Origin of the sequence: Pseudomonas sp. MWU349 (genome assembly GCF_017947325.1) — a bacterium.
Taxonomy (GTDB): Bacteria; Pseudomonadota; Gammaproteobacteria; order Pseudomonadales; family Pseudomonadaceae; genus Aquipseudomonas; species Aquipseudomonas protegens.
Genome location: NZ_JAFEVP010000001.1, coordinates 342,971 through 397,753 on the forward strand (window position 1 = coordinate 342,971; position 54,783 = coordinate 397,753).

The window sequence follows — 54,783 nt, forward strand, 5'->3', positions numbered from 1 at the left end:
GACCTACCTCGACCCCTACCGCTGGGGCTACAACCCACGGCCGATGATCGTGCTGATGGGGCTAGCGGCGCTGGTGCTGCTGTGGCAGCGCAACCTGCTGGGGGTACTGATGCTGGCAGCCGGGACCCTGGCCTTTGCCCTGCGCCTCAAGCCTTCGGAAAACTACTGGGACTACCTGCTGGACCCGCTGCTGGCGGGCTACTGCCTGATCGCCGGCAGCGGCGGGCTGCTGCTGTGGCTGTGGCGCCGCGTCACCCAGCGCAGCCGCGGGCAGCCCCTTGCCGGGTAAACCAACCGGCCGCGCCGCGGCCTTCGACAACACCACACAGAGGTCAATGATGGGCGGGTTGCAATCACGCCGCCTGCGCTACGGCGTGGGCGCAATCGGGCTGGTATTCGGCTTGCTGGCACTGCTGCGGCTGCTGTTCGCCGTGGGTTTTTCCGGGGTGGACCTGAGCGCCGCCGACCAGCGCGAGGCCATCCTCCAGACCCTCGGCATCGGCCTGCGCTTCGACCTGCGCCTGACCCTGCTGCTCCTGCTGCCCCTGGCATTGCTGGCCTGGCTACCGCGCTGGAACCTGCTGCGCCAGCCGGCCCTGCGCTGGCTGGCCCGGGCCTACCTGCTGCTGGTGCTGGGCGGGGTAGGGCTGCTGTACATCATCGACTTCGGTCATTACGCCTACCTCGGCGTACGCATCAACGCCACGGTACTGCGCTACCTGGACGACGCACAGATCTCCCGGCAAATGCTCTGGGAAAGCTACCCGGTGCTGTGGATCGTCCTCGCCTGGGGCAGCGCCCTGGCCCTGTGCTGCTACGCCTTGCTGCGCTTGGAACGCCTGACCCTCGACCGCCCGGCGCAACCTATGGGCCGCTGGTCCCTGGCCTGCGCCAGCGCCCTGGGGGTTGCCGTCGTGTTCCTCGGCCTGCTGGGCCGGGTAGAAAACCTCAACCTGGAAAACCCCGTGCCCCTGCGCTGGAGCGATGCCTACTTCTCCGGCAACAGCCAGATCGCCGCCCTGGGCCTGAACCCCGTGCTGTTCTTCTACGACACCCTCAAGGCCGGCCAGGCTCAGTACGACGAAGCCCAAGTGCGCCAACACTACCCGGCCCTGGCCCGCTACCTCGGCGTCGACCAGCCGGACCCGCAGAGCCTGAGCTTCACCCGCCAACAAGGCATTCAGCCGTACCGCATCGACCGCCCCCGGCCGCCCAACGTCATCTTCGTCATGCTCGAATCCCTCGGCACCAGCGCCGTGGGCGCCTACGGCAACCCGCTCAACCCCACCCCCAACCTCGACCGCCTGGCCAGCCAGAGCTGGTTCTTCAAACACTTCTACGTCCCGGTCACCGGCACCGCCAAAACCGTGTGGGCCAGCATCACCGGCGTGCCCGACGTCACCCGCCAAGAGACCGCCACCCGCCAGCCGCTGATCACCCGCCAACACAGCCTGATCAACGCCTTCAGCGACTACCACAAGCTCTACCTGATCGGCGGCAACGCTGGCTGGGCCAACATCAACGGCCTGATCCGCCAGAGTATCGACAACGTGCGCCTGTACGACGAAAGCCACTGGCAATCGCCCCAGGTGGACGTCTGGGGCATCTCCGACCTTGACCTGTTCAAGGAAAGCGACCGCCTGCTGCGCGCCATCCCCCAGGACCAGCCGTTCTTCGCCTACCTGCAAACCTCCGGCAACCACCGCCCCTTCACCATCCCCAAGGACAACGACGGCTTTCAAGCCCAGGACCTGCCCCTGGAACAGGTCCAGGCCGCCGGTTCCCGCAGCCTGGAGCAATACAACGCCGTGCGCCTGCTGGACTTCAACATCGGCCGCCTAATGGAGATCGCCAAGGCGGGTGGCTACTACGACAACACGATTTTCGTGTTCTTCGGCGACCACAACACCCGCATCAGCCAGATCCCCCACATGGCCCCCGCCTTTGAACAGCTAGGGCTGGAAAGCAACAACGTACCGCTGCTGATCCATGCGCCGGGGATGTTGCAACCCAGAGTGATCGAAGAAGCCGTCGGCCTCGCCGACCTGCTGCCCACCGTGGCCGGCATGGCCGGGATGCCCTTCACCAATGGCGCCATGGGGCGGGACATTCAGCAGCCCGCGCCGGAAGGCGAGCGCGTGGTGCCGCTGGTGTTGAGGGAAGGGACCTTTCCGGTGATTGGCGGCGTGACCAAGGATTTTTTGTTGCAGATGCAGCACGACGGCAGTGGCGCGACCTTGCATGACCTAGCGTCAAACACACCGCGTGAGGATGTGGCGCAGGAACATCCGCAGGAGTTTGAACGGTTGCTGGAGTTGACGCGGGGGATGCATGAGGGGGCGCGGTTGATGTTGTATCGCAACGTTCGGTGACACCACATAGCCATCGGTTGACGCCAGCCCGTGTAGGAGCTGGCTTGCCAGCGAAGGCGGCCGCAAGATCGCCACCAAACTGTCCAACCAGCCACTCTGACCCCCTAAACCAGGGAGTCACAACATCACATTTACGTCTGCTTTAGATTGGCCTGATACCGCTCCTTCACTTCAGCCACACTCAGCCACTTGCGTTGCGAATGCACCACCCGATGGCAATTGGCACACAACAACGCCAAATCAGCGAGCTTAGTTTTGTCACCCGGCTGGAGCGTGTGCAGAGGTTTAGTGTGGTGGACGTCAATCACCCCCTCCACATCTGCACCATAGGTTTGGCTGAAGTTAAAACCACACGCCTCACACTGCAGCGCCCCATGTTGCTTCAGCGCCTCTTCCTTTTTGCGCTTAACGATTTTCTTGTCTCTTTCCCGCACCCGATGCACCCGGGTGAGCACTTTGCCTTCCTCTGCTTCGAAGAAGCCAGGGTCATCCGCTGCACTTAAATCGATAGGGCTAGCTGGAATCGTCTGAACGTTGGCATTGATCGCCGCCACAACCTCAGCAAGACGCTCCGGGTCATTGGCAAACTCCAGCCACACCAACTGCTCATCCTTATTGCCTTTCGCAAGCCCCGTACGCCCGTTGTTGGTGTAGCTCGGGTCCCAACGCCGGAAGTTGTTGAGCTTCATGCACACACCGTTGGCATTGCGAAAGCTCTGATTCTTGCTCACCCCGGTGGCATTGCCGATGAGATTGAGAGCCTGCGACAACGCGAAAACATCCGGATGATTCACGCCGGGTAAACCGTTGCGGTGAAGGAGATACAGATTCAGGGCAAGAACGAGCTCATCGCGGCTCCAAGCAGGGTTGGATTGATTACTGGTAGGTGCTGAGTTCATGCGGGGGCTATCCGTAGGTTTCCCGATTCGCCGTACGAAACAGCGTAAAAGGCCGTAAGGATATTCTTTTCCCAACAGGTTTGGGAGTTCACTTGTGAGTAGGAAACGGGACGAGCAGGGAAGGGACGCGTTGCCTCTCACCACGTGTCTATGGCCGTGGCTGGGCAGTGAGAGAGCTTAAGCAATATCGAAGGGCAACAGCATCTGTAGGAGCTGGCTTGCCAGCGAAAGCGGCCTAACAGAAACGGGGCAAATCAGCCTTCACCCCGTTTCCATATTTTTCGGACTTCTGAGTATCTAGTCGATTACCGAGGCTGCGCTGGTTTATTGGCATCTAGCAACGAATCCACCACTGCTCTAGCCATCTCCACCGAATGAATCATTGACCAAATCAAACCACGTTCCACACCGCTGGCGCGTTCGGTGATTTCATCGCTGACCTGGACCGCACAGTCCAGCAGCAACGACACATGCACCAAGGCTTCTTCGGCATTGATGCCTGGGCGGACACTGAACATGGATTGATGACCTACGGATGTAGGCACGGTGTCTTTCAGGCTATTGAGGATCGATGTTTCAGCGCTATGCGCGGCCAAGGCCAAGCGAATGCGCTGGGTGTCGATATCGTGTTCGGGGGTTCTGAATTGTCCAGGTAAGGACAGGGGTGGATCGGGAACGAGCTTTTTCATGGTGCATCTCCAATGTGAATGGAGCTGCCAGCTATCGCTGCTAAACGAAGGAGTGGCAGCTGTACGCAGGTTAGCAGACCGGTCACATTGGAAACCGGCGCACCCGAAGGTGCCCTGCGCACAGCCACCATAAAAAGCAGAAGAAAAACTCTGCCAATAGGTGACGTCGATGCGCCCAATGTGATGTTTCGAGCTGCTAAACCCGATCACTGATATGCAGTGATGAACCGAGCCTAGCCAGCCGAAGTATCAGGCGCAAGTGGGTTGGATTCTCTAGGAAAAGTCGCTCAATAGAAAGGGACTAGCCTTACAAGGAGTTGTGAACTGAGTAGGGAATATGGCACCTGAAGGGTAGAGATGAAGGTGGTTAGTCTTCGTTAGCCGTCCAGTGATGGCAGGATTGAGTACGCCATCACTGGTAGAGGAAACGTGACTAATGACACCTACAAAGCTGACTCGCCTTCTGCCAGTCGGTTGGCAAAATATTGCGCCGTTTCTGGGTCAGTACAGTACAAGTAGCAGCCCTTCATTCCTCGGGTCATCAAGGTCCGGTAGGTGTTCTTGATGATGAGATCAGTCTCTTGCTGTGCGAAGTCGGGTTGTTCCTTCATCAGCCTTTTCCAGCCACGAATTGTCTTGTCGTATTTGTCTCGCGCTTTGGGGGATGTCACTACCTTTCCATCGCGCACGATCAAATCTGGCCCGATGATCACACCGATATAATCCACCTCTAACCCTTGGCAGGTGTGAATACAGCCGACCTGATCCACGGATTTATCCGCGATGATCCATAGACTGCCGTCTTGATCCAGGTTCCATTGGCGGGCGTAGTCTTCACCGATTTCAATGTCTTTGGCTTTAGGGTCTTTCTTGCTGCTCCATGGCCAACAGTAACCTGCGACGACACGCGCCTTGTTTCCGTGGTTCTTTTGTTCGATTGCCTCATGCATTGCTTGTGGCGAGTCGAACACTTTGAACTCGTACTCACTGGCATCGAGTATTGGGTTCGCGGTTTTGCGAATGCCCAGCACGTCATCCAGCCATGCCAAGTAACCATCGGAGCCACTGCAACGGAACTGGGAAGACAAGGTGTATTCTTCCACCGTTGCCCCTCGGGCCTCAGCAAACTCTCGGATTGCTTGTTTGCTGCCAATATCCTTAAGGGTTACGCGTTGATCCTCGTCGATAAAAAACACTGAGCATTTAGCGGACCCAATTAGTTCTTTGATCTGGTTTTCACCCTCGTTGCCATAAAAACCGCTTTTCTCATTCAGCCTGTGGGCTTCATCAATGATCAGCGCGTCGTAAAAGTCAGGCTTGATATCGGTATAGGCCCCCGAGCCGGAGAACAGACTGGAGAACTTGGTGGGTTTGACAGTGCCGACCAGTTTCTTTTCGTACACGGCACGTGGGGCGGCATTTTTTGAGACATACCTGCTCATCAGGCGTAAGGCCGTGAGCCTGACCAATAGGTTGATGGCCACTACTGTCTTTCCAGTACCTGGGCCACCCTCAATGATCAGCACCTTCGGAGCATCGGCAGAGGCTTCTGCGACCGCCGCAAGTACTGACTCGAAAACGGTCTTTTGATCATCAATCAGAACGAACTCAGGCTTGCCTTCCATTAGTCCAGTTAGTGCTTCCGCCAGAGCTTTGGAGGGGCGGCTCTTACCGCTAGAAAGCTCGTAAAGAACGTCTTGGTTGTCGCCGTAATAGATGTGCTGTTTGAGGAAACTTCTCAGTTTCGTCAACTCGTCAGGACCTTTTAGGAACAAAGGTGCTTTGCTGGTGTAGGCATCGTAGTGAGCCGAGTTGATAACGCCATCGCTGACATAGTTATGCAGGTAAGCGCACGGGTGGACTTTGATGCCTTGGTCATAGACGGCTTCATTGAATCCTTCCAGCAAAGTGGCGTACGACCACACCTGATAGGACGGATGAATGGTTTCAACATGACTGCCGCCCAGCGCGGTTTTTACGATCGCATCTTTACTGGTGGCACTGGCTTTGCTCCATTGCTTCAGTTCCACCAACACGGCATTTTTACCCTGGTGCTGGTCGTGGCCTGTCAGTAAGAAATCGATACGTTTCATGGATTGCGGAATATGTAGCTCAATGGCTACTCCGGCATCCTCCGGCAGGTCCTTGTCTCTTAGGACCTTGGCCATGTAAGTGAGCGATCCCTGCCAAGATCGGATCTCTGAAGCCGCCACTTTCTTGCCAGTGGCCTCTTTGAAGTGCTTGAGGATCACCTCTTCAATATCGTTGTTGTCGCAAACGTCGAGGAATTGTTGTTTGGTCGCCGAGTAAACGATCACAAATGGTCCTTAGAGCCCAAGGGGTCAGAGTTGGTCGTACTTCTTGCTGGTGCTTTTGGCTTTGTCGACGGGGTACTTCTGGCCGTTCAACGCGAGTTTGTTTGTCACTGCTTCGTTCAGATCGACGCCCAGTACTGTGCTTAGTCGCACGAGGTACATAAGTACGTCGGCTAATTCATCTTTCACGGCTTGAGCGGTTTCTGGACGTTTGGCTGCGTCCTTGGCGTCGGCTTCGCTCATCCACTGGAAAATTTCGCAGAGCTCGCCGGTTTCACCGGTGAGGGCTAGGAGCAGGTTTTTGGGGGAGTGGAACTGCTGCCAGTCGCGATCGTCTGCGAAGCGTTGTAGAGCAGATGCAAGGCGATGGGTGTCGATTAGTGCTTCGGTGGGGGTAACTACAGTGTTCACAATCCTGCCTCGTAGCTTGACTACAGCTGGCGCGACTGAGAGCTGTGTCAGAAATGGGTAGGCCGATTGTAGGGGGTTTCGATTTTTGAGTGAGTTTTTTTGCCAGTAATCGTTGAATTTCAGCTCGGAGCTTCTTGAGACAGCCTTGGTAAAGGCTCAACACATGTCAGCGCCGCTGACACAACTTTTTTACCTTCGAAATGCATATGTTTTTTAGAGCAAGCAACACCAAGTGGGACAGTGCTTCCAGAAGGTTTTGGCTAAAAAGATGGTTGCGCTGTTTGAATAGAGCGCTATCTAACTCGTAAAGGTTTTAAGAGCATGAGAACAAACCCACTCTGGGGCTGACGTCATAACCTTTGCTATCCTGCGCCCCCTTTTCCCCACCGCAAGGAACGCAGGCATGACCCAGCCCATTGGCAGCAGTTCACAAACAAGGGCTGGCCAACAGCGTCACCTGCCACACCTCCTTTTTCGCCTGACCTCAGCGCTTTTGCTCGGCCTCGGGCTCATCACCCCAACCGCCCAAGCCAACCCCACCACCACCTACCGCGGCACCCTCGGTGACACCCCGGTTGAACTGGCGCTCACTTACGACTCCCAATACGGCGGCGGTATGTCCGGCTATTGGTTTTCCGAATCCGAGCGCCTGCCCATGGCGTTGGAATCCACCCCTTTCCACCCTGGCTCCGCGCTCTTGATCAACATCATGGACAACCCGACCCTGCCGGCGACGGCGGTGTCGTTGCAGCCGTTCGCCGAGGGGGCAGAGGCGCTGCAGGGCAGTCTGGTGGATTTGCGCACGGGCACGCAGCAGCCGTTGCAGTTGCAGCGGGTGACGCGCTTTGGTGGTAGTCAGCGGGAGGCCTTTGAGGGTGAGTTGTTGCAGCCGGTGTTCGATCGGGATTTCTATTTCAGTGTGCATGCCGCGCGCAAGGCCGGGGAGGAGGTGGCGCGGGTGGATAGTATCCGGGTGATGAGTCGCACCACCGGGCGGCGGGTGCAGGAGATCAGTGGGCAGTGGTGCATGTCGTCGGTCGGTACCAGGACGCTGACTTTCGGGCATTTCCAGGCCGAGGCGCGGATTGATTTTCAGGCTCAGAATTACCGCCTGGCGGAGTCGGATGGCCGGCTGTGGTGCTCGCCCACTCAGTACTACCTGTACAACCGTGAGCGCCGGGAATACCTGCGTCATCCGCAGTTGGAGCAGTTCGCGGTGGACGGTGATCTGCGCTTTTCCCCCAGTGGGCAGATGGAGTTCAGCAAGCAGGACTTCATCAACTACGACAAGCGCACTCGGCGTTGGGATTATTACCGGGTGATCAGCCCGGATCGGCTGGAATATCTTTCATCGGGCGAGGAGCGTTTCTGATGCGTGGGTTTGATGTTGCTCGGGGGCTGGTGGTGCTGGTGTTGGCACTGTGGCTGTTGCCGGCGCAGGCGTCCTATGGGGTGTATGAGGGGACCTTGGGCAAGCAGGCGGTTGTCTTGACTCTGGGTAGCCAGAATGCGGTCTACCAGGGCACCTATGCCTATCAGCGCTATCGCACGCCGATCCGCCTCAAGCCGACCTTCAGCTACAGCAACAAGACGCTGGCCATGGATGAGCTGGACGAGCAGGGCTTGCCGGTGGCGCGTCTGCAGTTCAATGACTTGATGAACTCCCGCCAGCAGGAGCAGGTGCGCGGCACCTGGATCAGTTATCGCACGGGCAAGACCTTGCCCATTGCGCTGAAGCTGGTGGGCCTGGTGGATTCGGATCGCTCGTGGCCGCAGCCGGTCACCACGCTGTTGCAGAGTGCTTCCACCAAACGCTGGTATTTCCAGGTGCCGATGCCAGGCAATGATCAGCGGATCACGACGGTGGAGGTGATGGACAAGGCCTCCGGCAAGTTGTTGCAGAGCCTGGCGGTTGCGGCGCCGGGGTGTCGCAACCTGGGGGTGGATACCTTGCAGGTGCAGGCTGAGGGGGAGCAGCTGCGGATTGGCTTTCAGGACTGCAAGTTGCCGGGGTTTGCGTGGAATGCGGGCAGTGGGCGCTTTGAGCCGTTGCCCTGAGGCTGGGGATGGAAGCCTTGGGTAGCAGAACAAGGATCAGGTGTTGAACGTGGAAACTGTGGAGCCTCGTATGGATGACAAGCAATCCCCTGTGCTGATTCAGGTGTACATGGCCGATGACGATGGCGCCGTTCGCGAGGAGCTGCTGGCGCGGCGCATCGATGAGGATACCTACGAGTTGCTCTCCTCACCGGGCCTGGCGCAGAACCTGGCGCGGGGCGATATCGTTTCCATCCGCAATCCCGATGCGCCGGCGCAAGTGCTGAAGCGGGGCGGGAATTTCTGCATTCAGATCTATGCCGACTACATTGATCCGGCGGTGATCAGTGCCCTTGAAAACGAGGTCGCTGGTGAGCTGGGTGGAACCCTGGATGGGCTGTTCGAGGGGACGCTGTCATTCGCTGTGCCTGCGAGGAATGGTATGGAGCGTATCAATGCGGTGTTCGATCGCTTCCGCGAGCAAACCGGGATCGAGTGGTACTACGCCAATGTCTATAAAAACCTCGACGACGATGAGGACGAGACGCTGTTGAACTGGTGGTTGGACGTGTGATCCTCCTTGGGGCTGGAGCCAGAGCGACCAAGTAACCGATCAAGCAGGTTGGCAGCTTCGAGTCATTGCAGAGTGACGCGCCTTGGTTTACCACGGCTCTCTTGAGGACACCTTCGCCGGTAAATCGGCTCCGAGCCTGTAAGGCAAATCTGTATTTTCGGTAAGCAGTGGCTGCCCTCGATGATTGCGGCCACCCTCGGTGATGAGTAGATCAAACGTCCACCCCTTGCGATGCCTGGTTGCGGCAGGGGTATTGGTCTTTCCAGCGCCAGCAGGTTGTGTCGGACGAATGCCTGTCTGTTCGTCTGTACGGCCTTGCCGTAGATGGTGGAGCCATGTATACCGTTGTCGAAACCGAGGTCTTCAAGCGCTACGCCGAGCCTATCTGGAATGACGCCGAGCGCTTGGAATTCATCACCTGGTTGGTCGCAGACCCATGGGTTGGAGACGTCATCCCCGGTACCGGAGGGCTGCGCAAGGTGCGCTGGTCTTGCAGTGGCATCGGCAAGCGCGGCGGCACACGAGTCATCTACTACAACCTGCTTTCGGAAGGTCTTATTTGGTTGCTGATCGTCTACACCAAGGCGAAGTTACACAATCTGCCCATCGGCTTTCTGAATCAATTGAAAGAGGGAATCAGTCATGGACCATGAACTGCAGCAGTTTCAGAAGGATTTGCTGACTTCGGTGGGCCAGATGAAAGCCGGCAAGGCGGCGCGTGCAACGGTGGTAAAACTGTCCGGGGCGGCAGAGGCCCGGGCTAAGGTGGGGCTCTCTCAGAGTGCGTTCGCCACGCTGTTGGGGGTCAGCCTGCGTACACTGCAGGATTGGGAGCAAGGCCGGCGCCAGCCGACAGGCGCGGCTCAAACGCTGCTGCGTGTGGCCAGCCAGTACCCTGAAGCCTTGCGGGCTTTGCAGCCGGTTTGATGGCGAGCAGACCAGGCGCTGACAAGCCGGTCTTGATGACCGGCTTTTTTGTGCATGCCTGACAGATTCGCATAGTCACTGGCTTGCCAGCGAAGGGGCCCCGAGATCGCCTTCGCCGGCAAGCCGGCTCCTACGGGAGAGGCAGGTAGGGGCCGTCTGCATCAGAAATTCACTGAAGCACTCAACCGAGCCGTCAGCGGCGCGCCCTGGAACAGGTAGTCGTCGCCCATGTATTCCCCGGTGTCGCGCCAGTAGCGCTTGTCGAACAGGTTGTCCACGGTCAGGCGGAACACGGTGTCGTAGCCATCAATTCGAGTGCTGTAGCGGCTGCCGATGTTGAAGATGGCGTAGGCGCCGGTGGCGACGTTGCCCTGGCGGTCGGCGTATTGGCTGCCGCTGTATTGCATGCCGCCCAGCAGGGCCAGGCCGTCGAGCCAGGGCAGGGCGTAGTCGCCCTGCAGGCTGGCCCGCAGGCGCGGGACGTTGAGGGTCTGGTGCCCCTCGTAGGCCGGGGTACCGGTGCCCTCGACCCGGGAGCGGATCGCCGCGACGCTGGCGGCAATCTGCAGGCGTTGGGTGGCCCAACCGTTGGCGGAGAGCTCCAGGCCAGTGTTCTTTTGCTGGCCCTGCTGGACGTAGGTGAAACCGCCGGAGGCATCGGGGCGCGAGTACTGGTAGGCCTGGCGCATCTGGAACAGGGCGGCGGTAAAGCTCATGCGCTGCCAGTCGTACTTGACCCCGGCTTCGATCTGCCGGGAGACGGTGGGGGCGAGGGTGTCGCCACTGTTGCTGGCGAACCATGGGGCCTGGCCACCCAGGCTCAGGCCCTTGCTGTATTGGGTGTACAGCGAAAGGTCGCTGATCGGTTTGTAGATCAGCGCGGCCTGGGGCAGGAATACATAGCGTTGGGTGTGGCGATCGCGCACGCCGTCCTTGTCGAAGCTCTCTTCGTCGAGGCGTACTTCGCGTCCGCCGAGGACGGTCTGCCACTGTTCGTTGAAGCTGATGCGGTCGCTGAGGAACAGGCCGTATTGGCGGCTGTCGAGGCGTTTGTGGGAGTCGTTGAAGGCGCCGTTGTAGCGGTCGAAGTTTTCCGGCTCGCTCTGGATATTGCCCGTGCCAATCCATTGATTGATGGACTCGCGCCGGTCCACCACACGGCGAAACGCACTGGTCCCCACGCTCAACTCATGGCCCAGGCCAGCGGCGTCGAAGCGGCCATTGAGCACCGCCTGCACTTCATCGTTGCGCCGGGTGTCGTCGGGGCTGCGGAAGTCGTAGATGTCGTAGTTGCCTTCGGGGCTGAAGTAGTTGCCGTTGGCATTGATGCAGCCGGTGGTACAGCCGCCCCAGGCAAACGAACTGTAGTCATCGATCACCACCTTGCTGCGCGACGCACTGAGGTTGCCCTTCCAGTCATCGTTGAAGCGGTACTCGAAATTGCCGCCGATGTTCAGCGATTCATTGGTCACCGGCTTTGACCCGCTCTGGTGCCCCAGGAGTCTTTTCGGCGAGGCGTGGTGGGGCAGGCTGGAACCGCCCAGTAGTTGATAGCCCGGTGCCGAGCGCTGTTGCTTGTTCTGGTATTCGATGTCCAGTTGCAGCAGGGCGTCGGGGCTGATGTTCCAGTCCAGGGCCAGGGAGGCGAAGTCGCGCTGGCCGTTGGTGTGCTCGACGTAGGAGTGCAGGTCTTCATGGGCCAGGTTGGCGCGCAGGCCGAACTGCTGTTCGCTGCCGAACCAGCCGCCCACGTCGGTGGCCAGGTAGCCGCTGCCGCGATCGTCGGTGGAGATGGTCACCGAACGAATGTCCATGGGCCGCTTGGTCACGTAGTTGATCAGCCCGCCGGGCTCGCTGACCCCGCTTTGCAGGCCGGAAAGGCCCTTGAGCAATTCCACCCGCTGCTTGTTTTCCAGGGCCACGTTCTGCTCGCCGGTGACGGTGCGGTTGTTGATCTTGTAGCTGCTGGCCGCGTTCAGCGAGAAGCCGCGCACCTCGAAGTTTTCGTAGTAGCCCACCGGCGCGTAGCTCTGGCCCACCGAGGCGTCGTTCTTCAGTACATCGCTGAGCAACCGCGCCTGCTGGTCGAGGATCATGTCTTCATTGATCACGCTGATGGAGGCCGGGGTATCCAGCAAGGGCGCTTCACTGAAACCACCCACCGAGGCGCTGTCGACGCGATAGCCGTAGGGCTCTTCGCCGCTGACGGTCTGGGTCGGCAACTGGGTGCCCGTGGCGTTGGCCACGGCGCTGCTACCGGCCAGCAGCAGGCCCAGGGTCAGGCGGTTGAGGGGCAACGCTGAGCTGCAGGTGCGCGCGGGGGCAGTCGGGTGAATCGGGCTCATGAACAATCCTAGAAGGCGACGCGGCCCCATGGCAGAAGCCGGGGGAGGTTCCTGGGAAGGCTAGGAGCGTCGACCTGCGTGTGTAGTGAGGAACAGCGGGGGAGCCCTGCGAGCATCAGGCCAGGGCCTGGCGGTTGCCGCTGGGTACTGTCGGGCAGGCGCCATCATACAAGCTGCAGCGAGGGGGTAAAGGCGGGAAAGGCAGAAGATCGCGTGGTGGGAGGGGCCGCTTCAAGTCCTTGCGTAACACGGCGGTGGGCAATCCTGCTCGGGCTCCGGGTGGCCCATCTGCAGGTACTTGATCCGCTCCTCCAGGGAATCGACCTTGCGCAGCAGCAGGCTGATGAGCTTTTCATTCATCTCGCGGGTTTCATCGACGACCAGGGACTTTTCCAGGCGGTCGACGATTTCATTGTTCATGCTGCGGTTTTCTCGTTTGGCAATGTGTTTGAGCTGGTTGTGCAGGTCGCCTGGGAGACGAACGATGAACTTTTGCAGGGAGGAGCACATAGCGGACCTCAGAGTAATGCCAAAGAGCAGCATCATAAGAATGAGGCAGGCTTGCTTGCTTCAAGAAAATTCTTAAAAGAATGAAAAAAACGGCGCTTTTCATTAGGAAGATTCTGGTTCGCACCAGAGCCGGCTTCTATCCGATTTAAAAACGGACCTGATCCAGGTCCGCTTTTCACCGTGGCCTTCAGCCTATGACGTGGCCACCGCGCCTCAACGGCGATCCAGCCACACCGTCTGCGCATTGCAGAATTCGCGTACGCCAAAGTGCGACAGCTCGCGCCCGAAGCCGCTTTTCTTCACCCCGCCGAAGGTCACCCGGGGGTCGCTGGCGCTGTAGCCGTTGATGAACACGCCGCCGGTTTCCAGCTCGTCGGTCATCTGCCGGGCCCGTTCCAGGTCCTGGGTGAAGATAGTCGCGGTAAGGCCGAACTCGCTGTCGTTGGCCAGCTCCAGGGCGTGTTGCGCATCCCGGGCGCTGATGATGGCGGCCACCGGGCCGAACAGTTCCTGCTTGAAGGCGGTCATCTGCTCGGTGACGCCCGCCAGCACCGTGGGTGGGTAATAGTTGCCGGCGCCTTCGACCTTGTAGCCGCCCAGCAGCAGGGTGGCGCCTTCGGCTAGGGTCGCCTGGACCTGCTGGTGCAGTTCGTCACGCAGGTCGAAGCGGGCCATGGGGCCGATGTAGGTGTCGCTGGCCAGCGGGTCGCCCATCACCAGGGCACGGGTGGCTTCGACGAATTTGCGGGTGAACTCCGCGACCACCCCTTGCTCGATGATCAGGCGCTTGGCGGCGGCGCAGACCTGGCCGGTGTTCTGGTAGCGGCCGATCACCGCGGCCTTGACCGCTTCGTCGAGGTCGGCGTCGTTGAGCACGATAAAGGGATCGGAACCGCCCAGTTCCAGCACGCATTTCTTCAGCGCGGCGCCGGCCTGGGCGCCGATGGCGATGCCGGCGCGCACGCTGCCGGTGAGGGTCACGGCGGCGATGCGGCGGTCGGCGATGGCGCTGGATACGCCGTCCGGGGTGACGTTGAGCAGCTCGAACACCCCTTCAGGGAAACCGGCGCGCTGCATGGCGTCCAGCAGCAGGTAGGCGCTGCCCATGACATTCGGGGCGTGCTTGAGCACGTAGGTGTTGCCCGCCAGCAGCGCCGGCACCGCGCCGCGCAGCACCTGCCAGATCGGGAAGTTCCACGGCATCACCGCGAGGATCGGGCCCAGTGGCCGGTACTCGATGCGTGCCTTGTTGTTTTCTACCAGGGTCGCTTCCGGGGCCAGCATGGCCGGGCCGTGCTCGGCGTACCACAGGCACAGCTGGGCGCACTTTTCGATTTCGCCCCGGGCCTGGGGCAGGGGCTTGCCCATTTCCAGGCTGATCATGCGCGCCATGGCCTCGCTGTTGTCCCGCAGGGCCTGGGCCAGTGCGTTCAGGCGGCTGGCGCGCTCGGCGATGCTCTGGCGCTTCCACTGGGCGAAGCCGGCGGCGGCACGGCTCAGTGCGGCGTCCTGCTCAGCCTCGGAGTGGTAGGGGTAGGCGCCGATCTGCTCGCCAGTGGCGGGGTTGATCGACAAGGCGTGGGTGTGGCTGGAAACAAGGCTCATGGCACCGTCCTGCTCGGGTGGGAATGGCAGCAGGTTACGGCGCTGGATCTTTGCTGAAAACTGAATAATATTGAGCAAGTCGTTCACGTTTGGAGAATACCGTGGATCTGGTCCAGCTGGAAATTTTCAAGGCCGTTGCCGAGCAGGGCAGCATCAGCGCCGCCGCGCAACTGATCCACAGGGTGCCGTCGAACCTGACCACCAGGATCAAGCAACTGGAGCAGGACCTGGGGGTGGAGCTGTTTATCCGCGAGAAGAGCCGCATGCGCCTGTCCCCCGCCGGCTGGAATTTCCTCGACTACGCCCGGCGCATTCTCGACCTGGTGGCCGAGGCGCGTCTGACCGTAGCCGGCGAGGAGCCTCAGGGACCGTTCGCCCTGGGCTCGCTGGAAAGCACGGCGGCGGTACGCATCCCGGCGCTGCTCGCGGCCTACAACCAGCAGTACGCCAAGGTGGAACTGGACCTGTCCACCGGCCCCTCCGGGACCATGATCGACGGCGTGCTGTCCGGCCGCCTGGTGGCCGCCTTCGTCGACGGCCCGGTGCGCCACCCGGCCCTGGAAGGGCTGCCGGTGTTCGAGGAGGAAATGGTGCTGATCGCCCCGCTGGGCCATGCGCCGATTACCCGGGCGCGGGAGGTCAACGGCGAAAGCATCTACGCCTTTCGCGCCAACTGCTCCTACCGTCATCACTTTGAAAGCTGGTTCACCCAGGACGCCGCGGTGCCGGGCAAGATCCATGAAATGGAGTCCTACCACGGCATGCTGGCCTGCGTCAGCGCCGGCGCCGGGCTGGCGCTGATGCCCCGCAGCATGCTGGAAAGCATGCCCGGCTGCGCCACGGTCAGCGTCTGGCCGTTGTCCCCGCGTTTTCGCTTCCTGCGCACCTGGCTGGTCTGGCGGCGCGGCACCGTATCGCAGAGCTTGAGCAGTTTCGTGAAGCTGCTGGAGGAGCGGGGCCTCGTGTTGGCGGAGGGGTGAAGGCGGCATCCCGGTCGTGTTCGTTGGCGGCGTGGGGGGATGTGTGTAGGCTTTGCGGCCCTTGCCTAACCCCTGGACACTGAGCCATGACCGATCCGCTTTGCCTGGTATTCGTACCTGCGTTGGTGGCCTTGCTGCTGAATGCCGAAAACACCAAGGGCAGGCCCCTGACCGAGGCCGAAGTGCTGGAGATTCGTGATAACGCCGCCTGTATCGCGTTGCCGGTGGCCGTGGCGCTGAGCATGGAAAACCAGCGGGGTTACCGCGATCTGGTGGCCGAGAACTGCTGGGAACAGTGGCAGCAGTTTAGGAGCGAGGCGCAAGCCTGAGTGGCGGCCTTGGCGTGATCTCGTGAGCTTGTCGGGGGCGTTGACAGTGGCTGGGAGCGGCTTCTCAGCGCCTGCTCAAGGCCAGGCGAGCCGCGAACAGCACGAAGATCATCCCTGTGGTGCGGTCCATCCACTGGATCACCTTTTCCCGCTGCAGCACCCCGCTCAGGGAGCGGGTGGCGCCAATCAGCAGCAGGGACCAGATCAGCCCCAACACCACGTGGATGCTCACCAGACCGAAGGTCCAGAGCACCGGCGGCTGTCCCTGGGGAATGAACTGCGGCAGAAAGGACACGTAGAAAACCCCCACCTTGGGGTTGAGCACGTTGCCCAGCATGCCCTTGAGAAACCAGTTGGCCCCGGAGTTGCCGTCTGCGTCTGCCGGAGCAAACGAGCGGCGTGGGCGCAACAGCATGTTCAGCCCCAGCCAGGCCAGGTAGGCGGCGCCGCAGTACTTCAAGAGGTTGAAGGCCAGTTCCGACACCGCGATCAAGGCCCCCAGGCCGAAGGCCACAGCCGCGCCCCAGATCAGGCAGCCGGCATTGATGCCCAACGCCGCGCGCAGCGCCTGCCGCCGGCCTTCCACCGTGGCGGTGCGCAGCACCAGGGCGGTGTCCAGGCCCGGGGTCAGGGTCAGCAGCGTGGCGGCCAGGGTGAAGGCCAGGAGGTTCTCAGTGATGGACATGGGGGCTCCGGAGTTAGGGGCACAGGTTAAAAACGGACCGGTAAGTGGCCTGAGGGCCTGATGCTGCGCTCGTACACTGGATACTCAACCGAGGCTGGTAATCGAGTCCTCATAGTTGAGCTTGCCACACAGTACGTACCTGGCCTCTTCCTTCAACCGTGCTCCGCTGGAGAGAACAGCGTTGGTGACAATGAAAACCTGCGGTGGCGAGGAGCCCATGAAGACCCTGACAATCACTGTTTCGCCACTTTCGAACAACTGCCTTTCGATTTTGGCGTTGAACACCAGCTGCGCGAAGATGTTACTGGGTCTGAGGTACCTGGCTTTGGTGGCCTTGAGTTCGACCTTTTGCCGGGGTTCGCCGTTCTGTTCCAGCCACAGATCAAAGCCACGGTCTCCCGGCTCCTTGGGATGAAAGCGATAATCGGCATGGGTGAACTGATTGAGCAGGTAGTGCCTAGCCAGGTCTTCGATTTTGCGTGTCATTGGGTTTGCCTGAGGGCGGGTAGGACAAAGGAAGGTCGGTGCTAATTGCTTGAGGCAGTTTCTGGCCTTGGGCCATCAGGACGAATGATCATTCGTCCTGACACTGCGGCTCCTCAGCCGAACAGCCCTGCCATTCTGAACAGCGTGTCCAGGGACATCCCGAGAACCTCGGCCATTGAATGCAGGAGGATCGGAACCAGAAGGCCGCCACTGACTATTCTGGCGACCGCGAAAATGCAGCCACTGACAAAGATCAGGGCCATTGTCGTGCCGTTGCCGTACTGGGTGTGAAGCCCGGCGAAGATGGCCGCACTGACGATAACGGCGATCCATTTCCAGACTTGGCTGTTTTCATACGGAAACAGGCGCAGCAGGTAATGGCGGAAAAACAACTCCTCAACGATGGGGGGCAGCACCATCAGTGAGGCGATCTTGATCAGGGTTTGCCAGCCGTTCAGGCCCGCCAGCAATTCGGCCATGAACGCCTCTTCAGGAGATCCGAGCATGAGGATGGCGACCCCGCACAGCACATAGGCGGCCACCATGCATGCAGCGCCTATGCCCAGAGGACGGCGTATTACCCGTCCGCGCCAGGCGGCGCTGAAATGCTGGCGGTACTGCAGCCAGAACAGGCCGAGCAAGAGCAGCATGCCCAGGCCCTGGGTGCTGATGAATATCAGATAGGTTTGCATCTGTGGCGGCACCAGCAGGATGCCGGGTATTCCCGCCAGGATGTATAACAGGGTGGCCAGAATAAACAGGCCGACCCTGGGAAAGAACCGGTAGGTAGAACGCTCAGGGGCGTAGACCCCAGGCGGGGAAAACAGATGAGTCACAGTCACTCCATGAATGCGGGATAAACGGGGCGGCATAGTGCCACTATCGTCGACCGCCGGGAACCGCTTCCAGGTGGCGCTTGCAAAGGGCATTCAGCCTTTGCGCTTGACCAGCGCCAGATACACCCCGGCCTCTTTCTCCGGTTCGATGTAGTGGGCGCCTTCCAGATCGGCGACCTGAATCGGCTCCATCGCCAGCTCCAGCTCAGGGGTACCCGTGTAACGGTCAGCGTCATCGCTCAGTGCATGCCTGAAGGCTTGGAGAAAGGCATCACGGTTGGCGAACTTGCCGTAGACATAGTTGCCTCGTTGGTCGCTGTAGAAGCGCGAGTAGGTCAGCAGCACGATGCCCCAGCGTTCGATGTGTTCGTCAGGCGCGGTGTGGGGAGTGGGCTTGATCAGGTCCTTGCGAATTTGCCGAATCTTGTCATACGCATTCTTGTTGTTGTGTATCACTTTGAATTCGATAGCGGTGGAGGGATGTTCGCCGTAGCTGTCTTCAACCCAGACATCCACCTTGCGGCGTTCGGCAGCGATCAGCCAGCGAGGTACGTTGCGGCGTTCATCCAGCTGGCCGCCGAGGCCGAACTGGTCGCGGTTGATATCCAGCAGCGCCGCTGACTCCAGGCTCAGCCATAGCTCGGCAGCGACGCTGACTGCGATGGACTTGAGGATGTGCTGGCGCTCTTCTTTTAGGTGGTTTAGCAGGAACGGGGCAAATTCACGGACAAAGGACATGGGATCTCCAAGGAATAACACCGATCTGTAGGAGCGAGCTTGCTCGCGATGATTTCCAACGCGCCGCCTGTTCCCTGCAAGTGCGCGTTATCGTTGACGTCCTTCGCGAGCAAGCTCGCGCCTACAAGGGTGGGTCAATAGGGGCCGCGGGGTTCAGGGATGCCCAGTTGCTGTTGTCGGGCTCTGACCTGGTTGTCCACGGCGCGTTTGCCACTGAGCAGCTTGAGGTGCTGCACGCTGGGCGGTAGCTGGCTGTCGATCAGTGTCAGCAGATCCAACTGTGGGGCCTTGATGATGCGCAGGTCAGCGATGTTCGAGGTTTTCAGGCCGCTGAGTTCCCCCAGGGTCTTGAGGTTGATCAGGCTTATCTTGCGCAACGGCGGCGCCCCGCCAAGGTCCAGTTGGCTCAATTGCGCCTGGTCCTCGATCTTCAACACTTCAAGCAGGGGAAAGCCATCCAGGTCCAGGCGGTTGAGGCCACGCACCCGCATGATCTCCAGTTCCTTGACCTGGGGATTGCGCAGCTCCGGCATCTGCTCACGGCTGCCGAAGGTCACCGAGAGGCTGTGCAGGCCGGTCATGCCGGCGACCATGCCCAGGGGCGTCTTGGCCGGCATGCGGTGCAGGTCCAGGTGGCGGATGCCCGGGCACTGGCTCAGTACGTCCAGGTGATGGCTTTGCACGCTGAGGGACAGGGTGTGCAGCTCGGCCATGGTGGCCAGGGGCGCGAGGTCGATGGCCGGGCCTTTGTCCAGGGACAGGCGCAGCGTTCGCAGCCCCCTCAAGTTGGGCAGGGCCAAGAGGCCCGGCAGGTCGGCGCTGATGACTTGCAGGGCGAAATCCTTGAGCTTGTGCAGGCTGCCAATGGTTTCGAAGTGTTCCAGCGTGTCCAGGCAATCCAGGCTCAGGGAGTGGACATTGGGCAGGGCGAGCAAGGTGCGGCCGTCAAACGCGCTGCCCGGATAGTGGCTGTAGAAACGCACATTGAGGCGCTCGCCGAAACGGGCGCAGAGCGTGTCGAGCTGACTCAGCAGTTCGCCGTCGTACTGTTCGGCCTTGGCGAACTGGACGATGACCTGGGTCTGGTCATCGGCCTTCAGGCGGGCGCTAACCTGCAGTTCCAGGTCGGCCTGGCTGGGGGCTTGAATTCGATGGGGAAACATCAGCGGTCCTTGATGATTTTCGCCGCGGCATCATGCCATTGCGCGATCTTCACCGCCATCTGCGCGCAGGCCCGGCCAGCCACCGGGCCGCCTTGCAGGAAAGGCTACGGGTCGACCTGGCCCATCAGCTCGGCCACCGATTCCGGGCGCTTGGCGTAGCGCTGGGCCAGCACCGCGCAGACCATCAGCTGGATCTGGTGGAACAGCATCAGGGGCAGAATCAGCACGCCCATGGTGCTGCCGGCAAACAGCACCTGGGCCATGGGCACGCCGGTGGCCAGGCTCTTTTTCGAGCCGCAGAAGAGGATGGTGATGCGGTCTTCCTGGTCGAAGCCGAACAGCTTGCCGAGAAAGCTCGACGCCAGCAGCACCAGCGCCAGGAGGACGCAGCAGGCCACCACCAGGCCGGCCAGTTCCCACAGCGGGATCTGGTGCCAGATGCCTTCGTTTACCGCTTCGCTGAAGGCGCCGTAGACCACCAGCAGGATCGAGCCCTGGTCGACGAAGCGCAGCCAGTTCTTGTTGCGCCCGACCCAGGCGCCGATCCAGCGTCGGGCGATCTGCCCGGCGATAAAGGGCAGCAGCAACTGCACGCTGATCTTGAGGATGGCGTCCAGGGTCGAGCCGCCTTCGCCGTGCACGTTCAGCAGCAGGGTCACCAAGAGCGGGGTGAGGAAGATCCCGAACAGGCTCGACGCCGCGGCGCTGCAGATGGCCGCCGGGATATTGCCCCGGGCCAGGGAGGTGAAGGCGATCGCCGATTGCACCGTGGCCGGCAGGGCGCACAGATACAGCATGCCCATGTACAGATCGTTGCCCACCAGCGGTGACAGCAGCGGCTTGAGCGCCAGGCCCAACACGGGAAAGAGGATGAAGGTCAGGCTGAACACCAGCAGGTGCAGGCGCCAGTGGCCGGCCCCGGCAATGATCGCCTCGCGCGACAGCTTGGCGCCGTGGAGGAAGAACAGCAGGCCGATGGCGATGTTGGTCAGCCAGCTGAAACCTATGGCCACCTGGCCGCTGGCCGGCAGGAAACTGGCCAGCAGCACCACGCCGATCAGGGTCAGGGTGAAGTTGTCGGGCAAAAGACGCGAGCGAGTCATAGCGGGATCATCCGGGGGTTGCCAAGTGCGGTGGGGCGACTCTAACGTGGCTGCGTTTTACCGACTAACGCCAAGGAGCCAGTTAATGCCGCCTAAAGGACATGAAAAGATCGTCCGGCGCAGTATTCCCGGGTTGCCCAGCCTGCCGCGGCCGGTGTACGGGCGCACCGAATCCTTGCCCAATCGCGCCTTGACCCGGCGCCACAGCCACCCGTGGGTGCAATTGTCCTACGCCATTGCCGGGGTGCTGGAGATCCAGACCAGCGGCGGGCGCTTTATCGCCCCGCCGCAACGGGCGGTGTGGATTCCCGCCGGGGTGCCGCACCGGGTGTTCAGCTCGCCGCGCACCGAGATGCGAAGCCTGTACCTCGATTGCAGCGTTACCACCTGGGCGGCGCCGGACAGCTGCCAGGTGCTGGCGGTCAGCAGCCTGCTGCGGGAGTTGATCCGCGCCTTCAGTGAATTGCCGGTGGAGTATGTCGAGGACAGCGCCGACGGGCGCCTGGCCCAGGTGCTGCTGGACCAGTTGGCCGCCGCGCCGCAGCTGGACCTGATGCTGCCGCTGCCCCACGACGTGCGCCTGCGGTCGATCTACCGCAGCCTGCAGGCGCACCCGGAGCAGGCCACGACGCTGGGCCAGTGGGGCCAGAAGCTCGGGGTGACGGAGAAGACCCTCAGCCGCTTGTTCCTCAAGGACACCGGGCTGACCTTCCGTGCCTGGCGCCAGCGCCTGCGCCTGCTGGGCGCCCTGACTCCCCTGGAGCAGGGCGAGCGGGTCACCGATGTGGCACTGGCCTGTGGTTATGACTCGACCTCGGCATTTATCGCTGCCTTTCGCCAGCAGTTCGACGCCACCCCGGGGGAGTTCTTCCGCGACCTCTGACACCCCGAGCTTTCTGTAGCCGCTGCCTGCGGCAGCGGCTACAGGAAGCTCGGGGGTGGGGCCAGGTGCGGCAGGTCAGGTTCTTGGGGGGCGCAGCAGTTCGATGCGCTCCGGGGGCACCAGGGTGCGCAGGGTCTTGTACAGGGCCCGGGTCTCCAGCAGGTTCCAGATCCGCAGCAGGGTTTCCAGGGCATCCAGGGGTTTGCTGATGAAGTCCCGGGCGCCCAGGGCCAGCGCCCGCAGGCGGGTGTCGCGGGTGGCGTCGGCGGTGAGGACCAGGATCGGCAGGTAGTCGTTGGCCGGGATTCGTCGGTTGAGCTGTTCCAGTACGGCAAAGCCATCGAACTCGGGCATGTGCAGGTCGAGGATCACCAGGTCCGGCTCGAAGCTGTTGAACAGCTCCAGGCTGCGCAACGGCTGGGTGCTGCTGAGGACGTTGTGCAGCCCTTCGCGGGCCAGTAGCTGTTCCATCAGGTCGAGGTTGGGGCGCTGGTCATCGATGATGAGGATGCGCAGATCGGCAGTCATGGGAGCTCCGGGAGACAGGCATCGAGGTGGGCGAAGAACACCGGGATGTGGATGGGCTTGGTCAGGATCGCCGTGGCCCCGGCGTCGAGCAGGGCGCGCCGGGTCGGTTCGCTGGCGTCGGCGGTGATCATCAGGATCGGGGTGTCGGCCGTGGCGCTGGAGGCCCGCAGGCGTTGCAGCACCTCCAGGCCGGGCAGGTCCGGCAGGCTGACGTCCAGCAGGATCATCTGCGGCGCGTGCTGGCGGGCCAGGTCCAGGCCCATCTGGCCTTGCATGCTCGACAGCAGCCGGATGCCCGGGCGCCGTTGCAGCAGGGTTTCGATCAGCGCCAGGCTTTGCAGGTTGTCTTCGATGCACAGCACCTTGCCCTGGTAGCGGCTTGCGGGCTGTGGCGCCGGCACGTTCAGCGCCGGGGCGTTGCAGGGCACCACGGCGGCTGCAGCGGCCAGGCGCACGAAGGGCAGCTCCAGGGTGAAGCAACTGCCGCTGCCCGGGGTGCTCTGTACGCCCAGGCTGCCGTCCATCATTTCCAGCAGGCTCCTGCTCAGGGCCAGGCCCAGGCCGGTGCCTTCGACCCTGGGGTCGGCGTCCAGGCGTTCGAAGGGTTTGAACAGGCGCTCCAGGCGCTCGGCGGTGATGCCGGCGCCGGTGTCGAGCACGCTCAGGCGCAGGCGCGATGCCGCGATCGCCACGTCGATGCTGACCCGGCCACCCGCGCGGTTGTACTTGATGGCGTTGGACAGCAGGTTGAGCAGCACCTGGATCAGGCGCTGGCGGTCGGCGATCACGCCGCTGTCCGCCGTCAGTTCCGGCAGCGGCGCCAGGGTGATGCCGGCGTCCGCGGCCATGGGTGACACCAGGGTCAGGGCTTCGTGCAGCACCGCCGCCAGGGCCATGGGCTCGACGTTCAGCGGCAGGCGCCCGGCCTCGATACGGGCAATGTCCAGCACCTCGTTGATCAGCCCCAGCAGGTGCTGCCCGGCCCGCAGGATATGCCCGACCTGGGGCCGCTGGCCGGCATTGGAATCCATGTCCAGCAGTTGGGCGAAGCCGAGGATGGCGTTCAGCGGCGTGCGCAGTTCGTGGCTCATGCGCGAGAGGAATTCGCTCTTGGCGCGGCTGGCGCTTTCCGCTTCCTCGCGGGCGGTGCCCAGGGCGATTTCCGCGGCACGGCGATCGGTGATGTCCCGGGTGATCTTGGAAAAACCGCGCAGGGCGCCGCTGGCGTCGTACTGCGCGGTGATCACCACGCTGGCCCAGAAGCGGCTGCCGTCCTTGCGACAGCGCCAGGCCTCTTCCATGTAGTGGCCGTGGGCGGTGGCCTCGCGCAGGGCCATGTCCGGGTGCTGGGGGCATTCTTCGGGCAGGTAGAACAGGGAAAAATGCCGGCCGATGATTTCCTGCTCGCTGTAGCCCTTGATCCGTTCCGCGCCGACGTTCCAGGTGGTAACCCGGCCTGCGGTGTCCAGGGCGAAGATCCCGTAGTCCTTGACTCCGTCGATGATCAGCCGCAGGCGTTCCTCGTTGTCGCGCAGGGCCCGTTCGCGCTCGGCCAGCAGTTGCCCGGCCTCCACCAGGCGCGTGCCCAGCTGGCCGATTTCATCCTGTTCCGGGGCTTGCGGGCGCAGCGGCTGGCCCAGGGCCAGGCGCTGGGCATTGCCCTGTACCTGCTGCACCCGGGTGACGATGCCCCGGGACAGCAACAGCACCGCGACGATGGCGCCGAACAGCCCGCAGCCGGCGGCCAGCAAGGTGGCGAACAGCAGGCGCATGCGGGTCGCCGCGGCGGCTGCGCTACGTTCGGCCAGCAGCGCATCCTCGCGCACGCGCATGGCGCTGATCTGCTCGCGCAGCACGTCCAGTACCTGCTTGTTGTCGATCAGGATCGCGGTCACCGTGGCGGCGTCGTCGCGGCTGCCGTTGCGCAGGGCCACCAGGCCGTCGAGCTTGGTGCGGATCAGCGGGGTGATGGTCTGCAGGTAGTCGCGCATGCGCAGGTCCTGGACATTCTGGTCCAGGCGTTGCAACGCGGCCTCGATCTGCGGCCGGGCCTGGAGGTAGGCGGGCAGAAAGTCCTCGCGCCGGGTCAGCAGGTAGCCACGCACGCTGGCGGCGGCCTCGGCCAGGAGGGTGTGCACCGCCTGGATATCGCCCTGCACCAGCAGCACCCGGCGCACGTCCTCCTCGGCGCGGGCGGTCTGGCGCTCGGTGCTGTAGATCAGCACCAGCGACAGCAGCAGGATCACCAGCGGCAGGGAGATCACCACCAGCGCCTTGCCCCGCAGCGGCAGGTCGGCCCAGCGCCGGGCGCTGAGCAGGTTCACGGCCACTGCCCGGCAGGTTGCGCCACCAGCCCCAGGGCCACGCCGCGCACCGCGGCCTGGGTGCGGTCGGCGGCGCCGAGCTTGCCGATCACTCGTTCCACATGGGCCTTGGCTGTGCCGGTGGTGATGCCCAGCTTTTCACCGATCTCGCGGTTGCTGAAGCCGCCGGCCACCAGCCCCAGCACCTGGCGCTCGCGGGCAGTCAGGGCCTGAGCCTGGGGCGCCTGGCCGTTGCCGCGCTCGCTCATGCGCCGCAGCAGGCGGGCGCTGACCGCACTGTTGAGCGCCTCTTCGCCCCGGGCCACGCGCTGCAGGGCGTCGAGCACCTCTTCGCGGCTGGCATCCTTGAGCAGGTAGCCCACGGCGCCGGCGGCCATGGCGGCTTCCAGGTGATCGGGGCTGTCGTCCATGGTGAAGATCACCACCTTGACCTCGGGCTGGCGCTGTTGCAGCAGGCGCGCGGCCCCCAGGCCGTTGAGCAGGGGCATGCGGATATCGAGGATGGCCAGGTCCGGGCGCAGTTGCTCGCACAGGGCCAGGGCTTGCTCGCCATCCCTGGCTTGCCCCACCACCTCGAACTCCGGGTTGCCCGCCAGCAGGGCGATGAAGCCGGTGCGGGTGACTTCATGATCGTCCGCCAGGACCAGGCGTATCACCGCTGTCATACCGCGTGCTCCAGGGAGGGGACGGGGACGCGGGCGAGAATCCGGGTGCCGCTGCCGGGCCGGCTGTGGCAGGTGAAACGCCCGCCCAGCAAATGGGCGCGTTCCTGCATGGCCACCTGGCCCAACTGTTCGATGCCCTGGCCGGATGCCGGCTGGAAACCTGCGCCGTCGTCGCTGATGCCGAGCACCGCCTGGCCTGCTTCCAGGGCCAGGTTCAGGCTGACGCTGTGGGCCCGGGCATGCTTGAGGATGTTGTTGATGGCTTCCTGGGCGATGCGGAACAGGGCGATTTCCAGGGCCGCCGGCAGGCGCTCCGGGTAGCGCTGCTGCCAGTGCACCGCCAGCCCGGCGTCGCGCAGGCGGTCGGCCTCGCGGTCGATGGCCCGCAACAGGCCGAAGTCGTCCAGCACATGGGGGCGCAGGCCGCCGATCAGTTGCCGGCCTTCGCCGACGCAGCCCTGGGCCAGTTGCAGGATGGTCTGCAGTTCATCGTGCAGGGGCTCCGGCAGCGGCGGGCAGCGCCCGGCGAAACCCTGCAGGCGCTGGTGCAGCCCGGCCAGGGTTTGCGCCAGGCCGTCGTGCAGGTCGTAGGCGACGCGCTTGCGCTCATCCTCCTGGGCGCTGAACAGGCGCTGCACCAGCTCCGACATGCTGCGCTCCCGGGCTTGCAGGTCCTGCAGCAGGCGCTGGTTTTCCAGGTGCGTGGCCAACAGCGTGGCCAGCAGTTGCAGGGATTCCAGGTCTTCGCTGTCCGGCGCGCTGATGGGCACACTGTTGGCCAGCAGCAGGGCGCCGAAGGGCTGGCCGTCGGCGCGGTGCAGCAGTACGCGCAGCACCCCGGTTTGCGCAAGCGGGCGCTCCAGCCACTGGGCCTGCCCGGCCACGGCGCGCAGGGCTTGCAGGCATTCGCCGTGGCCCTGTTCGGCGCTGGCGTGGGCCACGCCGTCGCGGCTCCATTCCAGCAACAGCCCCTGGTCCATGGCGACAAAGGCGCAGGCCCGCTGCACCACCCGCTGGCGCATTTGTCCGGGGGGCAGTTGCAGCAGCTCCTGGCCGGTGTCCACCAGCAGCCGCAGGCGCGCGGCGCGGCTTTGCGACTGCCGGTACTGGCTGCGCAGGGCCAGGGCGCTGGCGGGATCGAGGGGCGGGCTGGGCATCGGGAAACTCCAGGGTGGGGGCGGTGCAGTGGCTCGGGGCAGGGTATTAGACCCCCGTGCCCGGTATCGCGCCTATCTGCCAAATGGCATAGGCCGCGGGCTCCAGTTGGCCGATGGCAGGGGCGACGGCCCGGGGCACAGTGGGGCTCATTGAAACCCACTGGAGTCCGTGAATGAAACTGAAAAGCACCGCCCTGGCCCTGTTCTTCGTGCTGAGCGCGCCACTGGCTCAGGCCCTGGAAGCCACCCCTTACGTGTACCGCACCGTGGCCGAGCAGCCGCAGAACCTGCAGGACCGGGAAATCGCCAGCCTCTTCGACCGCTGGAACAGCGCCCTGCAGACCGGCAACCCGCAAGCCGTGGTCAGCCTCTATGCGGCCAATGCAGTGCTGCAACCCACGGTCTCCAACCAGGTGCGCAGCACCCACGCGCAGATCCAGGACTACTTCGAGCACTTCATGGCCTCGCGGCCGGTGGGCCAGGTCAACTACCGGGAGATTCGTCACCTGGGCCCGGATGCGGCCATGGACAGCGGCGTCTACACCTTCACCCTGACTGCCGCCGACGGCAAGAAACAGCAGGTCCAGGCCCGCTACACCTTCCTCTACGAGCGCCTGGGCGGGCAGTGGAAAATCCTCAACCACCACTCTTCGGCCATGCCGCAAGTGCAGCCGCAGTTGCAAGCCAGCCACTGATCCAGGCTCCTGTCGCCTTGCGCCGAGCCTTTGCCCGGCGTTGCTGTCACTGCTCGCGGTAGCGCCCCGGGGTCATGCCGAACCAGCGCAGGCAGGCCTTGTGAAAGCTGCTCTGGTCGCGAAAGCCCAACAGGGCGCCGATGTACTTGACGCTGCGCATGGAGTTGCGCAGAAAGCTGTGGGCCAGCATCAGCCGCGCCTCGTCCTGCAGCGCCGAGAAGTGCACGTTTTCATGGCCCAGGCTGCGTTGCAGGCTGCGGGTGCTGACCCCCACTGCCTGGGCGATGTGCGGCAGGTCGCTGGGCGCGCCCTGGGCCAGGGATTCGGACAGGGCGCGGCGCACCCGCGCAGTCATCGAGCCGCTGAGCAGCACATTGAGGCGGTTGCGGGCGTACTCCATGTGCAGCACATCCAGCGCCGGGTCGGCGGTGGGCAGGGCGATGGCGCAGTCCTGGCTGCTGAAAGTCAGGCTGTTGTGGGGCGCGCAGAACTGCAGGTTGTCGCCCATCAGCCGGCGCAGCATGCGCGTGTCCGCAGGCTCGGGGTAGGTGAAGGCCGCCACCAGCGGCCGTGGCTTGTGCTGGGGCAGCAGCCAGTGCAGCAGGCCCAGGGTCTGGGCGGCGCCGGCGTCGATCACCGCCCGGGGGATCAGCGAAGGCTCGGCGGTGACGTCGAAGCCGATCAGTTGCAATGCGTCGGGCCTGCGTTCCAGGCACATGCAGAAGCCGTTGCTGGTCAGCGCCTGATAGTCCACTAGGCGCTGCAGCGCCGCCCCCAGGGTCGCACAAGACATCACCGCATAGCCCAGGGCTTCCAGGTTGGCCGGGTGGGCCTTGCTGTAGGCCAGCAGCCCGAGGTCCGGGTTGCCGGTGCGACGGGTGGCTTCGCGCATTACTTGATAGACCAGTTCCAGCCTCACGCCCTTGGGATTTTCCTCAACGTCCTGGATGCTGCTGCCGAAGGTTCTGAGCAGGGCGTCGACATTCGCGCCGCCTTCTCTCATGACATCGGCAAGCACCCGAAAGCTGGCGCTGGTCATTCTGTGCATAGGTCTTCCTGGACTAGTGGCTAAATGATATCGATGAGGCCTTTTGCATGATTGCAATAAACAAAAGGCGGCAGACGAATAAGCACCGGCCCAGGTTTCCGAGGACAAGCGAAAGGTATCCGGGAACACTTCCGGGTGGCCCGGGCAGGGTCGATCATGGTTGGGCAGGGACCCTTGGACGAGTGCGGCGGCGGGCTCGTCGTGCCGCGTTCGAGGGTGCGTCGTTGGCTTGCCTATGGATCTGTCATGCAAAGCATCAAGGACTTTTATCGTGAATTGGCCGAGGGCCATTTGATGCTGGCATTCCAGCCGGTGGTGTGGCTGCCCGACAGCAGCCGGGTGCTCTACCACGAAGGGCTGCTGCGCCATGTCGATGCCCAGGGCGGGGATGTCTACCCCCTGGCGCTGCTGGAAAAACACCAAGTGATGCGCGAGCTGGACCGCAGCGTGGTGCTCTGTGTGATCGACAGCCTGCAACGGGACGAACGCCTGCGCCTGGGGTGCAATATCTCGGCCCAGAGCGCGATCATCGATTCATTCTGGTACCCCATTATCCAGCAGTTGCGGGACTTCCCCGGCGTGGCCGCGCGGTTGGTCATCGAGATCACCGAAAGCGCCACGCCACCGAGCATCGAGGCGGCCAGCGAGTTTGTCCTGTGCCTGCGCGAACTGGGCTGCCGGGTGGCCATCGACGATTTCGGCGCGGGCCTGGGCACCCTGGAGTTCATCCGCCAGACCCGGCCGGACATCGTCAAGATCGACAAGGGCTACATCCAGCGCGCCCGCAGCGAACTCAACAGCGCCCAGACCCTCAGCCACCTGGTGCAACTGTGCAAGACACTGGCGCCCTGCGTGATCATCGAAGGGGTGGAGACGGCCACCGACCAGGGCCTGGCCACGGCCTGTGGTGGCGAGTGGGGGCAGGGCTACCTGTTCGGCCGCCCCCAGGTGGATCGCCTGGGGCGACGTTGCCGCCTGGCGCAGCGGGTGCCCCAGTTGTGCGCGCCGGATCAGGTGTAGCCGGTTGCGCCAAGGCACGGCGCATACCCGCCTGAAGGGGGTCAATCAGCCTGGGGGGTGATGGGCGGGGTGTGGGCCGTCGGGTCTTGCACCTCGGCACTGATGGGCAATGCCTGCAGGTCGTGCTCGGGAATCTCCTTCATATCCACGTGCATGTTGCGTTTGGGCCGCTCCGGCTGGAATGCGTCGTAGGGCAGCAGCACGGTGTCGAGCGCCGCGTCCAGGGGCAGGCTGGCGATCATCAGGATCGGGCACACCACCGTCACCCAGCAGCCGCCGGTGATCATGCGGGCGTAGCCCATGTCATAGCCGGTGAGCACTTGGGCGTTGGTCTTGACGCTGCGGTAGTAGCGGTCGTCGCGAAAGTCCAGGGCATTGCCGCGAGTCATGTAGGTGCCGCAGCCGGACAGCAGCAGGGTGTTGAGCAGCAACAGGTAATGGAGGATTCGGATGATCGGGCTTCCACGCAGGGTCGAGACAGGGACGGGCGCGAATCAGTGATTCATCGCGTCATAGGGCAGCAGCGCGGTGTCGGCCACGGCATCCACCGGCAGGCTGACGATGGCCACCACCGGGCAGACGATGCTCATCCAGCAGAAGACCGTGGTATAGCCGTCGTAGCCGCTGGCGCCGCGCATGGTCAGCAGTTCGATATTGGCCTGGGTGCCTTTGTAGTAGTCGTAGCCGCTGTGGGCGTTGGGGGTGCGGGCGATCAGGGTGCCGCAGCCCGTCAGGGACAGCATGGACACAACGAACAGGGCATTGAGGGCTTTGATGGCGCCATTCCTTAGCAAGCGGATTTTTCCGCGCGCATGGTCGCAGAAGCCCGGTGCAGACGCTAGATTGGGCGCTGAATAAATACTGGGCGCAGTGCCGGGAGGGTTCGATGAAGGAGGAGCGCAGCGTCGCACGGCTGTTCGCGGAGGAACCGCTGTCTTGGGGGCTACGGGGGGACCCCTATCTGTGGCGAGCCATGGCCACGCATCTGGCCCACACGCCCTGGCCGGCCACGGCGCAGCAGTTGGAGGCCCTGATCGTCCAGGCCTTCGAGCAACTGACCGGCAAGGCCTGGAGCTCGGCAGGGCATTTCTTCGTCGAGGCCTTTGCCCATGGCGGCATGTCCAGCGGCGGGATTTCCATGGGCTTCTGGCACGAGCGCGGCCTGCCCCTGTTGCGCGCCCGTTGGGCTCAAGCCTGATCAGATATCGCTGGGTATCAGCATAAGCAGGTCGGTATCGCCGATATCCACCCCGGCCTGGGTCAGCAGGGTGCCGGCCTGGCCGCGGTGGTGGGTCTGGTGGTTGAAGAAATGCACCAGCAGGCTATAGACATTGCGCTCGGCGACCACGCCCCGGGTGTTGGTGTAATGCAGGCTGCTGTCCAGGTCGGCGTCGCTCAGGGACAGGCTGAAATCCAGGATCAACTGGTCCAGCCACTGACGTTGCTGCCAGAGCCCGCGGATGTCGGCAAACAGCAAGGTCTTGAGGTCCTGGGGGGTAGCCACCGGCTGCAGCGGCGCCAGGGCCGCAAACCGCGCCGGGTGCTGGGCAAAGCGCTTGAGCCAGATGGTGTCGCCGGCCAGCAAATGATTGAGGGTGCCGAGGATCGAGCCGAAAAAGGCCTGCCGGTCCAGAGCCAGTTGCGCATCGGACAGGCCCATGGCGGCGCCGTACAGCTTGCTGTTCATCCATTGGTTGTAGCGAGCCATCAGGCACAGGTGCTCGGTGCGGTTCATTGCCATTCCTTTCGGGGGTTGCGGGCGGGCGCGCAGCAGCTTCGCAAGCCTCGGTGCGGCAATGCAAGAGGCCTCGCAAAAGCCTTGTGCGCAGGCCGTTTGCAGGGCTGTGCAGCCATTAAAAAAACCGCCCCTTTGGCCCCGATAACATCGTTTCTCGGGGCTTGGGCTTTTCTCTATATTGGCCACCAGATCCAGCGCGGCAACAGGCCGCGCACCCTTTATGGTGAGCCGTTGCAATGAATAAAAAACCTGAACGCACAGGGCTGGAAAACCCCGGGACCGCCACCCGGGTGGTCTGGGGCGGAGAGCAAGTCCGTCATCCCTACAACGCCACGCAAACCCCGATTGTCGCCAGCGCCGCCTATGGCTACGACGACATCGACCAGTGGTACGACGTGGCCCTGGGTAAGGCCCCGGGCTTTATCTACAGCCGCATGAGCAACCCCACGGTGCAGACCCTGGAAGCCAAGCTGCAGGACCTGGAAAACGCCGAATCGGCGGTGGCCTTCAGCAGCGGCATGGCCGCCATCAGCGGCGTGCTCTACAGCTTCCTGCGCCACGGCCAGCGGGTGGTGTCGACCAAGGACAGCTACGGCGGCACCAACAAGATCTTCGAGGAATTCCTGCCGCGCATGGGGGTGGCCGTGACCCTCTGCGAAACCTTCGACCAGCAGCAGATCGAAGCCGAGATCGCCAAGGGCTGCGACCTGCTGTACCTGGAGACCCCGACCAACCCGACCCTGAAGATCGTCGATATCCAGCGTCTGGTCGCCGCGGCAAAACAGGTCGGCGCCCTGGTGGTGGCGGACAACACCTTCGCCACGCCGCTGAACCAGAACCCCCTGGCCCTGGGCGTGGACGTGGTGATCCACAGCGCCACCAAGTTCCTCAGCGGCCATGGCGATGTGCTTGGTGGCGTGGCCTGCGGCAGCGAAGCGCTGATGAGCCAGGTGCGTCATTACCGGGAAATCAACGGCGCCAGCCTCGATCCGTTCTCGGCCTACCTGATCATCCGCGGGATCAAGACCCTGGCCCTGCGCATGCGTCAGCAACAGCACAGCGCGGCGCAGCTGGCGCAGTTCCTGCTCAACGAGCCGCTGGTGGAAGCCGTGAACTACCCGGGCCTGCCCAGCCACCCGAACCACGCCGTGGCCTGTGCGCAGATGCGTGGTTTCGGCGCCATCGTCAGTTTTGTCCTGGTGGGTGGCATGGACAGCGTCACGCAGCTGTTGCCGCGCCTGCGCTATGCCCACTGCGCCGGCAACCTGGGGGCGGTGGAAACCATCTACGGTCCGGCGCGCACCACCAGCCATGTGGAGAACACCCTGGAAGAGCGCCAGGCCCTGGGCATTTCCGAAGGCCTGGTGCGGATCTCGGTGGGCATCGAAGACACCGATGACCTGCTGGCCGACCTGCAGCAGGCCTTCGCCTGGCTGCGCCAATCCCTCAAGCAGAATGCGGCGCCTGGCGCCCTCCCATCCCTGGACCCGCGGGCCGAGGTCGCCCACTGAAAAGAGCGCGCAACACCCCCACAGCAAGGCAGCCAGTGGGGGCTTCATGAAGAGGAATAACAATAAAAACCTGGTGGCATCCGATTTGTTTTCTGCCCATTTCCACAGTCGCAGAAATTGAGACTTGCCCTGACAACTTTCATGAGAACCATCATGTCCCTACAAGAACAACAGACCGACTTGCGCGGCGGCTTCAAGCAAGAAATGCAGACCCGGCACATTGTCATGCTCGCCCTCGGCGGGGTGATCGGCACGGGGCTGTTCCTTACCTCCGGCTACACGGTGAACCAGGCCGGCCCGCTGGGGGCGGTGATCGCCTACATCATCGGTGCGCTGATGGTGTACCTGGTGATGATGTGCCTCGGCGAGCTGGCGGTGCAGATGCCCGAGACCGGCTCCTTCAGCACCTACGCCACGCGCTTTCTCGGCCCCGGCACCGGCTACACCGTGGCCTGGCTGTACTGGCTGACCTGGACCGTGGCCATCGGCTCGGAATTCACCGCCGCCGGGATCCTCATGGCCCGCTGGTTCCCCGAGACCCCGGTGTGGATCTGGAGCGCGCTGTTCGCCATGGTGGTGTTCTTGTCCAACGTGGTGTCGGTGCGGCTGTTCGCCGAGACCGAGTTCTGGCTGTCGCTGGTCAAGGTGGTCACCGTGCTGGCCTTCCTGGCAGTAGGTGGCGGGGCGATCCTCGGCTTTCTGCACATCGACCAGGCCCACAGCATCGGCCTGAGCAACTTCACCCGCGAGGGGCTGTTCCCCACCGGCTTCATGCCGATCGCCATGACCCTGCTGGCGGTGGCCTTCGCCTTCTCCGGCACCGAACTGATCGGCATCGCCGCCGGAGAAACCCGTGACCCGCAACGCAACGTGCCACGGGCGATCCGCACCACGGTGCTGCGCCTGGCGATCTTTTTCGTCGGCACCATCTTCGTCCTCGCCACCCTGTTGCCCCGGGAGCAGGCCGGCCTGGTGGAAAGCCCGTTCGTCACGGTGTTCACCTACATCGGCATTCCGTACTCGGCCGACATCATGAACTTCGTGATCATCAGCGCGTTGCTGTCGGCCGCCAACTCCGGGCTGTACGCCGCCTCGCGGATGCTCTGGACCCTGAGCGACCAGGGCCACCTGCCCAAGCAGTTCTCGGCCCTGACCCGCATGGGCACGCCGCTCAACGCGATCATCGTGAGCATGGCCGGTGGCGCCGCCTCGCTGCTCAGCAGCGTGTTCGCCCCGGACACCATCTACCTGGCCCTGGTGTCGATTTCCGGGCTGGCGGTGGTGGTGGTGTGGATGAGCATCGCCGCCAGCCAGATCGCCTTTCGCCGGCACTTCGTGGCCAATGGCGGCGATGTGCGCGACTTGAAATTCCGTGTCCGTGGCTACCCCTGGGTGCCGTTGGGGGCGCTGCTGTGCTGCGCCCTGGCTTGTGTCGGCATCGGTTTCGACCCCGAGCAGCGCGTGGCCCTGTACTTCGGCCTGCCCTTCATCGCCTGGTGCTACCTGGTGTATTACATTACCCGCAGTAGCCGCCAGCGGCGCCTGTCCCTGGCAGCCCTGGCACGGCCCTCCGATGCCCTGCAGGGTTGAGGGGGGCGCCCGGCGCCCAGGGTGTCCATGAGAGCCAGGCCATGAAGCAGAAAAGCTTGCCCCCGCTGAACTGGCTGCGCGCCTTCGAGGTGTCCGCCCGTTGCCTTAACTTCACCCACGCCGCCGAGGAGTTGTTCCTCACCCAGGGCGCGGTCAGCCAACAGATCCGCCAGCTGGAAAGCCACCTTGGGGTGGCGCTGTTCAAGCGCCTGCCCCGCGGCCTGGACCTGACCGAGGAGGGGCGTTCCTACCTGCCGGTGGTGCAGGATGCCATCAGCCGGTTGGCGGTAGGCACCAACGAAATCTTCGGCCAGCACAAGCGTCGGCCGATCAAGGTGCGCGGCAGCCTGGCGTTCTTCGTCCACTGGCTGGCGCCCAAGCTGCCGACTTTTCAGCAGGCCCAGCCGCAGGTGGACATTCGTTACATCAGCAATATCTGGGTCAAGGAACTGGATGGCGAAGACGACCTGGAAATCCGCTGGGGCCGCGGCCACTGGCCGGGGCTGGTGGCCCAGCGCCTGACCTGGGACAGCCTGTTCCCGGTCTGCGCGCCGGCGCTGCTGGCGCGCCTGCCGTTGCAGGTGCCGGACGATCTGGCCCGCCATCAACTGCTGCACGTACTGGGCTACGAAGAGGGCTGGGGCTACTGGCTTGAACGGGCCGGCGCCAGCCGGGTGGACTCGTCCCGGGGCATGCAGTTCGACACCCTGATTTCGACCCTGCGCATGGCCGAGCTGGGCCAGGGCGTGGCTCTGGCCCGTTCCTCGATGGTCGCCGACATGCTGGCCGATGGGCGTCTGGTGGAGCCCTTCGAGCAGCGTATCGAGGCCAGCGAATCCTTTTACCTGGTGCGCGGCGCCGATGCCGAGCAACACCCCGATGCGCTGAAGTTTTCCACCTGGCTGGTGGAGCAGGCCCATCGCTACAAATGACTGGCCGGAGCCAAGCATGCGCTATGTGAGTACCCGCAGTGCCGCCGAACAGGTGGATTTTGCAACCGTGGTCCTGTCCGGGGTGGCCGCCGACGGCGGGCTTTATGTGCCGCAGCGGCTGCCGTGTTTCAGCCCCCAGGAAATCGCCAACTGGTCGACCCTGGATTACCCCGAACTGGCCTTTCGCGTGCTCAGCCCCTTTGTCGGCGACAGCCTGCCCGAGGCCGACTTCAAGGCGCTGTTGCACAGGGCCTACAGCGGTTTTGGCCACCGCGCGGTGGCGCCCCTGCGACAGATCGACCGCAATGAATGGGTGCTGGAACTGTTCCATGGGCCCACCGGCTCGGCCAAGGATTTTGCCGCGCGCTTGCAGGCGCAACTGGTGGGCTATTTCCTCCAGCGTCGGCAGCGCCGCGGGGTGGTGGTGGGAGCCAGCAACGGCGATACCGCGCTGGCGGCGATCGACGCCTTCAAGGACTGCCCGCAGACCCAGGTGCTGGTGTTCTATCCGCAGCACGGCGTGCCCGAGCAGCAAGGGCAGCAGTTGCAGGCGGCACACAACCCGGGGCTGTGGCGCTTTGCCGTGCAGGGCAGCTTCGACGACTGCCAGACCCTGGTGGGCCGCCTGCTGCGCCAATGGCCCCTGGCCGAGCGCGAGGTGATCGGCTTCAACTCCAGCAATTGGGTCGGGGTCATGGCCCAGCTGGTGCTGTATTTCCATGCCGTGCTGCAACTGGGGGGCGGCCAGCGGCCCATCGGTTTCAGCGTGCCGGCGGCGAGCTTCGCCGAGGTCTATGCCGGCTATATCGTGCAGAAGATGGGCCTGCCCATCACCCAGATGATTGTCGCCACCAACCGCAACGACGCCCTGCACCAGCTGTTCCAGAAGAACCGCTATTGCCGCGCCGAGGCCAGCCAGAGCCTGTCGCCGGCCATGGACCTGTCGCTGTTCGCCAACCTGGAGCGCTTTGTCTGGGAGCTCTATGGCCAGGACCCGCACGCGGTGGCGGGCCTGATGCAGCGCTTTGAAGGCAGCGGCGAGATGACCCTGGACAACGAGTTCTGGTTGCAGGCGCGGATGATCATCGATTCCTACTCGGTGAGCGATGAAGAGACCGGCAAGGAGATCACCAGCCTCTATCGGGACACCGGCTACATCATCGATCCCCATGCCGCCATCGGTGTTCTGGCGGCGCGCCTGTACCGCCGCAGCCTGGTGGCGCCCATGGTCACCCTGGGGGAGATCGCGCCGGCCAAGTCGGCTCGGTTGCTGGGTTCGCTGGGTATTCCCGGGCTGGCGCCGCAACCACTCGCGGCGCCTTCCACGGCGCAGTGGCAGGCACTGGCGGCGGATGATTTTGCCGCCGTACTGCACTGCCTGAAGGCACTGTGATGGGCATCGCGGAGGAGGCTTCATGAAGCGGATCCTGGATCCACTGGACGAACGCATCATCGCCGAGCTGACCCGCAATGCCCGGGCGGCGCATGCCGAGCTGGCGGCCAAGGTCAACCTGTCGCGCAACGCCGTGCGCCAACGCATCGAACGCCTGGAGCGCGACGGCGCGATCCAGGGCTACACCATCCGCGTGGGCGAGGGGCGTGGCGCGGATACCCGGATCAATGCGCTGATCTTCGTCTACCGCTACGACCGCATGCGTGGCGCCGATGTATTGCAGGCGCTGCGGGCGATGCCGGAGATCATCCAGTGCGAAGTACTCAGCGGCGAGTTCGATGTGCTGGTGCGGGTCAGCGCCGCCAGCGCAGAGCGGGTGCACCGGGTGTGGAATGACATCGCCGCCTTGCCCGGGGTGGAAAACACCGTGACCTCCTTTGTCTTGTCCTCTGTGGCCTGAGCGCAGAGCGGATCTTCTGGCCTGCTGTAGCCGCTGCCGAGCCTTTGGCGAGGCTGCGAAAAGGGCCGAAGGACCTTCCTGCGCGGCCAATCAGCATGTTGCGATGAATGGAACCCTGTGTAGTGTCCTGATGGACCGCACCGCCAGGTCTAGCGTCTCCTGCGCAGCCGGGCGCAGTCTTTGGCAGCGGCTACAGGGGGAGTCTTGGTTGCGGGTTTTGCATAGCCAGTGCCTGTGAGCGCAGCCTTTTGCAGCGGTCTCGGGCGCTGGGCAAATTGCTCAGCAAATACAGCAAAACGGCATATTTCACTGCCGGGTCTCGACCCCTAACCTTGTGTCCATCAGCTTCTCAACCCGGATGGAACACAACAAAAATGACTGAATACAACATCGCCCTGGTGGGCTTCGGCGGGGTCAATCGGGCCCTGGCGCAACTGATTGCCGAACGCAATCAGGCGTGGAAAAAACAACTGGGTTTCAGCTTGAAGATCGTTGGCATCAGCGATCTGTTCCTGGGCTCCATCGTCGCTCCCCAGGGGCTGGATGCCGGCCTGCTGAGCAAGCTGCCGGCAACCAAGGGCGCCTTGGCGCAACTGCCCGGCGGCCAGGTGGAGGCGCTCAACGAACAGGTGATCAAGGACTCCGGCGCCGACATCATTGCCGAGGCCACTTTCACCAACCCGGTGGACGGCGAGCCAGCCAGCACCTTCTGCCGTTGGGCCCTGGAGCAGGGCAAGCATGTGGTGACCACCAACAAGGGGCCGATTGCCCTGCACGGCGCCGAGCTCAAGGCCCTGGCCCAGCGCAATCAGGCGGCATTCGAATACGAAGGCGCGGTGATGAGTGGCACCCCGGTGATCCGCATGGCTCAACAGTCCCTGGCGGGCAGTGGGCTACTGGGGTTCGAGGGCATTCTCAATGGCACCTCCAACTTTGTGCTGACCCGCATGGAAGCCGGCCTGGGCTTTGCCGAGGCGGTGGCCGAGGCCCAGGCCCTGGGCTATGCCGAAGCCGACCCAACGGCGGATGTCGAAGGTTTTGACGTGCGCTTGAAGGTGGTGATCCTGGCCAATGAGCTGCTCGGTGCACAGTTGACCGTCAGCGACGTCAGTTGCCGCGGTATCTGCGGCCTGACGGCGGCGGACCTGGAGCAGGCCCGTGCCGAGGGCGCGCGCTGGAAGCTGATCGGTTCGGCCCAACGCCTGGCCGATGGCTCGCTGCAAGCCAGTGTCGAGCCGCGCCTGTTGCCCCTGGCCCATCCGCTGGCGGGCATTGGCGGGGCGATCAACGCGGTGTCGTTCAACACCGAACTGCTGGGCGCGGTGACGGTGTCCGGGCCGGGCGCCGGGCGCATCGAGACCGCCTTTGCCTTGCTCTCGGACATCATTCACATCCACCAGTCGCGCACCTGCCGCTAGGAGCCAGCCCATGAACCTGTCACGCCTGGCGCCGGTCGCCGATTCGATTGATGTCTGCAGCCCCTTCGATGGTCGGCTGATCGGGACCGTGCCACGCCTTGAGGCCTGTGCCGTGCCCTACCTGTTGCAGCAAGCCCGCCAGGGCGTCAGCGACTGCGCGGCGCTGCCGCGCTATCAGCGGGCACGGATTCTGGAGCGGGCGGCCCTGAACATCGAGCGCGACGCCGAGCACTTTGCCCGGCTGATCGTCGATGAAGCGGGCAAGACCCTGAAGCAGGCGCAGAAAGAGGTCAAGCGCTGCATCAACACCCTCAAGCTGTCGGCCGAGGAGGCCAAGCGCAATGCCGGCGAGGTGCTGCCATTCGATGCCTATGAAGGCTCGGAAAACCGCCAGGGCTGGTTCTCTCGCGAGCCCTTGGGGCTGATCCTGGCGATCACGCCTTACAACGATCCGTTGAACCTGGTGGCGCACAAGCTGGGCCCGGCCATCGCCGGGGGCAACGGGGTGATTCTCAAGCCCTCGGAGCTGGCGCCGCTGTCGGCAATCAAGCTGGTGGACTACTTGCGCGATGCCGGCCTGCCGACCTCAGTGGTGACCCTGGCCACCGGCGGCGCGGACCTGGGCAAGGCCCTGGTGGAAGCCCGTGAGGTGCGCATGGTGTCGTTCACTGGGGGCTTCGTCACCGGCGAGCAGATTGCCCGCAGCGCCGGGTTGAAAAAGCTGGCCATGGACCTGGGAGGCAATGCACCGGTGATCGTGATGGCCGACTGCGACCTGGCGGCGACGGTGGAAAGCTGCGTGTCCGGGGCTTTCTGGGCGGCGGGGCAGAATTGCATCGGCACCCAGCGCCTGCTGGTCCAGGCCTCGATCTATGAGGCGTTTCGCGAGGCCTTTGTGCGTCTGGCTCGGGAGCAGGTCAGTGGCGACCCATTGGCCGACAGCACGGATATCGGGCCGATGATCAGCCTGCAGGCGGCGCAGAACGCGCAGAAGGTCGTGGATGAAGCGCTGCAACAGGGCGCGCGTTTGCTCTGTGGGCATCAGCGCCGGGGTTCCTGTTACGCCGCCACGGTGCTGGAGAATGTCGATCATGGCAGTCGGCTGTGGCAGGACGAGGTCTTTGCGCCCGTGGTGGTCCTGCAGCCGTTCGACGATCTGGATCAGGCCATCGCCCTGGCCAACCAGCCCGAATACAGCCTGCACGCGGGGATCTTCACCAATGACCTGCGTATCGCCATGGATGCCGCGCGGCGGATCGAGGCGGGTGGGGTGATGATCAACGACTCTTCCGATTACCGTTTCGATGCCATGCCGTTTGGCGGCTTCAAGTACGGCAGCCTGGGCCGCGAAGGGGTGCGTTTTGCTTATGAAGAAATGACCCAGCCCAAGGTGGTGTGCCTCAACCGCCTGAGCTGAGGCTGATTGCAGCAACACGACAGGTCGTCGGGCACCGGGCAGGTTTGGTCACCTGCCCGGTGTTTTTTTGCTGGCGGTGAGGTGCGGTGAATCGGTCGCGGTACGGGCAGTGGTAAAGTTCGCCGCTTCAGGATGAACGATGCGGGAAGCGGGCCGATGATCAAGCTGTGGTTGCAACAAGGGCGTGGCCTGTGGCTGGCGCTGTTTCTCGGGCTGCTGTTGCCGGCCCTGGTGCACGCCGAGGAGGCGCCGCCGGGGCTGGTGAAGGTGCCCCTGGACCGGCGGGTGATCGACCTGACTGCGACCTTGGATAGCGCCACCCAGGAGCGCATGGCGCACAAGCTGGAGGCGCTGGAGCAGCGCCGCGGCGCGCAGATCGCGGTAATGCTGGTGCCCAACCTGGGCCAGCAGAGCATCGAGGCCCTGAGCAACCAACTGTTTCGCGCCTGGAAGCTGGGGCGCAAGGGGGTAGACGACGGCATCCTGCTGTTGGTGGCGAAGAACGACCACAAGGTGCGGATCGAGGTCGGCTATGGCCTGGAACCTGTGGTCACCGACCTGCTGGCCGGGCAGATCATCGCCCAGGACCTGACCCCGGCCTTTCGTCAGGGCGACTTTGCCGGCGGTATCGACCGTGCCCTGGACGATTTGATCCTGCTGGTGGACGGAGGCTCGTTGCCCGAGCCTGCGGGGCTGGCGGTGCCGCTTGAAGCCTATGCCTTGCTGCTGGCGTTCGTTTTCGGCTCGGTGGCGGGGGTGATGCTGGCCGCCGGCTGGAACTGGCGCCGGGTGCTGGGGGGCGCAGTGGTGCTGATGGCGGTGCTGGTGGGAGCCGTGGGCGGCCAGGAGTGGCTGGCGCAGTTGTTCCTGGTGCCGCTGTGCATGTTGATCGGCGGGGCAACCTTCGCCGGGCTGTGGCAGGCGCGGCGGGTGTTCTACGGGGTGCTGGGGCTGCTGCTGTACATCGGTCTGCTGACCCTGGTCAGCCAGTATCTGGGCCGTTTGACTTTCCTCTACGGCCTGGCCTGGCCGGCGGGGGTACTGCTGGTGCTGGGCGCCCATTGGCTGCTGTATTGGATGATGCGCAACAGCTGGCGCAAGAGCCCTCGGAGCTTTTTGTGGCGTTTTGCCGTGTTGCTGACGCTGGTTCTGTTGATGGGCCTGGGTGTGGATGCCTGGCAGGCGGCCCAGCGTTGGCTGACGGTCGTGCCGTTTGCCTATTTCCTGAGTTTCATACTATTTGCCGGCGGCAGTGGCTTTCGCTGGAGCAGCGGCGGTGGCAGCAGCAGTGGCGGCCACTCAAGCTCGGGTGGCGGTTTCTCCGGGGGCGGCGGTTCCAGTGGCGGTGGCGGGGCGTCGGGCAGTTGGTGAGGCTGGGCGCGGTAATGATCACGCAGCCGTCCTGCTCTCCCAAGCCTGCGGGGCCGGGCAACGGGTCGAGGGCGGCCCGCGCTTCAAGGCCCGCCAGGGCGGGGCGAAGAACCGGAACAAGGGGTGAGTGCGGGGCGGTCGGGAATGGCAGGGCGCTGCTGGAGCGAGCCACACCCGACAGCGCTCAGGCACGAGGGGCAGGTGTTTCAGTCGTGCAGCAGGTTCGAGCCGTACTCGTTGAAACTGTTGCCCAATGCGCTGTTGCCGTTGAGATTCAGGTTGCTCACGCCACCGCCAAGCCGGCATTTGTCCGAGTAGCAGGGGTGGGTGGTCGCACTGGAGCAGGCGCCCAGTAATAGGGTGGCGCCGATCAGCAACACCTTGAGGCAGTTCAACTTCATTTTCAGCGTCTCCAGAGCAGGGCCAGGGATAGAACGAACCGGTGCCTCATCCTACGCCGTTACATCCTGATACACATTACCAATCAGGCGTGCCCGGAAAAAATATCTGCCGCACTTACAGGATGCCGGCGTGGCACAGGGCTGCTCAGCGCCGTGAGGGCAATTGTGTCCTCGGGCCAGACCCGGTAGAAAGGCGCAACGCATTCAGAAAACAGATACCAGCATGAGCGACATTGAGAAACCCAATAGCCGCCTGTTCGACCTCGACTTGCTGCGGGCCATTGTCACGGTGGCCGACTGCGGCAGTTTCACCACGGCCGCTGCCCGCCTGCATTCCACCCAATCCACCATCAGCCAGAAGATCCGCCGCCTGGAGGAGATGGTCGGGCAGCGCCTGCTTGAGCGCGGCAATCGCGATGTGTTGCCCACCGATGCCGGCGAGACCCTGCTGGGGTATGCCCGGCGCCTGCTGGCACTGAACGATGAAATGTTCGAGGCGCTGTCCGGGGCCACGGTGGTGCTGACGGTGCGTATCGGCGTGCCGGACGACTTCGCTGCCGGGCGCACCACCGAGCAACTGGCTGCGTTCAACCGGCGCTATCCCCAGGTCAAGCTGGAGGTCACCAGCGGCATGAGTCGCGACCTCAACGCCAGTTATGACCGTGGCGAACTGGACCTGGTGGTGCTCAAGCAACTGCGCAACAGCCGCGAGGCACTGGCCTGCTGGCCGGAAAAGACCCGCTGGGTGGATAGCGCGAAAAACCCCTGCATCGATCTCGACCCGCTGCCTATCGTTACCTTCCCGCCGCGCGGGGTGTACCGCGATGCCATGATCAATGCCCTGGAGGCGGTGGGCCGGCGCTGGCATATCAGCTTCACCAGCTCCAGCCTCAGCGGCCTGCAGTCGGCCATTGCCGATGGCATGGGCATAGGCCTGCTGCCATTGCGTGCGGTCACGGCGGGCCACCAGGTCCTGTCCAAAAGCACCGGGCTGCCGTCGGTGGACGTGTTCGAGGTGGCGTTGCTGCACCGCCCGGCGGCGGACCCCATGGTCAAGGAGCTGGCGCGAGTCTTGTCGCGGGTGCTGGCCCAGGACACTCAGGGCTGAAGTCGTTAGGCATTCGATAAATGAATATAGCGGATTCCAGTATTTAATTTGTGCATGCGCGTAACGCTGGATATCGTGGTGGCCAGCAGCGGTCCGCGCCGCTTCCCTGGCGCGTCGACCCGCAGGTTTGTTCACCCTGGCGGCGTTGCCGCGCGGGGCAGCAAAACAACAACGAGGAGAGTCTCCATGTCCAAAACCACCTATTACGCGCCTCACGGCGGGCACCCGGCACAGACCGAACTGCTCACCGACCGCGCAATGTTCACCGAAGCCTACGCCGTGATCCCCAAGGGCGTGATGCGCGACATCGTCACCAGCCACCTGCCGCACTGGGACAACATGCGCATGTGGGTCATCGCTCGTCCGCTGTCGGGTTTCGCCGAAACCTTTTCCCAGTACATCGTTGAAGTCGGCGCCAATGGCGGTAGCGACAAGCCCGAGCAGGACCCCAACGCCGAAGCGGTACTGTTCGTGGTCGAAGGCGAGGTCAACCTGACCCTGCAAGGCCAGGTGCATGTCCTCAAGCCCGGCGGCTATGCCTTTATCCCACCGGCTGCCGACTGGAAGCTGCGCAACACCAGCGGCACCGAGGCGCGTTTCCACTGGATCCGCAAGCACTACCAGAAAGTCGATGGCGTGCCATACCCGGACGCTTTCGTCACCAACGAGCAGGACATCGAACCGCGGGTCATGCCCGATACCGAAGGCCGTTGGAGCACCACCCGTTTTGTCGACATGAGCGACATGCGCCATGACATGCACGTCAACATCGTCAACTTCGAGCCGGGCGGCGTGATTCCGTTCGCCGAGACCCATGTCATGGAGCACGGCCTGTACGTCCTGGAAGGCAAGGCGGTATATCGCCTGAACCAGGATTGGGTCGAGGTCGAGGCCGGTGACTTCATGTGGCTGCGCGCCTTCTGCCCACAGGCCTGCTACTCCGGCGGCCCGGGCCGTTTCCGCTACCTGCTGTACAAGGATGTGAACCGCCAGATGCGCCTGACCCTCAACGCAGCGCATTGATCCGACGGCAGTACAGGGGCCGTTCTGGCCTCCGCACTGCTGAACGGCGAGTGACAGGAACCGGCGATCATTCGCCGGTTTTCTTTTGTCTGAGGGGCACGGTTGCTGCCTATGCCTAGGACTCTCGCTGACCGAGCCGCGCGATCAAACCTTCAAGGGCCGGACGCTTGTCCTGCCACTCCTGGCGAGTAATGCCCAGCAGCACTACGTCGATTCGCTCGCCGTCTTTCAGAATGTTCTGGCGCCGCAGGCCTTCCTGTACGAATCCAAATTTCAGGTGCAGCCTGATCACCGCTGTGTTGCTTGCGAGCACCTCGCAGTTGAGTTTGTCCAGGGCGGCTTGATTGAAGGCATAGTCGAGCAACCAGAACTCCATGAGACTGCCCAGGCCTTTGCCTTGAAGCTCGGCGTCCAGGTAGAACGCCCAGTCGGCAGTTTTCTGCAGGGCATTGATGGCGTTCAGGGACACGACCCCCAAGGCTTGCCCGGCATCGACCGCGACAAACACCTCCTGACGCGGGTTGCCTTGAAGGCTGCTCAGCCAGTTTGCATGCTCCTGTTCGCTGATTTCATGGGAGGTGTACATGTATTTGCGCACCTCCTGCTGGTTGCGCAGCGCGCGCACTTGGGCTTGAACGGTGGGGCTGCTAGCAAGCAAAGGAATGAGCTGCATGGGAGGGTCCTGGATTGGAGACGAGCCTGAGGTGCGATCTTCAGGCGCGAAGATTCTTTCAGACTAGAGATTATTCGGCCAGCAAGCTTGCTGCAGGTGTCGGGAGATGCTGGAGGTTCGCTTCAAGCGAGGTGGGATCGGCCTGGGCGGCCAGTGCCGGTTTGTATGAGGGCTGGGTGTAATCAGGGAGGGAGCGCTGTTGCGCTGCCCTCACATCTCGATCGTTGGAATGGTGGTCTTGCCGCAGCTTATAAGTTGCCCTGCGGTTACCTGGAGCCCATTGCTGGGCTTGATGCTGTAGCCGATAAGAACGCCTGCCATTACCAAGGCCATGTATAGAGCCGTTTTTCTCAAGATCATGCCGGTGCCCACTGAATGATTGATCGGAAAGCGTGCAGCACTGATTGCCATTCCGGAAAAAGGTTCCTGCTACAGGTGAGTAACGGATACAGCGTGTGGCATTGGCCAGGGTTGTCGATTGGCTTGCCTTATCGGTAAAGTCCCAGCGCGTCGTCAGCGTGCTTGTCAGTCGTCCTAATCCACCTGCGGACACAGTCCATGGTTCATTCGGACCACCTTGCCAGCTACGTCAGTGCGAGCCTGGGAGTTGCATCGCCTCGCACCGCGCTATTTGACAACGCGAGTCAGGAAAGCCGGCTCGATCAGGGCGACACCGTCACCGCCGACGATGACAGGGCACTCATCAAGCGGCTAGCAGAGCAGGGCGGTTTCCCAGCGATGCAGCCTGCGTCGAAGGCTGGATCTGCGATGAGGGGGGCGCCAACCTCTCGACAAAATCATCCGCCCTGCTCACATCAGCTTCACCAATGAATGCCGGGATGCTTATTGGCTCAAGTACCTCTCTGCTTAGCCGCCGACTCTCTATAGCGTCGAGATATCTGCTCGAGTCCTTTCGCCGACGCTGCAGGATCAGTACTTCCATGGAGCCACGAAATGCTTGAAGAGCCGTTTTTTCCTTACCAGAGCCTGGCGTCCGACTTGCTCGCTTTCCTGCCTGAGGACAGCACGGACGGCTCTCACGATCTATCTCATATTCATCGGGTCTGGATGAATGTTCGGCGCCTGCAGGACAAGGAAGGTGGGGACCTGGAGGCGTTGCTTGCCGCAACCCTCTTGCACGATTGCGTGGCCGTCGAGAAAAACTCGCCATTGCGGTCGCAGGCATCCACTCTTTCGGCCAATAAAGCAGCGTCTATTCTGCAGCGCATGGGCTGGCCTGCCCCGCGTGTTGAGCTTGTTGCCCACGCGGTCCAGGCTCATAGCTTCTCCGCGGGCGTCGAACCCCTCACCCTGGAAGCCAGGATCCTTCAGGACAGCGACCGCCTGGACGCCATCGGCATGATCGGAGTCGCCCGTTGTTTCTACATCGCTGGGCGAATGGGCTCTGCGCTGTACGACATCACAAACCCCACCGCCATTGGCAGGCCTTATCAAGACAAGCGTTTTACCATTGAGCACTTCCACACCAAGCTACTCTCCCTTGCCTCCGGATTTCAGACGGTCGAAGGGGCGCGGTTGGCGGCAGTCAGGCATGCGCGTCTGAAGGATTTCCTGGACGGATTCATGGAGGAGATCGGAGCTCCCGATTAATCGTCAGGCCGTAGGCCTGACGCGCAAGGCCAGGAACACCGGGCCGAAGGGGAAGGTGCTGACTTCCAGCTCATCCAGGGGATTGAGCGTGCGCGTGCGGCCCCCTGCGTTGCTGTAGATCATGTGGCTGCTCGATACCGCGATGTTGATCTTGCCTGCTGCAGCCTGGATCAGAGTGGCCTTGAACCCTTCAGTCACATCGTCACCTATCGTGAGCGTGACGTCGGTGTCGCTAATGACCAGGATCGACTTACCTGAATCCGCCATGGTCAGGGGCCTGCTGCCGGTGATCGAGACATTGGGGTGCACATGGCCCCCGGCGTGGTAGCTGACCATCCTGGGGTCGGCGAAGACGCGGGCGAAGGAGCCGACATAATTGACACTGGCGCGCATGTCATCGAATTGTTCGACCACATAGGTGCCGATGCTGCCCGAGACTTCGCCGTTGGGGTCCATGACCCATTTGCGTCCCACCATCAGCCCGATCTGGGTGTTGGCTCGTACACCGGCACGCATCTCCTCGAGAAACAGTTGGCTGATCTGGCCGCCGCCTTTGCCCTGGGCATAGGTAAAGCGTGCTATGGAGTGGCTGTCCCCGGTAGGGCTGCCTTGGGCTGTATCGACTCGGTAGTCGACAAAGTCCGCTGATACGGTGGTGGTCGTGGTGTTGGCGTTAGGTGCCCAGGTGAAATCCAAGACCCTTCCGGTTTTCACCTGCTCCAGCGATGTGGTGGTCTGCGAGGTCGTAGTAGAGCCTGACTGCTTCAAATCATCGTTCATGCTGCTCATCCTTAAGTGAAGTGTGTGTTTGAGTGCGGGCCGAAATGGCCCGGGGCATATAACCGCCGCCATATCGCCACTTTTCCTGAAAAACCGTGGTGTCTCGATTGATACGTATGGAGTTCCTGCCGCGCTCCAGGGGCGTGAGGGGAAGCAGACAATCGGCTGTTGCGCTGCCTCCAGTGTGTGCGGTGCTGACTAGAGTTGGTTGCTGTATATATATACAGCAATCGAAGCTTGAGTACGGCGCGACTTGCGCCGACGAACTGTAGGGGGGAGGGGGTGGTGCTGGGTCGGCAGAATGCCGGAGGCGGGCTACAACAGTACCCGTTCAATCCACAGCTGTAACTGAAGCGTCCGAATGCGCCCGCCCTGAGCGGGTTTTTTATTGCCTGGAGAAAACACAATGCCACTCACAGAGCCGCAATCGCTGCAGAACCTCCCCAGCGCCCGCCTGTTGCGGGCGTTTTTCAACCGCGCCATGGCCCGCTGGAAGATCGAAAGGCTGGTGCGTCAGGCGGTGTTCCTGGCCCAGGTGGGCCATGAGCCCGGTCAACTGCGCAACAGCGCTTCGGTAATGCTGTTTACGGCGGGCGTATGGGCAATGGCCTGGAGGCCACGGGCGACGGCTATCGCTTCCGTGGCCGCGGCCTGATCCAGCTCACCGGCAGATCGAACTACCGCGCCGTCGGCGAAAGGCTGGGCCTGCCGCTTGAAGCCCCGCCCGAATTGCTCAAGCAACCAGAGCAGGCTGCTCAGTCTGCGGCCTGGTGGTGCTCGCTGTGCTCTGGAGGATCGGCTGCAAGCGAATGACGAAACCCACTACAAGGAATTGCGCGACGCTCAATCGAATCAGGTTCGCCTGGGTGACAAGCTTGCGACTACTGAGCTGCGGTTGTCAGTCCTACTCGCCAGCACCGCCACGGGTGGTGGCGCGGGTTGCCAGCTGCCACCGGCGCCGGCGGCCTGGTTCATGGAGCAGCGAGAGCCGAACTTGCCCCAGCGGCTGCTCAACGAATTGTCGCCATTGCCGGAGAGGGTGACCAAGGATTGATCGCTTTGCGGGCGTGTCAGGTGTACGTCTGAGAATCATCAACGTTAGCGTCGTTTGTTACCTATTGATCTGCTTTAGCTTTAAAAAACAAGGTGCCTGGCAGGCACCTTGAATGATATTTTTCAATTAATTACTTAGTGGGGTAAGAACGCGACCGTTGTCTTTCACGTCTGTATTTCCAACCACAATTGAACTATCAGACTGTACATAATATGGCTTTTCAGTGCCTCCTTTTCTCAATGAGAGTACAAAACCCCGGCTATCGCTTCTATCCCAGGTATCTGATCCGTCTACGCTGAGAGCAAAGTAACCAGTTTTGCCGTTATCGCCCCACTGGTTAATGGCAACTTCAATTTTATTTGATGAATTGTTTTTGACGTTAATGCTCATGTCTATATTCCTTTTAGACTGATGGTTGTAGGTTTTAGTTGCCCGGCTCTCTCCCTAGGCAATTGAGGGCAGTATGGCCGTATGCACCGCCTTTAGGGCTTTTAATCGGAATAGGCAACCACTCGCAAGCGTAGCTGCATTGTTGAAAGCAGCCAATTTTTTACGGCTTGCAAGGGAGGCTCACGTCTCTTCTTATATCCAAAGAACATAGTGAGTGATCCATCAAGCCTGGTGGCAGATGTAGATCAAAGCCGGAACAGGGGGAGTGATGTGTGAGCGGGCCTACGATGGCATCGCCAAGGGCTCGCTCAGTTCAGGGCCGTGATTGTTGAGGTTACCGACGGCAGTGCCGACCTTGAAACACTCGAAGGCCTCGGCGGGCTCGTGCTGGTGCAAAGCCATCTGCTCGGCGCGCTCGTTGGGCGTTGCAGGGTCGAGCCATTTCCGAACCAGGTCCGGGGCCATGACTACCGGCCGGCGGTCGTGAATGTGGACCACTACCCAGTGTACTGCGTATGTTCTCAGCCGCATCAGCAACTGCTTCGTAGCGCCACTCAGTTTGATAACTCGATGATGGGGGCTTCGAGGGCCGGTGGATGTTCGTAGAGCTTTGAAAGCAGAGAAGGGATGGGGGCCGTTGTTTCTCCATGGAGTGAAGAAGCTTATATTTTTTAGACCCCCGAAGACTATTCATAAGTAATGGTGTAAGTGGTAGTGGCGTTAGCCTCACCCGCCTTGAGCTTCTCCACACTTCTGTAATAACGAGCCTGAAGGGGAATGTCGAAGGCTCCTTCGATGGTTTGAACGCCTACATCTAAAGACTTCCCAAATGTCACAGGCTCATTATTGGATAGTATCTGAATCTTCACACCTTGGGCGGTATTTACTGAAGCAGGGTTGCTCAGATTGAGTAATCCTTTGGTATTGTCATAAACACCGGTGGGGCCTGCGTCGAGGGTGAGTTTGACTTTGGTCCCGGTGTCGCAGTTAAGGGGGATCGAAAAGGGTTTCTCCGCAGCAGTCATGCCTATGTTACTTAGTTCGTGGGTTTCGACGTTGTCAAGTGGGACTTTGATGTTTGCGGTTTTAATTGTGCAACCATGCGTGATCACCGTGAATGGTGTGGTGTGTAAGTATGATTCTGGATTGTGCCAATCATTTTTGTTGTTGCGCAATATTAGGGAGGCTACTTTATATCCGTTTTTTCTGCCGGGAGTGATGTTCCCAATTTTGTAAAATACTAATTTTATATAACCTTGTATTGGTTTCTTTGAAAATGTTCCATTTATAAAGCAAAAAAGATTGTAGTCACCATCCTTCAAGGGAAAGAGATAGTTGTTGCAAGTGTTGGGGCTGTTGGCGTATATGGCATATCCTATTCCGGCTGAATTTGAACCTAATTTATAAATATTCAGCCCATTTATTTTGGGTGCCGCAATGCCATATCCCTTGATGCCAAATTCTTGATAGCTGAATCCTTTTGTGCAGGAAAATGCATCGATAGTTGTAGAAAGAGCTCCGATCTCTGTTCCTATGGGGGTGTCTCGTCGTATTGTTAAATCAGGAATATTTAAGAAAGTGGTCTCATTGTTTGTAGTGCATTCCCCCGCGAAGCCAAGAGCCGAGTAGAAAAATAATATCGTGGCGATAAGTTTTCCTTTCATTGAGTTCAAACGTAGGAGTTGTTGGCTGCTGGTAGGGGGGCCGTAGATAAGTAGCATTTTTCTTTGGTCAGTTTTTGAGTTTGAAGTAGCCTAGTTTATTAATTGCGTTGGCTATTGAGTGTAAGGCGTTTCTGAATTTTCTTGCGGCTACAGCTATGGAGCGTCGCCAATGATCTGTGGGGGGGGCTGTTCGAGGGCCGGCTATGTATAGATCTCATGATGAGTTATGTGCGGCGCACAGGGCGCCTTGGTGGATCCGATACGAGCGAGTGCTGGTTACCGCGGTAGAGGCTTGCCAGTAATTGCCGGGGGCGGACGCCGACAGGGATCTGATGACGCAGATCCTCATTCGCCCGGTCCTTGCACCGGACACCTAACTCAAGGTTGCTGACTTTCTGCCTCAGCCCCGCAGCTTCTCCGGCCTTTACACGCAGCCTGGCCCGGGCCACGTCGCGGCTCTTCTCGGTCTGCGCCTGCAAGTTGGCCCGCTTGTAGATGCTTTCCCGGGCGCGCACAGCTGCAGGTGATATGTTGTTTGCAGGTTTCCAAGGGGGGGATACCTGATCTCAATCACCGGGGAGAGCATGCAGGGAGCAGGTATTTTCGAAGGCGATTTGGCGGTCGTTGACCGCTCGATTGAACCTGCCCATGGTCACATCGTGGTGGCGTTACTGAACAACGACCCGGTATGCAAGCGACTGTGCAAGCGTGGGTCGGAAGTGGTCCTGCTGTCGGAAAACCCCAAGTACCCGGCCCGCTACATCCTTGAGGGTGATGAACTGTCGATCTGGGGCGTGATCACTAGCACTGTACGCAGTCATGTCTAAGCGCAATGAGCCGGTGTTTGCCCTGATCGACTGCAATAGCTTCTATGCCAGTTGCGAGCGAGTGTTTCGCCCTGATCTGGCAAAGGTGCCGATTGTTGTGCTGAGCAATAACGACGGTTGTGTCATTGCGCGCAGCTACGACGCAAAGCCCCTCATCAAAATGGGAGAGCCGTATTTTCAAATCAAGCACAAGCTGAGGCAGCACGGCATTGTGGCGTTCTCTTCGAACTATGCCCTCTACGGCGACATGAGCGAGCGGGTGATGTCGTTAATCGAGTCGATGGTGCCGGCAGTCGAGGTGTATAGCATCGATGAAGCCTTCGCAGATCTCACGGGAATCAATAGCCTTGAGCAGTTCGGCCGCCAGATCCGGGCCCAGGTGCTGCGCTGTTCAGGCATTCCGGTCGGTGTAGGAATCGCATCTACAAAGACACTCGCCAAGTTGGCAAACCATACTGCCAAGCGTCTACAGGCGCAGACGGGTGGGGTTGTAGATATCACCGACCCAGCTAAGCGGGATTGGGTGTTGCGAAACACTGATGTCGCCGAGGTGTGGGGGGGCGGCCGACGGATGAAGGTCCATCTGGATGGGATGGGAATCAAGTCTGCTATGGACCTGGCCAGAGCCGATCCGTGGACGTTGCGCAAAAATTTCAGTGTCGTGATCGAGAAGACGGCGCGGGAGCTGGCGGGCACACCGTGCCTGGAGCTGGACGAACCAGACCCGCCGAAGCAAGAAATCTGCTGCAGCCGGATGTTTGGGAAGCGGCTAACCGAGTTGGCCCCTATCAAGGAGGCGGTTGCTACTTACATGATGAGAGCCTCGGAAAAGCTACGGGCTCAGAACTCATTGTGTAAGAAAATCCGCGTCAGCATTCGCACGGGCATGTTTAACCCCGAGGAAGCCAAGTATGCAAACGGTGTCCTGGTGGAACTGCCGTATCCAACCAATGACGTCAGACTCATGACGAAAATGGCTGTGGAAGCGCTGGACCGCGTTTTCAGGCCGGGTTTCAAATACAGTAAGGCTGAGGTCATGTTGTTGAATCTGTGCCAGCCAGGCGAGTACACCGGCGATCTCTTCGCAGTGGCGCAACCGTCGGGAACCGATAAGGTGATGAAGGTTCTGGACCAGATCAACAGTCGCTGGGGGAGGGGCACACTCCGTGCTGCCAGCGTCCCTACCAACCCCGATTGGGGTATGCGCCGGGAGATGATGAGCCAGAGTTACACGACGAAGCTTGATCAGCTTTGGAAGGTGTCCTGCAACTGAGGAATTCGTGGGGCAAAAATGGGGCAATCTGTACGCCAATCAATGCCATTTAATGCCAAATGGCACTGTCTCTTGCTTTGTCAAAAAAGCCCTACAGCCCTTGTTGCCCGGGGCTGTAGGGCTTTTTTGCGTTAATACCCGAGCACAATCGGCGTGTGATTGTCTCCTTTCGACCCATAGCTGACGGTGGTGATAGGCAGAAGTCGGCCAAGTAGAGGTTCATGCAATCAATGAAGTAATCTGACGCATAGCCAACGTCGCCATTGGCATCAAGTCGCTCGTTGATTTCTCGCGTTTTGAACCTCAATGCTGATAACCCAGTGAAAAAGGATAATCATGAATATCTGCAAATGTTTTCAATGCAATACATGCGGCATAAAAATCGATTGCAGAATTGGCATGTCAAACAGAGACATTCAACCATTCCAATTCGCTTGTCCAAAATGCGAAGAGCGAATTTCATTTGTTTTTGGTCAGCTAGATGGTGAATTGCTGGGGGCCACAGAACTGGAAGGTTTTAAGGGCCCTTTTAATGGGACTAACCCGTTTGTTGATCTGCACTTGGATTTTCCAGCTTACTTCGGCGTTTACGTAAAGGGCAGGACGACCTTTCTCAGAGTTACGCAAGAAATCGGCCATCAATCTTACCAGCATTTAAATCTACGCTTGAACATGCTAAATACGCTCTACCCGATGCAAAATGACTTGAGAAGTGTTATTACCCAGTACAAGCGTGGGGATATAGATAATTTTGAAAAAACTTGTGCAAAAATACCCGAAGCCAATCTAAAGTCGCGTAAAAAAGAGGATGTGCTAACCGCGCTATATACCGCTACATCCGTGATGTCTTCGCCGTTTACAATCCACGAGCATAACTCTGAAATAAGCACAAAGGCATCTGAGCTATTCATGTGGTTGCACCAATACCAAAATGAAAAGACAGTTGCATTTATTGACGAAATATTAGGCAATGGATTCCTCAAGAATCTGCACAATGATTGCTTATCGTTGTATCCAAAATTGATTGCAATGGATTTACCGTTCCGCTCAGCATTTTTCTACGATTATGCGAACGTTGAAAACCTTGGCAAAATTCCCGCTCGAATATCTACAGCAGACTTCGATGTTTGCAGTAACTATTATAAGGATTTGGCAGAAGTTTTCTCGCGCCAACTTACTTTCTTGGCAGGGTTGAACAACCTCATAAAGCGAGGGGATAGTGATCTTTTTGAGTCGTCTCTGAAGCTGACGAGAGCTCAGAAGATCAGGCCTGAGCTTGAGAATCTGAATTCATTTTCGAATGTAGATCTGGGAAGTAAATTAGCGTTTATAGACGACTGCTTCTATCGGATTGATATGGATGCCATTGATAACAAACTAAGGAATGGTATTGCTCATTATAAATATGAGTACAAAGAATCTGCGCAAACAATAACTTATTATCCTGGCAAAGAAGGTATGAGTCGGGTTAAGTATTACGAAATCTCCTTCATGGATTTTATCAGAAAATCGCTCCTATTGTTTAGGGAGGTGCATGGTGTTAATCACATCATGAAGGCAGCACTTTTTTATTGCGTATTGATTCTAAAGAAAGAAATCTAATGTCGTCCCTGTTGGCTCTTGCAGCCTAGGGCGACAGGCAGCAATGCTGCGCGCTACGGGTAAGAACGACGACACCTGTTTATCAATTTCGATGCAAACTGCCCTTCGTCGAGGGCAGCTATGGGCTGATTTCTGCCGGTAAAGGCCACCCTGTACCGGCCTGTTGATCATCAGGAAGGGGTTAGCCTGGTTTGCAGTTGCCGAACTGGTTGCTGGCTAGGGAAGTTAGGTCGTGGGGCAAAAATGAGGTAATCCGTATGCCAATCAAAGCCATTTAATGCCAAACGGTGCGATCTCTTGCTCTGTAAAAAAGCCCTACAGCCCTTGTTATTCTGGGCTGTAGTTTTTTTGCGTTACTACCCGAGCACAATCGGCGTGTGATTGTCTCATTTCAACCCACGGCAGCCAGATGTAGACCTGTATTTAGGCTGCATTAAGCGCTAGGTAATTCGAAACCAGTGGTATCAAATCGCTCTGCATGTAGATCCCAGGTTCGGCGATCTTGGTAGCAAAGGTAAAATTCGCATTTTGGGTGCTTTAAGTGAACCCGTGGTAACTGGTTGTCATGATCATCTACTAGGGCGGGGAAATATCTGGCTCCTAGGTAGACAGCTTTAATGGCGGAGCTAGGTATCTTGAAGTCTTGGTGTCGTACTTGTGGCGTGTAGTCAACGCGGCGTGCCACCCTGATTTCCTCTTCGTATGACCAATGCAAGGATTTATAGAGGAACAGTTTTTCAAGTATCAGTCTGTCATGCTGAGCCGTAATTTCGTCGTGGTAAGGGAGGTGTTCACCATCCACGTTAGGCCTGACGGTCGTGTAGATCACGTTGCCGGAGTTGGCAGAGATAATGTTGGCCTCTTTGCATTCAAGGCCCGCCTCTTCGGTGTCTATAGCTATCACTCCTCCCTTGTGGTTCTCGCCGTAGTGAGCCCACATCAGAGGGTTGAGCGGGTTTCGAGTTAGGGAAAGGATGCCTATCCCATTTCTGATCATGAAAAGTTTGTCGGCATTGGTCGAGCCAACTGCGTGAATGTTCAACCCTTCTTGCGTCAGCTCTGCGGCAGCTGCACAGTCGAAGGGATCGTTAAAGTTGATCGGCTTCGTGAACCTGATTGTTCGTAGGTTTAGGCATGCGTCCAGCCCTTGTAGGGTCATGTATTTGTAAATAAGCATCACAGCTCCTATGTGGCAGATTTGGCTAACCGCAGCACTCAACCCA

Annotated in this window: 54 protein-coding genes and 4 pseudogenes (2 of these 58 only partly in view); 29 read left to right on the forward strand and 29 right to left on the reverse strand. The window is 61.3% G+C overall.

Annotated elements, in window-relative coordinates; all coding sequences use genetic code 11:
• Together KCG88_RS01470 and KCG88_RS01475 are read left to right on the forward strand one after the other, a co-directional pair.
• On the forward strand, positions 1 to 289 hold the final stretch of the coding sequence (locus tag KCG88_RS01470) for a hypothetical protein (protein ID WP_210711564.1). Its footprint begins 323 nt before the window's first position; 289 of the gene's 612 nt are visible here — the last part of the coding sequence; its start codon lies beyond the left edge, outside the window; the stop codon is at positions 287 to 289.
• Positions 290 to 338: 49 nt separating this feature from the next.
• Positions 339 to 2,372 carry an LTA synthase family protein gene (locus tag KCG88_RS01475; protein ID WP_210711565.1) on the forward strand — a complete coding sequence of 678 codons (2,034 nt, stop codon included), beginning with the start codon at positions 339 to 341 and terminating at the stop codon, positions 2,370 to 2,372.
• A gap of 131 nt (positions 2,373 to 2,503) precedes the next feature.
• Here KCG88_RS01475 and KCG88_RS01480 read toward each other — a convergent pair whose 3' ends face one another.
• From KCG88_RS01480 to KCG88_RS01495, 4 genes are all read right to left on the reverse strand, one after another.
• On the reverse strand, positions 2,504 to 3,271 hold the full coding sequence (locus KCG88_RS01480) for an HNH endonuclease (RefSeq protein ID WP_210711566.1): 768 nt from the start codon (positions 3,269 to 3,271) through the stop codon (positions 2,504 to 2,506).
• Positions 3,272 to 3,576: 305 nt separating this feature from the next.
• Entirely contained in the window at positions 3,577 to 3,960 is a 384-nt protein-coding gene (locus KCG88_RS01485) for a DUF3077 domain-containing protein (protein ID WP_210711567.1), read from the reverse strand.
• A gap of 443 nt (positions 3,961 to 4,403) precedes the next feature.
• On the reverse strand, positions 4,404 to 6,278 hold the full coding sequence (locus KCG88_RS01490) for a DUF2075 domain-containing protein (protein WP_210711568.1): 1,875 nt from the start codon (positions 6,276 to 6,278) through the stop codon (positions 4,404 to 4,406).
• A gap of 24 nt (positions 6,279 to 6,302) precedes the next feature.
• On the reverse strand, positions 6,303 to 6,686 hold the full coding sequence (locus KCG88_RS01495) for a nucleotide pyrophosphohydrolase (protein WP_210711569.1): 384 nt from the start codon (positions 6,684 to 6,686) through the stop codon (positions 6,303 to 6,305).
• Positions 6,687 to 7,089: 403 nt separating this feature from the next.
• On the opposite strand from KCG88_RS01495, the gene KCG88_RS01500 reads away from it, so the two are divergent.
• The 5 genes from KCG88_RS01500 to KCG88_RS01520 all read left to right on the forward strand — a co-directional run bounded on the left by KCG88_RS01500 (position 7,090) and on the right by KCG88_RS01520 (position 10,224).
• Positions 7,090 to 8,058, forward strand: coding sequence for a hypothetical protein (locus tag KCG88_RS01500; RefSeq protein WP_210711570.1), 969 nt, complete (start codon positions 7,090 to 7,092; stop codon positions 8,056 to 8,058).
• Positions 8,058 to 8,744, forward strand: a complete 687-nt coding sequence (locus KCG88_RS01505) for a hypothetical protein (protein ID WP_210711571.1) — start codon at positions 8,058 to 8,060, stop codon at positions 8,742 to 8,744. Before KCG88_RS01500 ends, KCG88_RS01505 begins: the two co-directional genes overlap by 1 nt.
• 70 nt (positions 8,745 to 8,814) lie before the next feature.
• On the forward strand, positions 8,815 to 9,297 hold the full coding sequence (locus KCG88_RS01510; protein ID WP_210711572.1) for a DUF4265 domain-containing protein: 483 nt from the start codon (positions 8,815 to 8,817) through the stop codon (positions 9,295 to 9,297).
• A gap of 335 nt (positions 9,298 to 9,632) precedes the next feature.
• Positions 9,633 to 9,950, forward strand: coding sequence for a transcriptional regulator (locus KCG88_RS01515; RefSeq protein ID WP_210711573.1), 318 nt, complete (start codon positions 9,633 to 9,635; stop codon positions 9,948 to 9,950).
• Positions 9,940 to 10,224, forward strand: a complete 285-nt coding sequence (locus tag KCG88_RS01520; protein ID WP_015636246.1) for a helix-turn-helix domain-containing protein — start codon at positions 9,940 to 9,942, stop codon at positions 10,222 to 10,224. The genes KCG88_RS01515 and KCG88_RS01520 overlap by 11 nt, the downstream gene beginning before the upstream one ends.
• A gap of 161 nt (positions 10,225 to 10,385) precedes the next feature.
• On the opposite strand, the gene KCG88_RS01525 is transcribed toward KCG88_RS01520, so the two are convergent.
• The 3 genes from KCG88_RS01525 to KCG88_RS01535 all read right to left on the reverse strand — a co-directional run bounded on the left by KCG88_RS01525 (position 10,386) and on the right by KCG88_RS01535 (position 14,684).
• Complete coding sequence (locus tag KCG88_RS01525; protein WP_210711574.1) at positions 10,386 to 12,569, reverse strand: TonB-dependent siderophore receptor; 2,184 nt, start codon at positions 12,567 to 12,569, stop codon at positions 10,386 to 10,388.
• A 231-nt stretch (positions 12,570 to 12,800) separates the two neighbouring features.
• A complete protein-coding gene (locus KCG88_RS01530) occupies positions 12,801 to 13,115 on the reverse strand; it encodes an Arc family DNA-binding protein (protein WP_318654531.1) in 315 nt (104 codons plus the stop codon).
• A gap of 177 nt (positions 13,116 to 13,292) precedes the next feature.
• Entirely contained in the window at positions 13,293 to 14,684 is a 1,392-nt protein-coding gene (locus KCG88_RS01535; protein ID WP_210711575.1) for an aldehyde dehydrogenase family protein, read from the reverse strand.
• 101 nt (positions 14,685 to 14,785) lie between these two features.
• Between KCG88_RS01535 and KCG88_RS01540 the strand changes: the two genes are divergently transcribed.
• Both KCG88_RS01540 and KCG88_RS01545 read left to right on the forward strand, forming a co-directional pair.
• Positions 14,786 to 15,664, forward strand: coding sequence for a LysR family transcriptional regulator (locus tag KCG88_RS01540; protein ID WP_210711576.1), 879 nt, complete (start codon positions 14,786 to 14,788; stop codon positions 15,662 to 15,664).
• 86 nt (positions 15,665 to 15,750) lie between these two features.
• A complete protein-coding gene (locus tag KCG88_RS01545) occupies positions 15,751 to 15,993 on the forward strand; it encodes a hypothetical protein (protein ID WP_210711577.1) in 243 nt (80 codons plus the stop codon).
• Between the two features lie 64 nt (positions 15,994 to 16,057).
• Here KCG88_RS01545 and KCG88_RS01550 read toward each other — a convergent pair whose 3' ends face one another.
• From KCG88_RS01550 to KCG88_RS01575, 6 genes are all read right to left on the reverse strand, one after another.
• The gene (locus KCG88_RS01550) at positions 16,058 to 16,678 is read right to left on the reverse strand and encodes a LysE family translocator (RefSeq protein WP_210711578.1); all 621 of its coding nucleotides are present in this window, start codon (positions 16,676 to 16,678) and stop codon (positions 16,058 to 16,060) included.
• Between the two features lie 84 nt (positions 16,679 to 16,762).
• Positions 16,763 to 17,164 (reverse strand): hypothetical protein, encoded by a 402-nt coding sequence (locus KCG88_RS01555; protein ID WP_015636239.1) that lies wholly within the window; start codon positions 17,162 to 17,164, stop codon positions 16,763 to 16,765.
• 113 nt (positions 17,165 to 17,277) lie between these two features.
• The gene (locus KCG88_RS01560) at positions 17,278 to 18,093 is read right to left on the reverse strand and encodes a type II CAAX endopeptidase family protein (protein ID WP_246882530.1); all 816 of its coding nucleotides are present in this window, start codon (positions 18,091 to 18,093) and stop codon (positions 17,278 to 17,280) included.
• Positions 18,094 to 18,738 (reverse strand): hypothetical protein, encoded by a 645-nt coding sequence (locus KCG88_RS01565; RefSeq protein WP_210711579.1) that lies wholly within the window; start codon positions 18,736 to 18,738, stop codon positions 18,094 to 18,096.
• A gap of 134 nt (positions 18,739 to 18,872) precedes the next feature.
• Positions 18,873 to 19,901, reverse strand: coding sequence for a hypothetical protein (locus tag KCG88_RS01570; RefSeq protein WP_210711580.1), 1,029 nt, complete (start codon positions 19,899 to 19,901; stop codon positions 18,873 to 18,875).
• Positions 19,902 to 20,005: 104 nt separating this feature from the next.
• Positions 20,006 to 21,004, reverse strand: coding sequence for a bile acid:sodium symporter family protein (locus KCG88_RS01575; RefSeq protein WP_210711581.1), 999 nt, complete (start codon positions 21,002 to 21,004; stop codon positions 20,006 to 20,008).
• Positions 21,005 to 21,089: 85 nt separating this feature from the next.
• Here KCG88_RS01575 and KCG88_RS01580 point away from each other — a divergent pair, with 85 nt between their 5' ends.
• The gene (locus tag KCG88_RS01580; protein ID WP_210711582.1) at positions 21,090 to 21,887 is read left to right on the forward strand and encodes a helix-turn-helix transcriptional regulator; all 798 of its coding nucleotides are present in this window, start codon (positions 21,090 to 21,092) and stop codon (positions 21,885 to 21,887) included.
• 75 nt (positions 21,888 to 21,962) lie between these two features.
• Here the strand turns inward: KCG88_RS01580 and KCG88_RS01585 are convergent, their stop codons facing one another.
• From KCG88_RS01585 to KCG88_RS01600, 4 genes are read right to left on the reverse strand one after another with little or no spacing between them, the layout of a single operon-like run.
• Positions 21,963 to 22,415: a response regulator gene (locus tag KCG88_RS01585; protein WP_015636233.1), complete on the reverse strand. Its 453-nt coding sequence runs from the start codon at positions 22,413 to 22,415 to the stop codon at positions 21,963 to 21,965.
• On the reverse strand, positions 22,412 to 24,739 hold the full coding sequence (locus KCG88_RS01590; protein WP_210711583.1) for an ATP-binding protein: 2,328 nt from the start codon (positions 24,737 to 24,739) through the stop codon (positions 22,412 to 22,414). Before KCG88_RS01590 ends, KCG88_RS01585 begins: the two co-directional genes overlap by 4 nt.
• Positions 24,736 to 25,404, reverse strand: coding sequence for a response regulator transcription factor (locus KCG88_RS01595; protein ID WP_047337259.1), 669 nt, complete (start codon positions 25,402 to 25,404; stop codon positions 24,736 to 24,738). Before KCG88_RS01595 ends, KCG88_RS01590 begins: the two co-directional genes overlap by 4 nt.
• Complete coding sequence (locus tag KCG88_RS01600) at positions 25,401 to 26,561, reverse strand: sensor histidine kinase (protein ID WP_065363281.1); 1,161 nt, start codon at positions 26,559 to 26,561, stop codon at positions 25,401 to 25,403. The genes KCG88_RS01595 and KCG88_RS01600 overlap by 4 nt, the downstream gene beginning before the upstream one ends.
• Positions 26,562 to 26,734: 173 nt before the next feature.
• Between KCG88_RS01600 and KCG88_RS01605 the strand changes: the two genes are divergently transcribed.
• Positions 26,735 to 27,256, forward strand: coding sequence for an SgcJ/EcaC family oxidoreductase (locus KCG88_RS01605; RefSeq protein ID WP_047287861.1), 522 nt, complete (start codon positions 26,735 to 26,737; stop codon positions 27,254 to 27,256).
• A 46-nt stretch (positions 27,257 to 27,302) separates the two neighbouring features.
• On the opposite strand, the gene KCG88_RS01610 is transcribed toward KCG88_RS01605, so the two are convergent.
• Positions 27,303 to 28,304, reverse strand: coding sequence for an AraC family transcriptional regulator (locus tag KCG88_RS01610; protein WP_047287860.1), 1,002 nt, complete (start codon positions 28,302 to 28,304; stop codon positions 27,303 to 27,305).
• Positions 28,305 to 28,550: 246 nt separating this feature from the next.
• Here KCG88_RS01610 and KCG88_RS01615 point away from each other — a divergent pair, with 246 nt between their 5' ends.
• The gene (locus tag KCG88_RS01615; RefSeq protein ID WP_047337256.1) at positions 28,551 to 29,324 is read left to right on the forward strand and encodes an EAL domain-containing protein; all 774 of its coding nucleotides are present in this window, start codon (positions 28,551 to 28,553) and stop codon (positions 29,322 to 29,324) included.
• Positions 29,325 to 29,365: 41 nt separating this feature from the next.
• Here the strand turns inward: KCG88_RS01615 and KCG88_RS01620 are convergent, their stop codons facing one another.
• Both KCG88_RS01620 and KCG88_RS01625 read right to left on the reverse strand, forming a co-directional pair.
• On the reverse strand, positions 29,366 to 29,755 hold the full coding sequence (locus KCG88_RS01620; protein ID WP_246882531.1) for a YceK/YidQ family lipoprotein: 390 nt from the start codon (positions 29,753 to 29,755) through the stop codon (positions 29,366 to 29,368).
• A gap of 63 nt (positions 29,756 to 29,818) precedes the next feature.
• The gene (locus KCG88_RS01625; RefSeq protein ID WP_047305199.1) at positions 29,819 to 30,118 is read right to left on the reverse strand and encodes a YceK/YidQ family lipoprotein; all 300 of its coding nucleotides are present in this window, start codon (positions 30,116 to 30,118) and stop codon (positions 29,819 to 29,821) included.
• Between the two features lie 92 nt (positions 30,119 to 30,210).
• On the opposite strand from KCG88_RS01625, the gene KCG88_RS01630 reads away from it, so the two are divergent.
• Positions 30,211 to 30,522, forward strand: a complete 312-nt coding sequence (locus tag KCG88_RS01630) for a hypothetical protein (protein WP_047337255.1) — start codon at positions 30,211 to 30,213, stop codon at positions 30,520 to 30,522.
• On the opposite strand, the gene KCG88_RS01635 is transcribed toward KCG88_RS01630, so the two are convergent.
• Positions 30,523 to 31,059 carry a DinB family protein gene (locus KCG88_RS01635; RefSeq protein ID WP_047287857.1) on the reverse strand — a complete coding sequence of 179 codons (537 nt, stop codon included), beginning with the start codon at positions 31,057 to 31,059 and terminating at the stop codon, positions 30,523 to 30,525.
• Between the two features lie 239 nt (positions 31,060 to 31,298).
• On the opposite strand from KCG88_RS01635, the gene KCG88_RS01640 reads away from it, so the two are divergent.
• From KCG88_RS01640 to KCG88_RS01675, 8 genes are all read left to right on the forward strand, one after another.
• Positions 31,299 to 32,573, forward strand: a complete 1,275-nt coding sequence (locus KCG88_RS01640; RefSeq protein ID WP_210711584.1) for a cystathionine gamma-synthase family protein — start codon at positions 31,299 to 31,301, stop codon at positions 32,571 to 32,573.
• 153 nt (positions 32,574 to 32,726) lie between these two features.
• Entirely contained in the window at positions 32,727 to 34,163 is a 1,437-nt protein-coding gene (locus KCG88_RS01645; protein WP_047337253.1) for an amino acid permease, read from the forward strand.
• Between the two features lie 41 nt (positions 34,164 to 34,204).
• Positions 34,205 to 35,095 (forward strand): LysR substrate-binding domain-containing protein, encoded by an 891-nt coding sequence (locus KCG88_RS01650; protein ID WP_047287854.1) that lies wholly within the window; start codon positions 34,205 to 34,207, stop codon positions 35,093 to 35,095.
• Between the two features lie 16 nt (positions 35,096 to 35,111).
• Positions 35,112 to 36,488, forward strand: coding sequence for a threonine synthase (gene thrC / locus KCG88_RS01655; protein ID WP_210711585.1), 1,377 nt, complete (start codon positions 35,112 to 35,114; stop codon positions 36,486 to 36,488).
• A gap of 22 nt (positions 36,489 to 36,510) precedes the next feature.
• Positions 36,511 to 36,948, forward strand: a complete 438-nt coding sequence (locus KCG88_RS01660; RefSeq protein WP_210711586.1) for an Lrp/AsnC family transcriptional regulator — start codon at positions 36,511 to 36,513, stop codon at positions 36,946 to 36,948.
• 374 nt (positions 36,949 to 37,322) lie between these two features.
• Positions 37,323 to 38,366, forward strand: coding sequence for a homoserine dehydrogenase (locus tag KCG88_RS01665; RefSeq protein ID WP_210711587.1), 1,044 nt, complete (start codon positions 37,323 to 37,325; stop codon positions 38,364 to 38,366).
• A 10-nt stretch (positions 38,367 to 38,376) separates the two neighbouring features.
• Positions 38,377 to 39,783 carry an aldehyde dehydrogenase family protein gene (locus tag KCG88_RS01670; RefSeq protein ID WP_210711588.1) on the forward strand — a complete coding sequence of 469 codons (1,407 nt, stop codon included), beginning with the start codon at positions 38,377 to 38,379 and terminating at the stop codon, positions 39,781 to 39,783.
• Between the two features lie 156 nt (positions 39,784 to 39,939).
• Positions 39,940 to 41,154, forward strand: coding sequence for a TPM domain-containing protein (locus KCG88_RS01675; protein ID WP_210711589.1), 1,215 nt, complete (start codon positions 39,940 to 39,942; stop codon positions 41,152 to 41,154).
• Positions 41,155 to 41,360: 206 nt separating this feature from the next.
• On the opposite strand, the gene KCG88_RS01680 is transcribed toward KCG88_RS01675, so the two are convergent.
• On the reverse strand, positions 41,361 to 41,555 hold the full coding sequence (locus KCG88_RS01680; RefSeq protein ID WP_210711590.1) for a hypothetical protein: 195 nt from the start codon (positions 41,553 to 41,555) through the stop codon (positions 41,361 to 41,363).
• 223 nt (positions 41,556 to 41,778) lie between these two features.
• Between KCG88_RS01680 and KCG88_RS01685 the strand changes: the two genes are divergently transcribed.
• On the forward strand, positions 41,779 to 42,663 hold the full coding sequence (locus KCG88_RS01685) for a LysR substrate-binding domain-containing protein (protein WP_047337246.1): 885 nt from the start codon (positions 41,779 to 41,781) through the stop codon (positions 42,661 to 42,663).
• A 186-nt stretch (positions 42,664 to 42,849) separates the two neighbouring features.
• Complete coding sequence (locus KCG88_RS01690) at positions 42,850 to 43,686, forward strand: bifunctional allantoicase/(S)-ureidoglycine aminohydrolase (RefSeq protein ID WP_011062092.1); 837 nt, start codon at positions 42,850 to 42,852, stop codon at positions 43,684 to 43,686.
• 115 nt (positions 43,687 to 43,801) lie between these two features.
• On the opposite strand, the gene pseH is transcribed toward KCG88_RS01690, so the two are convergent.
• Together pseH and KCG88_RS01700 are read right to left on the reverse strand one after the other, a co-directional pair.
• Positions 43,802 to 44,359: a UDP-4-amino-4,6-dideoxy-N-acetyl-beta-L-altrosamine N-acetyltransferase gene (gene pseH, locus KCG88_RS01695; RefSeq protein WP_011062091.1), complete on the reverse strand. Its 558-nt coding sequence runs from the start codon at positions 44,357 to 44,359 to the stop codon at positions 43,802 to 43,804.
• A 210-nt stretch (positions 44,360 to 44,569) separates the two neighbouring features.
• On the reverse strand, positions 44,570 to 44,770 hold the full coding sequence (locus KCG88_RS01700; RefSeq protein WP_019094218.1) for a hypothetical protein: 201 nt from the start codon (positions 44,768 to 44,770) through the stop codon (positions 44,570 to 44,572).
• Between the two features lie 543 nt (positions 44,771 to 45,313).
• Here KCG88_RS01700 and KCG88_RS01705 point away from each other — a divergent pair.
• Positions 45,314 to 45,970 carry an HD domain-containing protein gene (locus KCG88_RS01705; protein ID WP_210711591.1) on the forward strand — a complete coding sequence of 219 codons (657 nt, stop codon included), beginning with the start codon at positions 45,314 to 45,316 and terminating at the stop codon, positions 45,968 to 45,970.
• Between the two features lie 3 nt (positions 45,971 to 45,973).
• Here the strand turns inward: KCG88_RS01705 and KCG88_RS01710 are convergent, their stop codons facing one another.
• On the reverse strand, positions 45,974 to 46,822 hold the full coding sequence (locus KCG88_RS01710) for a hypothetical protein (protein WP_210711592.1): 849 nt from the start codon (positions 46,820 to 46,822) through the stop codon (positions 45,974 to 45,976).
• A gap of 334 nt (positions 46,823 to 47,156) precedes the next feature.
• On the opposite strand from KCG88_RS01710, the pseudogene KCG88_RS01715 reads away from it, so the two are divergent.
• Together KCG88_RS01715 and KCG88_RS01720 are read left to right on the forward strand one after the other, a co-directional pair.
• A pseudogene (locus tag KCG88_RS01715) lies at positions 47,157 to 47,524 on the forward strand (glycoside hydrolase family 19 protein); the annotation flags it as partial.
• A 4-nt stretch (positions 47,525 to 47,528) separates the two neighbouring features.
• A pseudogene (locus KCG88_RS01720) lies at positions 47,529 to 47,836 on the forward strand (lysis system i-spanin subunit Rz); the annotation flags it as partial.
• A gap of 94 nt (positions 47,837 to 47,930) precedes the next feature.
• Here KCG88_RS01720 and KCG88_RS01725 read toward each other — a convergent pair.
• From KCG88_RS01725 to KCG88_RS01735, 3 genes and pseudogenes are all read right to left on the reverse strand, one after another.
• Positions 47,931 to 48,194: a hypothetical protein gene (locus KCG88_RS01725; protein ID WP_073698917.1), complete on the reverse strand. Its 264-nt coding sequence runs from the start codon at positions 48,192 to 48,194 to the stop codon at positions 47,931 to 47,933.
• 282 nt (positions 48,195 to 48,476) lie between these two features.
• Positions 48,477 to 48,692: pseudogene (locus tag KCG88_RS01730) on the reverse strand (SOS response-associated peptidase family protein); the annotation flags it as partial.
• A gap of 188 nt (positions 48,693 to 48,880) precedes the next feature.
• Entirely contained in the window at positions 48,881 to 49,858 is a 978-nt protein-coding gene (locus KCG88_RS01735) for a fimbrial protein (RefSeq protein ID WP_158498267.1), read from the reverse strand.
• Between the two features lie 557 nt (positions 49,859 to 50,415).
• Here KCG88_RS01735 and KCG88_RS01740 point away from each other — a divergent pair.
• From KCG88_RS01740 to KCG88_RS01750, 3 genes and pseudogenes are all read left to right on the forward strand, one after another.
• Positions 50,416 to 50,685, forward strand: a pseudogene (locus tag KCG88_RS01740) (S24 family peptidase); the annotation flags it as partial.
• Positions 50,678 to 51,958 (forward strand): translesion error-prone DNA polymerase V subunit UmuC, encoded by a 1,281-nt coding sequence (gene umuC, locus KCG88_RS01745; RefSeq protein WP_210711595.1) that lies wholly within the window; start codon positions 50,678 to 50,680, stop codon positions 51,956 to 51,958. The pseudogene KCG88_RS01740 and the gene umuC, both read left to right, overlap by 8 nt.
• 336 nt (positions 51,959 to 52,294) lie before the next feature.
• Entirely contained in the window at positions 52,295 to 53,560 is a 1,266-nt protein-coding gene (locus KCG88_RS01750; protein ID WP_210711596.1) for a hypothetical protein, read from the forward strand.
• 433 nt (positions 53,561 to 53,993) lie between these two features.
• On the opposite strand, the gene KCG88_RS31180 is transcribed toward KCG88_RS01750, so the two are convergent.
• A protein-coding gene (locus tag KCG88_RS31180) for a DUF2971 domain-containing protein (protein ID WP_144420543.1) crosses the window boundary here: on the reverse strand, positions 53,994 to 54,783 show its 3' portion. The gene runs 44 nt beyond the window's last position; 790 of the gene's 834 nt are visible here — the last part of the coding sequence; the start codon falls outside the window, past its right edge; the stop codon is at positions 53,994 to 53,996.

Coding starts and splice junctions, on each gene's coding strand:
- KCG88_RS01485 (WP_210711567.1), bottom strand. CDS start 3,960: ATGAAAAAGCTCGTTCCCGATCCACCCCTGTCCTTACCTGGACAATTC.
- KCG88_RS01545 (WP_210711577.1), top strand. CDS start 15,751: ATGACCGATCCGCTTTGCCTGGTATTCGTACCTGCGTTGGTGGCCTTG.
- KCG88_RS01685 (WP_047337246.1), top strand. CDS start 41,779: ATGAGCGACATTGAGAAACCCAATAGCCGCCTGTTCGACCTCGACTTG.
- umuC (WP_210711595.1), top strand. CDS start 50,678: ATGTCTAAGCGCAATGAGCCGGTGTTTGCCCTGATCGACTGCAATAGC.
- KCG88_RS01530 (WP_318654531.1), bottom strand. CDS start 13,115: ATGATGCTGCTCTTTGGCATTACTCTGAGGTCCGCTATGTGCTCCTCC.
- KCG88_RS01480 (WP_210711566.1), bottom strand. CDS start 3,271: ATGAACTCAGCACCTACCAGTAATCAATCCAACCCTGCTTGGAGCCGC.
- thrC (WP_210711585.1), top strand. CDS start 35,112: ATGCGCTATGTGAGTACCCGCAGTGCCGCCGAACAGGTGGATTTTGCA.
- KCG88_RS01750 (WP_210711596.1), top strand. CDS start 52,295: ATGAATATCTGCAAATGTTTTCAATGCAATACATGCGGCATAAAAATC.
- KCG88_RS01555 (WP_015636239.1), bottom strand. CDS start 17,164: ATGACACGCAAAATCGAAGACCTGGCTAGGCACTACCTGCTCAATCAG.
- KCG88_RS01475 (WP_210711565.1), top strand. CDS start 339: ATGGGCGGGTTGCAATCACGCCGCCTGCGCTACGGCGTGGGCGCAATC.
- KCG88_RS01585 (WP_015636233.1), bottom strand. CDS start 22,415: ATGACTGCCGATCTGCGCATCCTCATCATCGATGACCAGCGCCCCAAC.
- KCG88_RS01535 (WP_210711575.1), bottom strand. CDS start 14,684: ATGAGCCTTGTTTCCAGCCACACCCACGCCTTGTCGATCAACCCCGCC.
- KCG88_RS01525 (WP_210711574.1), bottom strand. CDS start 12,569: ATGAGCCCGATTCACCCGACTGCCCCCGCGCGCACCTGCAGCTCAGCG.
- KCG88_RS01515 (WP_210711573.1), top strand. CDS start 9,633: ATGTATACCGTTGTCGAAACCGAGGTCTTCAAGCGCTACGCCGAGCCT.
- KCG88_RS01605 (WP_047287861.1), top strand. CDS start 26,735: ATGAAACTGAAAAGCACCGCCCTGGCCCTGTTCTTCGTGCTGAGCGCG.
- KCG88_RS01705 (WP_210711591.1), top strand. CDS start 45,314: ATGCTTGAAGAGCCGTTTTTTCCTTACCAGAGCCTGGCGTCCGACTTG.
- KCG88_RS01645 (WP_047337253.1), top strand. CDS start 32,727: ATGTCCCTACAAGAACAACAGACCGACTTGCGCGGCGGCTTCAAGCAA.
- KCG88_RS01600 (WP_065363281.1), bottom strand. CDS start 26,561: ATGCCCAGCCCGCCCCTCGATCCCGCCAGCGCCCTGGCCCTGCGCAGC.
- KCG88_RS01595 (WP_047337259.1), bottom strand. CDS start 25,404: ATGACAGCGGTGATACGCCTGGTCCTGGCGGACGATCATGAAGTCACC.
- KCG88_RS01680 (WP_210711590.1), bottom strand. CDS start 41,555: ATGAAGTTGAACTGCCTCAAGGTGTTGCTGATCGGCGCCACCCTATTA.
- KCG88_RS01635 (WP_047287857.1), bottom strand. CDS start 31,059: ATGAACCGCACCGAGCACCTGTGCCTGATGGCTCGCTACAACCAATGG.
- KCG88_RS01575 (WP_210711581.1), bottom strand. CDS start 21,004: ATGACTCGCTCGCGTCTTTTGCCCGACAACTTCACCCTGACCCTGATC.
- KCG88_RS01570 (WP_210711580.1), bottom strand. CDS start 19,901: ATGTTTCCCCATCGAATTCAAGCCCCCAGCCAGGCCGACCTGGAACTG.
- KCG88_RS01560 (WP_246882530.1), bottom strand. CDS start 18,093: ATGCCCTTTGCAAGCGCCACCTGGAAGCGGTTCCCGGCGGTCGACGAT.
- KCG88_RS01610 (WP_047287860.1), bottom strand. CDS start 28,304: ATGCACAGAATGACCAGCGCCAGCTTTCGGGTGCTTGCCGATGTCATG.
- KCG88_RS01510 (WP_210711572.1), top strand. CDS start 8,815: ATGGATGACAAGCAATCCCCTGTGCTGATTCAGGTGTACATGGCCGAT.
- KCG88_RS01520 (WP_015636246.1), top strand. CDS start 9,940: ATGGACCATGAACTGCAGCAGTTTCAGAAGGATTTGCTGACTTCGGTG.
- KCG88_RS01700 (WP_019094218.1), bottom strand. CDS start 44,770: ATGGCAATCAGTGCTGCACGCTTTCCGATCAATCATTCAGTGGGCACC.
- KCG88_RS01630 (WP_047337255.1), top strand. CDS start 30,211: ATGAAGGAGGAGCGCAGCGTCGCACGGCTGTTCGCGGAGGAACCGCTG.
- KCG88_RS01615 (WP_047337256.1), top strand. CDS start 28,551: ATGCAAAGCATCAAGGACTTTTATCGTGAATTGGCCGAGGGCCATTTG.
- KCG88_RS01500 (WP_210711570.1), top strand. CDS start 7,090: ATGACCCAGCCCATTGGCAGCAGTTCACAAACAAGGGCTGGCCAACAG.
- KCG88_RS01650 (WP_047287854.1), top strand. CDS start 34,205: ATGAAGCAGAAAAGCTTGCCCCCGCTGAACTGGCTGCGCGCCTTCGAG.
- KCG88_RS01565 (WP_210711579.1), bottom strand. CDS start 18,738: ATGTCCTTTGTCCGTGAATTTGCCCCGTTCCTGCTAAACCACCTAAAA.
- KCG88_RS01675 (WP_210711589.1), top strand. CDS start 39,940: ATGATCAAGCTGTGGTTGCAACAAGGGCGTGGCCTGTGGCTGGCGCTG.
- KCG88_RS01665 (WP_210711587.1), top strand. CDS start 37,323: ATGACTGAATACAACATCGCCCTGGTGGGCTTCGGCGGGGTCAATCGG.
- KCG88_RS01505 (WP_210711571.1), top strand. CDS start 8,058: ATGCGTGGGTTTGATGTTGCTCGGGGGCTGGTGGTGCTGGTGTTGGCA.
- KCG88_RS01690 (WP_011062092.1), top strand. CDS start 42,850: ATGTCCAAAACCACCTATTACGCGCCTCACGGCGGGCACCCGGCACAG.
- KCG88_RS01660 (WP_210711586.1), top strand. CDS start 36,511: ATGAAGCGGATCCTGGATCCACTGGACGAACGCATCATCGCCGAGCTG.
- KCG88_RS01580 (WP_210711582.1), top strand. CDS start 21,090: ATGCCGCCTAAAGGACATGAAAAGATCGTCCGGCGCAGTATTCCCGGG.
- pseH (WP_011062091.1), bottom strand. CDS start 44,359: ATGCAGCTCATTCCTTTGCTTGCTAGCAGCCCCACCGTTCAAGCCCAA.
- KCG88_RS01710 (WP_210711592.1), bottom strand. CDS start 46,822: ATGGCGGCGGTTATATGCCCCGGGCCATTTCGGCCCGCACTCAAACAC.
- KCG88_RS01550 (WP_210711578.1), bottom strand. CDS start 16,678: ATGTCCATCACTGAGAACCTCCTGGCCTTCACCCTGGCCGCCACGCTG.
- KCG88_RS01725 (WP_073698917.1), bottom strand. CDS start 48,194: ATGAGCATTAACGTCAAAAACAATTCATCAAATAAAATTGAAGTTGCC.
- KCG88_RS01735 (WP_158498267.1), bottom strand. CDS start 49,858: ATGAAAGGAAAACTTATCGCCACGATATTATTTTTCTACTCGGCTCTT.
- KCG88_RS01640 (WP_210711584.1), top strand. CDS start 31,299: ATGAATAAAAAACCTGAACGCACAGGGCTGGAAAACCCCGGGACCGCC.
- KCG88_RS01670 (WP_210711588.1), top strand. CDS start 38,377: ATGAACCTGTCACGCCTGGCGCCGGTCGCCGATTCGATTGATGTCTGC.